Source organism: Micromonospora sp. NPDC047740 (assembly GCF_043204735.1).
Classification (GTDB): Bacteria; Actinomycetota; Actinomycetes; order Mycobacteriales; family Micromonosporaceae; genus Micromonospora.
On sequence record NZ_JBIDCT010000007.1, the window covers coordinates 266118 to 323788 of the forward strand.

Annotated in this window: 49 protein-coding genes and 1 pseudogene (1 of these 50 only partly in view); 22 read left to right on the forward strand and 28 right to left on the reverse strand. The window is 72.8% G+C overall.

The genetic code is table 11. The features are described from left to right. Nucleotides 1-26: 26 nt before the first annotated feature. Genes ACGF4F_RS15740 through ACGF4F_RS15760 form a run of 5 tightly spaced genes read right to left on the reverse strand, consistent with a single transcriptional unit; the run spans nucleotide 27 to nucleotide 4757 of the window. Nucleotides 27-1142 (reverse strand): branched-chain amino acid ABC transporter permease, encoded by a 1116-nt coding sequence (locus ACGF4F_RS15740; RefSeq protein ID WP_357438337.1) that lies wholly within the window; start codon nucleotides 1140-1142, stop codon nucleotides 27-29. Then, nucleotides 1139-2029 (reverse strand): branched-chain amino acid ABC transporter permease, encoded by an 891-nt coding sequence (locus ACGF4F_RS15745; RefSeq protein ID WP_357438339.1) that lies wholly within the window; start codon nucleotides 2027-2029, stop codon nucleotides 1139-1141. The genes ACGF4F_RS15740 and ACGF4F_RS15745 overlap by 4 nt, the downstream gene beginning before the upstream one ends. Beyond that, on the reverse strand, nucleotides 2026-2811 hold the full coding sequence (locus ACGF4F_RS15750; RefSeq protein WP_357438342.1) for an ABC transporter ATP-binding protein: 786 nt from the start codon (nucleotides 2809-2811) through the stop codon (nucleotides 2026-2028). The genes ACGF4F_RS15745 and ACGF4F_RS15750 overlap by 4 nt, the downstream gene beginning before the upstream one ends. After that, nucleotides 2808-3551 carry an ABC transporter ATP-binding protein gene (locus ACGF4F_RS15755; RefSeq protein WP_357438345.1) on the reverse strand — a complete coding sequence of 248 codons (744 nt, stop codon included), beginning with the start codon at nucleotides 3549-3551 and terminating at the stop codon, nucleotides 2808-2810. Before ACGF4F_RS15755 ends, ACGF4F_RS15750 begins: the two co-directional genes overlap by 4 nt. A gap of 3 nt (nucleotides 3552-3554) precedes the next feature. Beyond that, nucleotides 3555-4757 carry a substrate-binding domain-containing protein gene (locus ACGF4F_RS15760; RefSeq protein ID WP_357438347.1) on the reverse strand — a complete coding sequence of 401 codons (1203 nt, stop codon included), beginning with the start codon at nucleotides 4755-4757 and terminating at the stop codon, nucleotides 3555-3557. 157 nt (nucleotides 4758-4914) lie between these two features. Here ACGF4F_RS15760 and ACGF4F_RS15765 point away from each other — a divergent pair, with 157 nt between their 5' ends. Next, nucleotides 4915-5103, forward strand: coding sequence for a GntR family transcriptional regulator (locus ACGF4F_RS15765; protein WP_357438349.1), 189 nt, complete (start codon nucleotides 4915-4917; stop codon nucleotides 5101-5103). Between the two features lie 321 nt (nucleotides 5104-5424). Here ACGF4F_RS15765 and ACGF4F_RS15770 read toward each other — a convergent pair whose 3' ends face one another. Next, nucleotides 5425-6540: a glycerophosphodiester phosphodiesterase gene (locus tag ACGF4F_RS15770; protein ID WP_357438352.1), complete on the reverse strand. Its 1116-nt coding sequence runs from the start codon at nucleotides 6538-6540 to the stop codon at nucleotides 5425-5427. A gap of 106 nt (nucleotides 6541-6646) precedes the next feature. Here ACGF4F_RS15770 and ACGF4F_RS15775 point away from each other — a divergent pair, with 106 nt between their 5' ends. Together ACGF4F_RS15775 and ACGF4F_RS15780 are read left to right on the forward strand one after the other, a co-directional pair. Next, nucleotides 6647-7981 carry a potassium transporter TrkG gene (locus tag ACGF4F_RS15775; RefSeq protein WP_357438354.1) on the forward strand — a complete coding sequence of 445 codons (1335 nt, stop codon included), beginning with the start codon at nucleotides 6647-6649 and terminating at the stop codon, nucleotides 7979-7981. Further along, a complete protein-coding gene (locus ACGF4F_RS15780) occupies nucleotides 7971-8639 on the forward strand; it encodes a TrkA family potassium uptake protein (RefSeq protein WP_357438357.1) in 669 nt (222 codons plus the stop codon). Before ACGF4F_RS15775 ends, ACGF4F_RS15780 begins: the two co-directional genes overlap by 11 nt. A gap of 71 nt (nucleotides 8640-8710) precedes the next feature. Here the strand turns inward: ACGF4F_RS15780 and ACGF4F_RS15785 are convergent, their stop codons facing one another. From ACGF4F_RS15785 to ACGF4F_RS15815, 7 genes are all read right to left on the reverse strand, one after another. Beyond that, a complete protein-coding gene (locus ACGF4F_RS15785; RefSeq protein ID WP_393077872.1) occupies nucleotides 8711-10303 on the reverse strand; it encodes a serine/threonine-protein kinase in 1593 nt (530 codons plus the stop codon). A 71-nt stretch (nucleotides 10304-10374) separates the two neighbouring features. Further along, nucleotides 10375-11928 carry a fused MFS/spermidine synthase gene (locus ACGF4F_RS15790; RefSeq protein ID WP_393077875.1) on the reverse strand — a complete coding sequence of 518 codons (1554 nt, stop codon included), beginning with the start codon at nucleotides 11926-11928 and terminating at the stop codon, nucleotides 10375-10377. A gap of 36 nt (nucleotides 11929-11964) precedes the next feature. After that, nucleotides 11965-13005: a coiled-coil domain-containing protein gene (locus ACGF4F_RS15795; protein ID WP_393077878.1), complete on the reverse strand. Its 1041-nt coding sequence runs from the start codon at nucleotides 13003-13005 to the stop codon at nucleotides 11965-11967. A gap of 201 nt (nucleotides 13006-13206) precedes the next feature. Further along, on the reverse strand, nucleotides 13207-14016 hold the full coding sequence (locus ACGF4F_RS15800) for an inositol monophosphatase (RefSeq protein ID WP_357438365.1): 810 nt from the start codon (nucleotides 14014-14016) through the stop codon (nucleotides 13207-13209). After that, nucleotides 14009-14461 carry a response regulator gene (locus ACGF4F_RS15805; RefSeq protein WP_357438367.1) on the reverse strand — a complete coding sequence of 151 codons (453 nt, stop codon included), beginning with the start codon at nucleotides 14459-14461 and terminating at the stop codon, nucleotides 14009-14011. Before ACGF4F_RS15805 ends, ACGF4F_RS15800 begins: the two co-directional genes overlap by 8 nt. Next, nucleotides 14458-16194, reverse strand: coding sequence for an ATP-binding protein (locus ACGF4F_RS15810; protein WP_357438371.1), 1737 nt, complete (start codon nucleotides 16192-16194; stop codon nucleotides 14458-14460). The genes ACGF4F_RS15805 and ACGF4F_RS15810 overlap by 4 nt, the downstream gene beginning before the upstream one ends. Further along, nucleotides 16191-17441 (reverse strand): PP2C family protein-serine/threonine phosphatase, encoded by a 1251-nt coding sequence (locus ACGF4F_RS15815; protein ID WP_393077883.1) that lies wholly within the window; start codon nucleotides 17439-17441, stop codon nucleotides 16191-16193. Before ACGF4F_RS15815 ends, ACGF4F_RS15810 begins: the two co-directional genes overlap by 4 nt. A 186-nt stretch (nucleotides 17442-17627) precedes the next feature. Here ACGF4F_RS15815 and ACGF4F_RS15820 point away from each other — a divergent pair, with 186 nt between their 5' ends. From ACGF4F_RS15820 to ACGF4F_RS15830, 3 genes are all read left to right on the forward strand, one after another. Beyond that, nucleotides 17628-20006, forward strand: a complete 2379-nt coding sequence (locus ACGF4F_RS15820) for a M28 family peptidase (protein WP_393077886.1) — start codon at nucleotides 17628-17630, stop codon at nucleotides 20004-20006. Between the two features lie 193 nt (nucleotides 20007-20199). Further along, entirely contained in the window at nucleotides 20200-20649 is a 450-nt protein-coding gene (locus ACGF4F_RS15825; RefSeq protein ID WP_357438380.1) for a hypothetical protein, read from the forward strand. A 107-nt stretch (nucleotides 20650-20756) separates the two neighbouring features. Beyond that, nucleotides 20757-21503, forward strand: a complete 747-nt coding sequence (locus tag ACGF4F_RS15830; RefSeq protein ID WP_357438382.1) for an MBL fold metallo-hydrolase — start codon at nucleotides 20757-20759, stop codon at nucleotides 21501-21503. Nucleotides 21504-21585: 82 nt separating this feature from the next. Here the strand turns inward: ACGF4F_RS15830 and ACGF4F_RS15835 are convergent, their stop codons facing one another. From ACGF4F_RS15835 to ACGF4F_RS15845, 3 genes are all read right to left on the reverse strand, one after another. Next, nucleotides 21586-21840, reverse strand: coding sequence for a Smr/MutS family protein (locus ACGF4F_RS15835; protein WP_013736060.1), 255 nt, complete (start codon nucleotides 21838-21840; stop codon nucleotides 21586-21588). Between the two features lie 91 nt (nucleotides 21841-21931). Continuing rightward, nucleotides 21932-22300 carry a tetratricopeptide repeat protein gene (locus ACGF4F_RS15840; RefSeq protein ID WP_357438385.1) on the reverse strand — a complete coding sequence of 123 codons (369 nt, stop codon included), beginning with the start codon at nucleotides 22298-22300 and terminating at the stop codon, nucleotides 21932-21934. A 91-nt stretch (nucleotides 22301-22391) separates the two neighbouring features. Continuing rightward, nucleotides 22392-23162 carry an ROK family protein gene (locus tag ACGF4F_RS15845; protein WP_073834397.1) on the reverse strand — a complete coding sequence of 257 codons (771 nt, stop codon included), beginning with the start codon at nucleotides 23160-23162 and terminating at the stop codon, nucleotides 22392-22394. A gap of 90 nt (nucleotides 23163-23252) precedes the next feature. Between ACGF4F_RS15845 and ACGF4F_RS15850 the strand changes: the two genes are divergently transcribed. The 3 genes and pseudogenes from ACGF4F_RS15850 (at nucleotide 23253) to ACGF4F_RS15860 (ending at nucleotide 26128) form a co-directional block, all read left to right on the forward strand. Next, nucleotides 23253-24890: an ABC-F family ATP-binding cassette domain-containing protein gene (locus ACGF4F_RS15850; RefSeq protein WP_357438389.1), complete on the forward strand. Its 1638-nt coding sequence runs from the start codon at nucleotides 23253-23255 to the stop codon at nucleotides 24888-24890. 38 nt (nucleotides 24891-24928) lie between these two features. Beyond that, nucleotides 24929-25174: pseudogene (locus ACGF4F_RS15855) on the forward strand (hypothetical protein); the annotation flags it as partial. A gap of 228 nt (nucleotides 25175-25402) precedes the next feature. After that, on the forward strand, nucleotides 25403-26128 hold the full coding sequence (locus ACGF4F_RS15860) for a methyltransferase domain-containing protein (protein WP_357438391.1): 726 nt from the start codon (nucleotides 25403-25405) through the stop codon (nucleotides 26126-26128). Between the two features lie 142 nt (nucleotides 26129-26270). Here ACGF4F_RS15860 and ACGF4F_RS15865 read toward each other — a convergent pair whose 3' ends face one another. Continuing rightward, complete coding sequence (locus ACGF4F_RS15865) at nucleotides 26271-27272, reverse strand: LacI family DNA-binding transcriptional regulator (RefSeq protein ID WP_357438393.1); 1002 nt, start codon at nucleotides 27270-27272, stop codon at nucleotides 26271-26273. A 138-nt stretch (nucleotides 27273-27410) separates the two neighbouring features. On the opposite strand from ACGF4F_RS15865, the gene ACGF4F_RS15870 reads away from it, so the two are divergent. From ACGF4F_RS15870 to ACGF4F_RS15900, 7 genes are all read left to right on the forward strand, one after another. Continuing rightward, entirely contained in the window at nucleotides 27411-28922 is a 1512-nt protein-coding gene (locus tag ACGF4F_RS15870; RefSeq protein WP_357438395.1) for an alpha-N-arabinofuranosidase, read from the forward strand. Nucleotides 28923-28959: 37 nt separating this feature from the next. Beyond that, nucleotides 28960-30291, forward strand: a complete 1332-nt coding sequence (locus ACGF4F_RS15875; protein ID WP_393077893.1) for an ABC transporter substrate-binding protein — start codon at nucleotides 28960-28962, stop codon at nucleotides 30289-30291. A gap of 6 nt (nucleotides 30292-30297) precedes the next feature. After that, complete coding sequence (locus tag ACGF4F_RS15880; protein ID WP_357438400.1) at nucleotides 30298-31263, forward strand: sugar ABC transporter permease; 966 nt, start codon at nucleotides 30298-30300, stop codon at nucleotides 31261-31263. A gap of 10 nt (nucleotides 31264-31273) precedes the next feature. Continuing rightward, nucleotides 31274-32098, forward strand: a complete 825-nt coding sequence (locus ACGF4F_RS15885; RefSeq protein WP_357438403.1) for a carbohydrate ABC transporter permease — start codon at nucleotides 31274-31276, stop codon at nucleotides 32096-32098. Nucleotides 32099-32199: 101 nt separating this feature from the next. Continuing rightward, nucleotides 32200-33102: a glycoside hydrolase family 43 protein gene (locus ACGF4F_RS15890; RefSeq protein WP_393077897.1), complete on the forward strand. Its 903-nt coding sequence runs from the start codon at nucleotides 32200-32202 to the stop codon at nucleotides 33100-33102. Nucleotides 33103-33406: 304 nt separating this feature from the next. Continuing rightward, entirely contained in the window at nucleotides 33407-35065 is a 1659-nt protein-coding gene (locus ACGF4F_RS15895) for a family 10 glycosylhydrolase (protein ID WP_357438409.1), read from the forward strand. 166 nt (nucleotides 35066-35231) lie between these two features. Next, nucleotides 35232-35774: a phospholipase gene (locus tag ACGF4F_RS15900; RefSeq protein WP_357438412.1), complete on the forward strand. Its 543-nt coding sequence runs from the start codon at nucleotides 35232-35234 to the stop codon at nucleotides 35772-35774. Between the two features lie 61 nt (nucleotides 35775-35835). Here the strand turns inward: ACGF4F_RS15900 and ACGF4F_RS15905 are convergent, their stop codons facing one another. Together ACGF4F_RS15905 and ACGF4F_RS15910 are read right to left on the reverse strand one after the other, a co-directional pair. Continuing rightward, entirely contained in the window at nucleotides 35836-38637 is a 2802-nt protein-coding gene (locus ACGF4F_RS15905; protein ID WP_357438414.1) for an adenylate/guanylate cyclase domain-containing protein, read from the reverse strand. Between the two features lie 155 nt (nucleotides 38638-38792). Continuing rightward, on the reverse strand, nucleotides 38793-39014 hold the full coding sequence (locus tag ACGF4F_RS15910) for a zinc ribbon domain-containing protein (RefSeq protein WP_073834410.1): 222 nt from the start codon (nucleotides 39012-39014) through the stop codon (nucleotides 38793-38795). A 56-nt stretch (nucleotides 39015-39070) separates the two neighbouring features. On the opposite strand from ACGF4F_RS15910, the gene ACGF4F_RS15915 reads away from it, so the two are divergent. The 3 genes from ACGF4F_RS15915 to ACGF4F_RS15925 all read left to right on the forward strand — a co-directional run bounded on the left by ACGF4F_RS15915 (nucleotide 39071) and on the right by ACGF4F_RS15925 (nucleotide 44880). Next, the gene (locus ACGF4F_RS15915) at nucleotides 39071-40423 is read left to right on the forward strand and encodes a lytic murein transglycosylase (protein WP_393077902.1); all 1353 of its coding nucleotides are present in this window, start codon (nucleotides 39071-39073) and stop codon (nucleotides 40421-40423) included. A 73-nt stretch (nucleotides 40424-40496) separates the two neighbouring features. Next, nucleotides 40497-41513, forward strand: a complete 1017-nt coding sequence (locus ACGF4F_RS15920) for a GNAT family N-acetyltransferase (RefSeq protein WP_393077957.1) — start codon at nucleotides 40497-40499, stop codon at nucleotides 41511-41513. Between the two features lie 94 nt (nucleotides 41514-41607). After that, nucleotides 41608-44880, forward strand: coding sequence for a lamin tail domain-containing protein (locus tag ACGF4F_RS15925; RefSeq protein ID WP_393077905.1), 3273 nt, complete (start codon nucleotides 41608-41610; stop codon nucleotides 44878-44880). Nucleotides 44881-44913: 33 nt separating this feature from the next. On the opposite strand, the gene ACGF4F_RS15930 is transcribed toward ACGF4F_RS15925, so the two are convergent. From ACGF4F_RS15930 to ACGF4F_RS15955, 6 genes are all read right to left on the reverse strand, one after another. Beyond that, nucleotides 44914-45483: a helix-turn-helix transcriptional regulator gene (locus ACGF4F_RS15930; RefSeq protein ID WP_357438423.1), complete on the reverse strand. Its 570-nt coding sequence runs from the start codon at nucleotides 45481-45483 to the stop codon at nucleotides 44914-44916. A gap of 636 nt (nucleotides 45484-46119) precedes the next feature. Next, the gene (gene hemB / locus ACGF4F_RS15935; protein ID WP_357438426.1) at nucleotides 46120-47103 is read right to left on the reverse strand and encodes a porphobilinogen synthase; all 984 of its coding nucleotides are present in this window, start codon (nucleotides 47101-47103) and stop codon (nucleotides 46120-46122) included. A 12-nt stretch (nucleotides 47104-47115) separates the two neighbouring features. Next, nucleotides 47116-48696 (reverse strand): uroporphyrinogen-III synthase, encoded by a 1581-nt coding sequence (locus ACGF4F_RS15940; protein WP_357438429.1) that lies wholly within the window; start codon nucleotides 48694-48696, stop codon nucleotides 47116-47118. Further along, nucleotides 48693-49688, reverse strand: coding sequence for a hydroxymethylbilane synthase (gene hemC / locus ACGF4F_RS15945; RefSeq protein WP_393077910.1), 996 nt, complete (start codon nucleotides 49686-49688; stop codon nucleotides 48693-48695). The genes ACGF4F_RS15940 and hemC overlap by 4 nt, the downstream gene beginning before the upstream one ends. Next, entirely contained in the window at nucleotides 49685-51058 is a 1374-nt protein-coding gene (locus ACGF4F_RS15950) for a glutamyl-tRNA reductase (protein ID WP_357438434.1), read from the reverse strand. Before ACGF4F_RS15950 ends, hemC begins: the two co-directional genes overlap by 4 nt. Continuing rightward, nucleotides 51055-51825: a redox-sensing transcriptional repressor Rex gene (locus tag ACGF4F_RS15955; RefSeq protein ID WP_357438436.1), complete on the reverse strand. Its 771-nt coding sequence runs from the start codon at nucleotides 51823-51825 to the stop codon at nucleotides 51055-51057. Before ACGF4F_RS15955 ends, ACGF4F_RS15950 begins: the two co-directional genes overlap by 4 nt. A 387-nt stretch (nucleotides 51826-52212) precedes the next feature. Here ACGF4F_RS15955 and ACGF4F_RS15960 point away from each other — a divergent pair, with 387 nt between their 5' ends. Beyond that, complete coding sequence (locus ACGF4F_RS15960; RefSeq protein WP_393077914.1) at nucleotides 52213-53517, forward strand: sensor histidine kinase; 1305 nt, start codon at nucleotides 52213-52215, stop codon at nucleotides 53515-53517. A 52-nt stretch (nucleotides 53518-53569) separates the two neighbouring features. After that, a complete protein-coding gene (locus ACGF4F_RS15965; RefSeq protein ID WP_357438536.1) occupies nucleotides 53570-54229 on the forward strand; it encodes a response regulator transcription factor in 660 nt (219 codons plus the stop codon). A gap of 123 nt (nucleotides 54230-54352) precedes the next feature. On the opposite strand, the gene ACGF4F_RS15970 is transcribed toward ACGF4F_RS15965, so the two are convergent. Genes ACGF4F_RS15970 through ACGF4F_RS15980 form a run of 3 tightly spaced genes read right to left on the reverse strand, consistent with a single transcriptional unit; the run spans nucleotide 54353 to nucleotide 56903 of the window. Then, nucleotides 54353-55003 carry an HAD hydrolase-like protein gene (locus ACGF4F_RS15970; RefSeq protein WP_357438442.1) on the reverse strand — a complete coding sequence of 217 codons (651 nt, stop codon included), beginning with the start codon at nucleotides 55001-55003 and terminating at the stop codon, nucleotides 54353-54355. A 21-nt stretch (nucleotides 55004-55024) separates the two neighbouring features. Beyond that, entirely contained in the window at nucleotides 55025-55282 is a 258-nt protein-coding gene (locus ACGF4F_RS15975; protein ID WP_357438445.1) for a glutaredoxin family protein, read from the reverse strand. Next, the gene (locus ACGF4F_RS15980) at nucleotides 55269-56903 is read right to left on the reverse strand and encodes an AMP-binding protein (RefSeq protein ID WP_357438447.1); all 1635 of its coding nucleotides are present in this window, start codon (nucleotides 56901-56903) and stop codon (nucleotides 55269-55271) included. The genes ACGF4F_RS15975 and ACGF4F_RS15980 overlap by 14 nt, the downstream gene beginning before the upstream one ends. 548 nt (nucleotides 56904-57451) lie before the next feature. Between ACGF4F_RS15980 and ACGF4F_RS15985 the strand changes: the two genes are divergently transcribed. Then, nucleotides 57452-57671: the start of an ECF subfamily RNA polymerase sigma factor, BldN family gene (locus tag ACGF4F_RS15985; RefSeq protein ID WP_357438450.1), read on the forward strand. Its footprint extends 818 nt past the window's final position; 220 of the gene's 1038 nt are visible here — the first part of the coding sequence; its start codon is at nucleotides 57452-57454; its stop codon lies beyond the right edge, outside the window.

Sequence of the window (57671 nt, forward strand, 5' to 3'; positions counted from 1 at the left end):
CAACTCGAGGGCCCGGGAGGTGGGGGTCAGTGGCGGCGGAGGGCGGCCAGCACCGGGGTTAGGCGGGATCGGAGGCTGGCCAGGCCGCCGGGGAAGAAGTAGACGGCCAGGATGAAGACGGTGCCGAGGACGAAGAGCGGCTGGGACAGCGGGTGGCTGAGGAACGCCGGGAGGCTGTTCACCGCGTCGCTGGTGCCGAAGGCGGTCAGCCGGTGGTCCAGGTACATGTAGAGGATGCCGCCCAGCACCGGACCCCACCGGGTGCCCGGACCGCCGAGCACCACCATGACCAGCAGCGACAGGGTCAGCTCGGACGACGTGACGTGCGGGCTCGCACCGCCCACGATCAGGCAGTAGACCACCCCGCCCGCCGTCGCCAGCCCGCCGGCCAGGGTGAACGCGACCAGCTTGAAGCGGTACGGGTCGAGCCCCAGCACCCCGATCCGGCGCTCGTCGTCGCGCAGCCCGGCCAGCACCCGGCCGGTGGGCGAGCCGCTCACCCGGTGCACCACGAAGACCACGAGGGCCAGGTACGCCAGCGCCAGCCAGTAGAGGTTCACCGTGTTGGCGACCCCGACCAGCGCGGACGGCAGCCCGGACACGTCCAGCGGCAGCCCCTCCTCGCCGCCGGTGAGGCCGCCGAAGTCGCGGGCCACCAGGATCGCCCCGACCTGGGCGAAGGCCAGCGTCACCATGGCGAACGCGATCCCCACGGTGCGCAGCGCGACCGCCCCGAGCAGCGCGGCGAGGATCGCCCCGCCGACGACGGTGAACAGCGCGGCCTGCCACAGCGGCAGCCCGAACCGGGTGATCAGGATGTCGGTGCCGTACACGCCGGCGGCGAAGTAGAGGGCGTGCCCGAAGGAGAGCATCCCGGTCCGCCCGAAGAGCAGGTCGTAGCCCGCCGCGAGGCCGCCGAACACCAGACAGATGGCGAGCAGTTGCAGGGTGCCCGGCGAGTTCAGCGGCCCCTCGAAGATGCCCGGCAGGTTCAGCGTCGAGTACGGCAGGATCGCCGCCACCACCAGGGCGGCCAGCGGCGCGTACGGGCGCAGCCCGAGCCAGCGGGAGTGCCCGGGGGTCAGCTCGTCGGGCACCGCTGCGGGCGGCGCCGCGACCTCGGGACTCTTCACCTCGGTCATGCGTGAGCCACCTTTCCGGCCAGGCCCTGCGGACGCAGCAGCAGCACCACGGCGAGCAGCCCGACGACGCAGAGGTCGCCCAGCCCGGACGTGCCGTAGTAGTTGACGAACTGTTGCAGCAGCCCGACCGCGACCGCCGCGTACGCGGACCCGACCACCGAGCCCATCCCACCGATGACCACCACGATGAACGCGAAGATCAGCAGCGAGCCGCCCTGCCCGGGCGAGACGGTGCCGAAGTAGACCCCGCCGAGCGCGCCGGCCAGCGCGGCGGCCGCCCCGCCGATCGCGAAGACCAGGGTGAACGCCTTACGTACGTCGATGCCGAGCGCGGTCACCATCTCCCGGTTCTCCACGCCGGCCCGGATGATCAGGCCGTACCTGGTGAACCGGAGGAAGGCGAGCAGACCGCCGAGCACCAGCACCGCGGCGATGATCAGCAGCAGCCCGGCGTTCGGCACGTTCGCGCCGAGGATCGAAGTCACCTCACGGGTCCACGCGGGGCGCGGGAACGGCCGCGGGTCGGCGCCCCAGGTGGCCTGGAGCAGTGCCACCCCGGCCAGCGACAGGCCGACCGTGACCAGCACCTGCTCGATGGTGCGGGAGTAGAGCGGTCGGATCAGCACCAGCTCGACCAGCACCGCCACCATCGCCCCGGCGAGCACGCCGAAGGCGACCGCCACCACGAACCCGAAGCCGCCCGGCCCGGCGCCGGGCAGGTTGCCCGCCGCCCACCAGGTCGCGTACGCGCCGCCGCCGAGGAACAGGCCGTGCGCGAAGTTGAGCACGTCGGCCAGGCCGAAGACCAGGGAGAGGCCGGAGGCCACCAGGAAGTAGAGCGCCGCCAGGCCGAGCCCGGTCAGCGCCAACAGGATCACCGTGCTCACGCGATGCCATCCTTCGTTCGCGACTGCGCGGCCCGCGGACCCGGCTCGCTCCTCGCGCTCCCCGTGACCTCCGAGCCGACGCCCAGCAGCGACTTGGTCAGCGCGGTCTCCAGCAGCAGTTCCTGCGCATCGCCGGTCCAGGCCACCTTGCCGGTGGAGAGCACCACCGCGTCCCTGGCCAGCCGCCGGACCACCGCCAGGTTCTGCTCCACCAGCAGCACCGGCACGGATTCCGCCACCCGTTCCAGCACCTCAGCCACCTCGGTCACCACCTTCGGCGCCAACCCCTTGGTCGGCTCGTCGATCAGCAGCAGCCGGTTGTCGTTGAGCAGCACCCGACCGATGGCGAGCATCTGCTGCTGCCCGCCGGAGAGCGAGCCGGCCCGTTGCCGGCCGCGCCGGTCCAGCTCGGGAAAGAGGGCGAAGACCTTGTCGTACGCCGGGGTGGTGCCCCGCCGTTCGGCGAGCCGCAGGTTCTCCGCGACGGTGAGGCCGGCGAAGACGCAGCGGTCCTCCGGCACGTAGCCGAGGCCGTCGCGGACCAGCCGGTGGGTGGGGCGGGCGAGCAGGCTGCGCGCGCCCATCCGGATCGTGCCGCGCACCTCGCCGTTGCGGGGCGTCAGCCCGACGATCGCGCGCAACGTGGTCGTCTTGCCGACCCCGTTGCGGCCGAGCAGCACGGTCACCCCGGTCGGCGCGACCTCGAACGACACCCCTTGGAGGATGTGCAGCCCGGCGATCCGCACCGACAGGTTCTGGACGCTGAGGACAGGCTCACTCATAGCGATTCCCCCAGGTACGCCTCCTGCACGGTGGCGTTGGCCATCACCGTGTCCGGGGTGTCGCAGGCCAGCAGCGCCCCGTGGTGCATCACGGCGATCCGGTCGGCCAGTTCCAGGATCACGTCCATGTGGTGCTCCACCATGAGCACCGACCGCCCGCTGTCGCCGGTCAACGACTTGATGACGGCGACCAGTTCGGGCACGTCCTCGGCGCTGACCCCGGCCATCGGCTCGTCGAGCAGCATCACCCGGGGCTCCCCGGCGAGCAGCAGGGCGATCTCCAGCTTGCGCTTCTCGCCGTGGGCCAGGGCGCCGGCGAGCGCCGTACCCCGGTGGGCGAGGCCGACCCGGTCGAGCGCCGCGTCGGCGGCGGCGGCCACCTCCCGGTCGGCCGCCGCCCGCCGCCACAGCTTCATCGAGCCACCCCGGTGCGCCTGTACGGCGAGCCGGACGTTCTCCCGCACCGTCAGCGAGCCGAACACCGAGGACGCCTGGAAGGTGCGCCCCAGCCCGAGGCGCGCCCGCCGGTGCGGCGGGAGGGCGGTGACGTCCTCTCCGTCCAGCAGGATCCGCCCCTCGGTGGGCCGGCGCAGGCCGGTGATCAGGTTGAACAGGGAGGTCTTGCCGGCGCCGTTCGGCCCGATCACGCCGAGGAACTCGCCGGGCGCGAGGTCGAGGTAGACGCTGTCGACGATCGCGACCTCACCGATCCGCCAGGTCAGACCGCGGGTGGCGAGCACGGATCAGCCCTTCATCTGGGTGACCGGCGGCGCCGTCTCGTCACCGGTGAGGGTCTTCTGCGCGGTCGCCGTGTACGCGGTGCCGCTGCCCGACAGCTTGGCCTGGTACATCGGCTGGAGCAGCGCGTGGTCCTCGGGCCGGATGGTCATCTGGCCCTTGACACTGTCGAACTGCCAGCCCTCCAGCGCCTTGATCATCTTGTCGACGTCGTCGCCACCCTCCTGCGCGGCGCGGACCACCATCTGGGCGGCGGCGAAGCCGTCCGGGTGGAACAGGTCGAGGGTGCCGCCCGGGATCTTGGCCTTGGCCGCCTTGGCCGCCTCGGTGTCGCTGGCCCCGTCGAAGTAGTGCGACAGGAAGGAGATCTTGCTGCCAGCCGCGCCGAAGGTCGGCCAGGAGGCGCGGATGTCCAGGCCGGTGACGACCGTGGTGGCGGCGAGTACGCCCTGCTGGTCGAGCGTCTGCCACATGGCGGGAGCGGTCGTGCCGGCCCACGCGACGAAGAGCAGGTCCGGCTTGGCGGCCTTGATCTGGCTGGCGAACGGGGTGAACTCGGTGGCGCTCGCCGGGGCCCGGACGCTGCTCACGGTCGCGCCGGCACCGCCGATCACCGCCTTGACGGCGGCCTCGTTCGCGTCACCGAAGGCACCGTCCTGGGCGAACACGACCACCTTCTTGCCGGTGGCGTCGCCGATGAAGGACTTGGCGGTCACCACGTCCTGGTAGGACTGCCGGCCCGACCGGAACGTGTACTTGTTCGCCCCGGTCACCGCGTCGGTGGCGGCCGGACCGGAGATGAAGAGCACCTTGTTCTGCGCGGCGATCGGGGCGACCTGGAGTGCCACGCCGGAGGAGGTGGAGCCGGCAATGATCTTCGCGCCCTTGCCGATCAGGTCCTTGGCCGCGGAGACCGCCTTCGCGGGGTCACCCGCGTCGTCGACCTCGGTGAGTTCGATCTTCCGGTCGCCGACCTTGCCGGTGCCCTTGGTGGCGAAGTCGAGGCCGGCCTTGAAACCCTCGATGTACTGCTTCCCGTAGCTGGCGAGCGGCCCGGACTGGGAATACACCAGCCCGACCTTGACCGGGGCGGTTTCGCCGCCGCCGGAGGCGGTGTCCTGCGGGCTGCCACACGCCGTGACGGCCACCGCGGCCGCCATCATCGTGGCGGCGGAAAGGAACACCCGTCGCGTGTGCCGGATCGTCATTGCGACTCCAGGTGAGGACAGGGGGGAACGTCAGTTGTCGGCTCACGCTAGAAGTGACGTCACCCACGAGCTATGTGGTCGAAACACACAAGTGATCGGGGTGGGATGGCCCCGCGTAACAACCCCCGACATCCTCGCGTAACCTCGTCGACTCCGGATGGCCGCCGCCGCCATCGAGGCGCCGGCCGGTGTGTCGCACCCCGCCATCGCGGAGCCGGGTCTGGCCGAGGCTTACGGCGTCCACATGAACACCGCCTCGCGGGCCCTCTCGCTGCTGCACGATCGGGAACTGATCATCGGCCACCCCGGTCGTGGCACCTATGTCGCCGAGCGCCCCGGGCAGTAGGGTCCGCACTCCCTACAGACTTGATGTCGTAAACGATTCAGGCACGCTGGGCCGCGCCTGAATCGTTCGCGCCATCAGCTAAAGGAACCGATGAGCGCAACCTCCGCCCGGTTCGCCGATCCATTCACGTCATCAAGTTCGTAGCGTCGAACGGGAGCACTCTCGCCCGGCCGCCCGGCGCCCGGCCAGGCCGCCCACGACTGCGCCGCGCCCAGAGGAAACAGCCGGAGAAACAGCACGTGGGGTGCCCGGAAACCGCCGGGCACCCCACATCGCGGGAGCGCCGCGCCGGGGCCCCGAGGCCCCCGGCGCGGACACCGTCTACCGGCCGGCGCGGGCCGCCACGGCGGTGTCCGGCTGGTCGGCGAAGGCGCCGTCCAGGCCGAGGCCGAAGAACAGCTCGTACTCGGACGTGATGTCACCGCGGGCATTCGGGTCGGTGCCGATCCGGTAGTCGACCGGGAGGAACTGGTTCTCCGCGCGGAACGTCCAGGCGTGCACCAGCAGCTTCACCTGGTGCGCGTCCCGGATCACCGTGGTCGGGGCGAGCAGCTTGCCGGCCGCGTCCCGGGGCACGATCAGGTTCTTGTGCAGGCCGACGCCGTCGGCATACCGGGCCACCCAGGCCAGGCCGGAAGCCGAGGCCAGGTCGGCGTAGCTGCGCGGGTCGCCGGCGGCGGTGAAGTCGTACGGGCGGCCGGCCGCGTCCATCAACTGCACCAGCCGTACGTCGATCATGCGGTCCAGCTTGCGCAGGTTGGCCGTCTCGAAGCTCTGGATGAAGACCGGGTCGTTGCGGTGGGTCAGCTTGTTGGCTTCGAGCACCGCGACCAGCGGCTCCTCCAGCGGGAGCCCGATCGAGGTGAAGTAGCTGGGGTGCTTGGTCTCCGGGTAGACGCCGATGGTCCGGCCCCGCGCCTTCGACTCGGCCCGGGCCAGGTCGATGACCTCCTGGAAGGTCGGCACCTCGAACTTCCCGTCGAACGCGGTGTTGGCCACCCGCACCTGGGGCAGCCGCTCCTTGGCCCGCAGCGTCTTCAACTCGGCCATGGTGAAGTCCTCGGTGAACCAACCGGTGACCTGCGCCCCGTCGATGGTCTTCGTCGCCTTGCGGGCGGCGAACTCGGGGTGGGCGGCCACGTCGGTCGTACCGGAGATCTCGTTCTCGTGCCGGGCGACCAGCACGCCGTCCTTCGTCGAGACGAGATCAGGCTCGATGTAGTCGGCGCCCATCCGGACGGCCAGCCGGTAGGCCTCCAGGGTGTGCTCGGGCCGGTAGCCGCTCGCGCCGCGGTGGGCGATCACGATGGGGCGGTGGGCCCCTCGGGGCTGGTCGGCGGCGGCCTCGGGCCGGGCCTGGGCGGCCACGGCCGGCACCGCCACGGCCGCCGCGAGCAGCGTGCCGGCCACGCCGAGGGCGGAAAGGGTACGTCGCAACACCGTCTCCTGTCGTCGATGGGTACGCACAGCAGACCGGTCGCGGTTGGCCGGCAGTTGGTCGTTTCCTGACCTGCCGGTGAATGTCCGGACGGAAGATGACCTGGTGCGCCGTCTGCTCCGTAACCCCGTGCGGCTGGTGCCGTTCGGGTTCCTGGCGGCCATCCTGCTCGGCACCGGCCTGCTGATGCTGCCCTGGGCCACCAGCCACCACCGGTACACCCCGTTCCTCACGGCGCTGTTCACCGCCACCTCGGCGGTGTCGGTCACCGGCATGGCCGTCAACGACACCCCGAACTACTGGAACGGCTTCGGCCTAGCGATGATCACCGTGCTGACGCAGCTTGGCGGCCTGGGCATCCTGACCGTCGCGGCGCTGGTGATCCTGGTGGTCTCCCGCCAACTCGGCCTGCGCAACCGGCTGCTGGTGCAGGCCGAGACCGCCGAGTTCGGCGTCGGCGACGTCCGGCGGCTGCTGACCCGGATCGCGGCGACGGTCCTCGTCACCGAGGCGGTGATGACGGCGGTGATCACCGGCCGGCTCTGGCTGACCTACGGCTACCCCCCGTGGCGGGCCCTCTGGTACGCCACCTTCCACTCCATCCAGGCGTTCAACAACGCCGGCTTCAGCCTCTACTCCGACGGGCTGGTCGCCTTCTCCCGCGACCCCTGGGTGGCGCTGCCGCTGGGGCTGGGCGCGATCATCGGCGGGCTGGGCTTCCCGGCGATCTTCGAAGCGGTCCGGGAGCGACGGCGGCCGAAGGGCTGGGCGATCGCCACCAAGCTGACGATCTGGGGCACCCTGACGCTGATCGCGCTCGGCTTCGGCGCCCTGCTGTTCGCCGAGTGGCGCAATCCCGCCACCATCGGCACCTTCGATGCGCGGGGAAAGATCCTGTCCGCGTTCACCCAGATCGCGCTGAGCCGCACCGGCGGCTTCGACGTGATCCACATCGATCGGCTGAGCGAGGAGAGCTACCCGCTGCTGATCGTCCTGATGTTCATCGGCGGCGGCAGCGCCAGCACAGCCGGTGGGATCAAGGTGTCCACCTTCTTCCTGCTCGCCTTCGTCATCTGGGCCGAGCTGCGCGGCGAACCGGACGTGACGGTGGGAGGCCGACGGGTCGCCACCGCCAGCCAGCGGCAGGCGTTGACCGTGGCGCTGATCAGCGTGGCGCTGGTCGTCGCCGGCACGGTCGTGGTGATCGCGACGACCAAGCACGTCCGCTACTACACCGCGCTCTTCGACGTCACGTCCGCGTTCAGCACCACCGGCCTGACCACCGGGCTCGCCGCGCAGCTGAAGGAACCCGGGCAGTACCTGCTGACCGCGCTCATGTACATCGGTCGGATCGGCCCGCTCACCCTCGGGTCGGCGATCGCGTTGAACACCCGACGACGCCAGTACCGCTACCCGGAGGAGCAACCCATTGTCGGCTAGGAAGACGGACGACAGCGGCATCGCGGTGATCGGCCTCGGCCGGTTCGGCTCGCGGCTGGCCGGCTCGCTGGCCCACCTCGATCACGACGTGCTGGCCATCGACCGCGGCCCGGAGCGGGTCCAGCGCTGGTCGGCGCGGCTGGACCGGGTGGTGCAGGCGGACTCCACCGAGGAGAACGTGCTGCGCCAGATCGGCGTGGCGGACTTCCGGCGGGTGGTGGTCGCCATCGGCGCCTCGGTGGAGGCGAGCGTGCTGACCGTGCTGGCCCTGACCGAGCTGGGCATCCCGCAGATCTGGGCCCGGGCCACCTCGGAGAAGCACGCGAAGATCCTCAGCTCGGTGGGGGCGCATCACGTGATCTTTCCGGAGGCGGAGACCGGCGAGCGGGTCGCGCACCTGATCGTCAGCAAAATGCTCGACTTCGTCGAGTTCGGCGATGACTTCGCGATCGCCAAGGTACGCGTACCGCGGACGATGGTCGGGCGGCCGTTGCGGGAGCTGACCCCGGCGGACCGGTACGGGGTGATGGTGGTCGGCGCGAAACTGCCCGGCGAGCCGTTCCGCTACGCCGGCCCGGACACGGTGCTGCAACCGGACAGCGTGCTCGTCGTGGAGGGCAGCATCAGCCAGGTGCAGCGCTTCGCCGCGCTCGGCTGAGCATCACTTCTGCTTGGCCTTGACCTTGCCCCGGTCCTGGTCCTTGCCGCCGTGGTCCCCCTTTCCCTCGGTCAGTCGCCTTTTCCCTTGCCGTCCCCCTTGCCCTTGCCATGTTTCTCGGGGTTGGCCCGGCTGCCGCTACTCTTCGCCGTGCTCGCTTTCGGGGGCGGTTTCGGGGCCGTCGTGCGGGCCGGGGCGGTGGTCGGCACTGAGCCGGCCACCCCGGAGACCTGCACGCCGCAGGTGCTGTCGCCGACCTTGAACTCCACCGGCAGCAGGTTGCCGCCCGTGTAGCGACCGGTCAGCGAGATCTTCCGGGACGCGCCCGGCGCCAGCGCCGGGTCGCTGGCCGGTGCCTGGAGCTGCACGGTCCGCCCCTGCTGGTGGACCGCCGGCTGGGCGCTCGTCACGGTCTGCCGGCCCGGGAAGGTGAAGCTCATCGTCCAGCCGCGCAGCTCCCGGTTACCGGTGTTGGTCAGGGTCAGCTCCGCGGTGAAGTCCTTTCCGGAGTCCCGCCGCAGCGTGTAGTCGACCGCGCAGGGGATCGACTGCGGCAGTTCCATCCGGGCCTGGGCCGGCTCGACGCCGCCGCTGGCCGAGCTCTTCGAGGTCATCCCCCACAGGGTGGCGGTGACCGCGACCAGGCCGGCGGCGGCCACCCCGGCCTCCACCCTGCGCCTGCGCACGGCGGCCCGGGTACGGGTGCGGACGGCGGAGAAGGGCAGCGCGTCGGTCTCCGCCGACCAGGGCAGGATGGTGGTCCCGGCGTTCTCCACCAGCGTCGGATCGACCTGGCCGACCGCCGGCGAGACCGGCACGATCGCCGCGATGCCGGCCGCCTCGGCGAGCGTACGGGCCACCTCGGCGGTCGCCGGCCGATCCGCGCAGCGCTTGGCGAGGCACTGCCGGACCAGCTGCGCCACCTCGTCGGGCAGTCCCAGCACCGGCGGCATCGGCTCCGGATCGTGGTACATGTGCGCCCGGAGCATCTGGGTGGTGGTGCTGGCCTGCCAGGGCAGCCGGCCGGTGAGCATCCGGTACAGCAGCAGACCGACCGCGTACACGTCGGTGGCCGGGGAGACCTGGCCGTTGTTCAGCCGCTCCGGAGCCAGGTACGCGGGCGTGCCGAGCAGGGCGCCGTCCGGGCCCTGCTCGCTCTCCCCGGCCAGCGCCGAGATGCCGAAGTCGACGACCTTCACCCCGGTCGAGGTGAGCATGACGTTGCCGGGGGTCACGTCCCGGTGGACCACGCCCCGGGCGTGCGCGGTGGCCAGCGCCGACGCCACCTCCGCGCCGATGGTCACCGCCTCCCGCCAGGGCAGCTGCCCGCCGCGGCCGAGCCGGGCGCTGAGCGGGCCGCCGTCGACCAGTTCCATCACCACGTACGGCACGGTCAGCCCGGCCTGATCCGACTCGCCGTAGTCGTACACGTTGGTGATGTTGGGGTGGCAGAGCCGGGCGGCGGCCTGCGCCTCGATCCGGATCCGGTGCCGGAACGCCTTGTCGCTGGCGAGCCGGGAGGCGAGCACCTTGACCGCGACCTGCCGACCGAGCACCTCGTCGTAGCCGCGCCAGACCACCGACATGCCTCCCGCACCGAGCTGCTCGACCAGCCGGTACCGCTCACCCAGCAGCTGCGCGCCGCCCCTCACCGCTGCACCCATGGTCGGTCCTGTTGCCCGGAGCGGACCGCCGTACACCTGAAGGGTCGGAATCGGTCAGGAAAGTCACCCGTTCAGGCGGTCGCCAAGAGCTGGTCCACCGGGGCGTAGTCGTCGGTCAGCACCAGCGCGTCGCCGACGTACCCGGTCAGCTCGTCCCCAGACAGCAGGCTGGCCGGCTCGGGCAGCATGCCCAGCCGGGACAGGGCGCCGGCCAGCGGCAGCGGCGCGTCCGAGGCGACGATGAGGAAGTTCGCACCGGACCGCCCCTCGATGCCCCAGGGCGGAGCGATCAGCGCGACGTGCCGGAACTCGGCCCGGACGGTGGCCAGCTCGGCCCGGATGAACCGGCCCGGCGGCACGTCGATGACGTTCTGCACGTAGATCCCGCCGGGCCGGAGCACCCGGCGGACCTCCGCGGCCATCTCCCGGGTGGCCAGGTGCCAGGGCACGACCAGGTGCCCGAAGGCATCGCCGACGATGAAGTCGCGGCTGTCGGTGCGCTCGGCGCCGAGCAGCACCCGGGCGTCCCCGACCCTGGCCTGCAACTGCGGTCCGGTGCGCACGCCCAGCTCCCGCCGGTCCAGGTCGACCAGCCCGCCGTCGATCTCGAAGACCAGGTTGTCGGTGCCCGGCCGGGTCGCGGCGAGGTAACGCGGCATGGTGAAGCCGCCGCCGCCGAGGTGCAGGGCGTCGAGCCGCTGCCCGGCCGGCGCGGCCAGGTCGGCGACCAGGCCGATCCACTGGGTGTACGCGTATTTCAGGTGGGTCGGGTCGGCCAGGTCCACGTACGAGTGCTCGGCCGAGTTGAGGTAGAGGACGCGCCCCTGCGTCCACTGCGAGTCGGTCTCCACCTTCGCGCAGTGGTACGCCGTCTCCACGTCGCACGGGTTCGGGGCGACCGCGGAGAGGCCCGCCGCGGCCAGGCCGAGCACCGCCAGGGTGGCCTTGACCCGGGTCGGGGCGGGCAGCCCGGTCCCGGCCCGCCGGCGCAGGTACGCCCCGAGCGCCAGCCCGGTCACCCCCAGCACCGCCGCCAGCCCGAGCACGATCACCGTGCTGGACAGCGCCGCCACCAGCACGAAGCCGGTGACCAGGGTGGCGGTGATCCCGCCCAGCGTGCCGATGCCGGAGAGCCGGCCGACCACCTGCCCGGTCCGTCGCAGGTCGGCGAGCTGGAGCTTGACCACCAGCGGGGTCACCCCGGCCAGCAGCGCGGCCGGCACCAGCAACGCCAGCGCGGTCAGCAGGAGGACCCCGCTCGCCGCGCCGCCGCGCAGCGCCTCGCCGGCGTACCGGACGACGGGGAGGGTGACCGCGGTGGCGATGCCCGCCAGCACCAGCGCCGGGGCGAGCAGGGTGCGCGGGTCCCGCCGGTCGGCCAGCCACCCGCCCATCCACGCCCCGTACGCGATGGCGCCCAGCGCCATGCCGATGACCGAGCTGGTCACCTGGAGAGTCACCCCGACGTACGGGCCGACCAGGCGCAGCGAGACGGTCTCCAGGACCAGCACGGCCCCGCTGGAGAGGAAGACGAGAAACGCGGCGAGCCCGTTCGGCAGGGCCCGGGGCGGGGCCGGCGCGCTCGGGGCCGGCTCCGCCTCGACGTCGGACGATGTGCTGCTCACCGTGGCGATGCTACGCAGCGTTCCAGGCAACCAGGGTCAGTACATCGAGACATGAACATGGTTTGTATGGTCGGCGGCCGGACTGCCCCCGCCGCTGTACGACCGCCAGCCGGTGTTCGGCATCCAGATCTGCCGGTACCAGATCACGTACATGACGCCGAGCTTGCTCGCGTTGTTCTTGAGGTAGCTGGCGAGGCTGTCCCCGTACGCCTTGTCGCCGCCGGTGGCCGAGACGTTCTCGAAGCCGCCGCTGGCGGCGGAGAAGTCGCACGCCCGCCCCTTCGGGTGCTCACCCCCGCCACCGCTGCGGTGGCAGGAGACGTACCGCTTGTAGCCGGCCGCCTTGGCCTGCTGGAGCATGTGCAACGTGCGTGGGGTGATGCAGCCGTCGGCCGGCGTCGGGTCGTTCACCGAGCAGGACTCCGGCGGCCACGAGCCGTCGGGGTTGCGCGGGGCGGGCTTGGCCGACCCGGAGCCGCCGCTGAACCCGCGGCTGCTGCCGGAGCTGACCTTGGCCAGCGCGATCTCGGCGTCCCGCTTCTTCTTCGCCAGAATCGCCAACTGCTTCTGCTGCTCGCGGACCTCGGCGTCGAGGGCCAGCTTGGCCCGGGTGGCCTCGGCCTGCGCCTCGTGCAGGTCCCGCAGCCGTCGGCTGTCCCGCTGGGCCATCACGTCCAGCTCGGCGGCGCGCTGCAGGAACGAGTCCGGATCGGTGCTGGCCAGCAGCGCCGACACCGGGGTCAGCCGGCCCACCCGGTACGAATGCGCGGCCACCTCACCCACCTGCGCCTTCAACTCGACCAGGCGTAGCTCGATCTGCTTGAGCTGCCCATTCAGCGCGACCTGCCGGCGCTTGGAGTTGTCGAGGCGGGCCTGGGCCTCGATGTGACCCTTCGCCGCCGCCTCCAGGGCCGCCCGGAGCTGCTTGCTGCCGCCCTCGTCGGGCGCGCTCGGGCTGGGCGCGGCGGCGGCGGGCCCAGCCGGGGCGAGGCCGGCGCCGAGCAGCAGGGCCGCCGCGGCGAGCAGGGCGAGCAACGGCCGGCCGGCGCGCCGCCGGATGAGCCTGGTCCTGGGCACGAGAGCGTCCTTCCGTCGACCGCCGACCCCCGGTTGACCGCTGCGCGGCGGCGGCTCCGCCGGCCACGGACGGCGGCCTGCTGGCGGAGGCCGCCGGTCACGATACCGGACCACGCGCGCCACGCCAGGCCCCCGACCTCGGACGACACGGATCGTCGACGCATGGTGCCGACCCTGTCGCGGACCGCGACAGAACGGGGCTCAGCCACCCAGCAGCGCCGCCCGGACCTCGTCCCAGATCTCCTCGCTGGCCGCGACCAGCAGGCCCCGGCCGCCGTCCGCCGGGTGGTAGTCGGTCCCGTCGAAGCGGCGGGCCACCCCGCCGGCCCCGCGTACCAGCAGGGTGCCGGGCGCGTGGTCCCAGGGCAGGGTGCGCCAGAAGAGGACGAACTGCTGCGCGCCGGTGAGCATGTCGAGGTATTCGCGCCCGGCGCAGTGCTGCCCGGGCAGCAGCTCACCCAACCGCTCGCCGCCCGCCTCCACGGTCCGCCGGGCCTTTGGCGGCAGGAACCGGGTCATCGCGGTGCCCCGCAGGGCACCGACCTCCGGTGCCGACCGGCTGATCCGGACCGGCGTGCCGTCCAGCCGGGTGCCCGCGCCGGCCCGGCCGGCCGCCATGGTCCCGGCCAGCGGGTCGTACACCCAGGACGCCGCCGGCAGGCCGTCGGTCAGCAGCGCCACCATCAGGGCGAACGGGCGTCGGCCGGCGGCGAAGTTGGCAGTGCCGTCGATCGGGTCGACCACCCAGACGTCGCCGGCACCGCGCAGGTGCCGCAGCAGGTCCGGGTCCTCGGCGACCGCCTCCTCGCCGACCACCACCGAGCCGGGGCGCAGCCGCCGCAGCCCGGCGGAGATCAGCTCCTCCGCCTGGCGGTCGGCGACGGTGACCACCTCGCCCGGCGCCTTCTCGGAGATGTCGGCGTCGTCGAGCCGGCGGAACATCGGCACCACGACCTCGGCTGCGGCCTTCCGCAGCAGGTCGCCGACGTCCTCCAGCAGCGGCTCAGCCACGCGGCGGCAGCTTGACCACGGTGACGAAGAACTCGTCGATCTGGCGGACCACCGAGATGAAGCGCTCGAAGTCCACCGGCTTGGTCACGTAGGCGTTGGCGTGCAGCTGGTAGCTGCGCAGGATGTCCTCGTCGGCCTGAGAGGTGGTGAGCACCACGACCGGGATCCGGCAGAGCTGCTCGTCCTTCTTGATCTCCGCCAGCACCTCCCGGCCGTCCCGGCGGGGCAGGTTGAGGTCGAGCAGGATCAGGTCGGGGGTCACCGCGTCCGCGTACCGGCCCTCGCGGCGCAGGTAGGCGAGCGCCTCGGCGCCGTCCGAGACCACGGTGAGGCGGTTGCGGAGCTTGTGCTCCTCGAACGCCTCCTGGGTCATCAGCACGTCACCCGGGTCGTCCTCGACCAGCAGGACCTCGATCGGGCTCCTGCCGTCTGCCGGCGCCGTCATCCCACCGTCTCCTTCATGCCACCCGTTGTACCGTCCCGGACCGCGCCCTGGGTCGTCTCCCCCGGTCCCGCGTCCGGCTGCCGGCCGACGGGCGCCTCCGCACCGTCCCCGGTTGCCGCCGGGTCCCCGGTCGACTCCTCACCGGCCGCCGGCTCGTCCCCGTCCGTCGCCGGCGCCGCCTCGACGTCGGCCGGCGGCGCGGGCAGGGTGAACCGGATCGCGGTGCCCTCCTCGGTGCCGGTGTCCACCCAGACCCGGCCGCCGTGGTACTCCACGATCTTCTTGACGATGGCCAGGCCGATGCCGGTGCCCGGGTACGCGTCCTTGGAGTGCAGCCGCTGGAAGATGACGAAGATCTTGTCGGCGAACTCCGGCTCGATCCCGATGCCGTTGTCCTGGCAGCTGATCTCCCACTCGTCGCCGACCAGCCGGGCCGACACGTGCACCTTCGGCGGCGCGTCCGGGCGGCGGAACTTGATCGAGTTGCTGACCAGGTTGGCCAGCAGGTTGGTCAGCAACGGCTCCTCGCCGCGGATCACCGGCAGCTCGTCCCAGGTCAGCTCGGCGTCGGCGAACTGGCGGGCGGCCTCGGTCTGGGCGGCCACGTCGCCCATCACCTTGTTCAGGTCGACCTCGGTGAAGCCGGTGGTGAGGCGGCCGATCCGGGAGAACGCGAGCAGGTCGTTGATCAGCCGCTGCATCCGCTGCGCGCCGTCGACGGCGAACGCGATGTACTGGTCGGCGCGCTCGTCGAGCTGGCCCGCGTAGCGCCGCTGAAGGAGCTGGCAGAAGCTGGCCACCTTGCGCAGCGGCTCCTGCAGGTCGTGCGAGGCGACGTACGCGAACTGCTCCAGGTCGCGGTTGGACCGGGTCAGCTCCTCGGCCTGCTTCTGGAGCTGGCTGTTGACCCACTCGATGCGCTCGCGGGCCTGGCGTACCTCGTCCAGCTCCTGGGCGATCTTCTGCCGCATGCCGTCGACGTCCTCGGCGAGACGGCGGAACTCCGGCGGCCCGGACCCCTCGATGTGGTGCCGGTAGTCGCCGGCGGCGACCTCGCGTACCTGGCCCGCCAGGGCGGCCAGTGGCCGGATCAGGATCCGGTCGAGCGAGAGCAGCAGCAGTGCACCGGCCACCGCCACCACCAGGGCCGCGGCGATCAGCAGCACGACCAGCACGTTGCTGGTGCTGCTGACCCGCTCGGCGGTCTGCTGCCGGACCAGGCCGATCTCGTCCTGGAGCTGGTCGACCGCGGCCCGGACGCCGTCGAACTGCTGCCGGCTCTGGTCGGTGACCAGCGCCTGCCCCGCCGCCGGGCCACTGCGCTCGATCGTGCTGATCACCGGCTCGGCGACGTCCGCCCGCCACCGCGCCGCCCGCTGCTCGACCACCGCCAGCTCGCGCCGCACGTCCGGGTAGTCGGTGGCCAACCGCTGCATCGAGGCGACGGTGTCGCGTTCCCGCTTCCGGCCCGAGTCGTACGGGGTGAGGTCCTTGCGGTCGCCGTTCACCGCGTATCCGCGGACAGCTGCCTCCTGGTCGAGCAGGGCGCTCATCAGCTCCTGGCTCTGCAACTGGAGCGGAGCGGTCTTGACCAGGACGGCGTCGATGTTCTGCCGGTTCTTCTCGGCGACCAGCGCCTCCGCCGCGGCCAGTCCGAGCAGCAGCAGCAGGACCACGCCGAGCAGCGCGACCACCCGGCGCCGCAGGGTCCAGCCCTCCCGGTACGCCGTCACCGGCCATCGCCCCGGGTGACCAGCAGCATGGCGACGTCGTCGGCGAGCGGACCGCCGTTGAGCTGCTCGGCCCGGCCGACCAGCCACCCGGGCAACTCGGGCAGGGACACCGCCTGGTTGGCGGGGTCGGCGAGCAGGTCGGTGAGGCCGGGCACGTCGAGCCGATCGTCGCCAGCGCCCACCCGACCCTCGATGAGGCCGTCGGTGTACATCAGCAGGGACCAGTCATCGGTGTCGAACTCCAGGTCGAAGGCCACGGGCGGGCGCGGTCGTACCCCGAGCAGCAGGCCGCCCCGGGCCGGCACGGGGGCGACCTTGCCCCCGCTGAGCAGCAGCGGCGGCGGATGCCCGGCGAGCCGCACAGTGGCCCGGTCGGCCGCCAGGTCGAGCCGGGTGGTCGCCACCGTGGCGAAGATCTCCTGGAGCCGGCGCTCGCTCATCAACACCTGCTCCAGGGCGGGCAGCACCTCGTCGTCCGGCACCCCGGCCAGCACGAGGGCCCGCCAGGCCACCCGGAGCTCGACGCCGAGGGCGGCCTCGTCCACGCCGTGGCCGCAGACGTCGCCGACGATCAGGTCGATCCGGTCCGGCCGGGTCTGCACCACGTCGTAGAAGTCGCCGCCGATCAGCGCGGCGTGCCGGCCAGGACGGTAGAAGGTGTGCACCGACACCTGGTCGGTGGTCATCAGCGGCTGCGGCAGCAGACCCCGCTCCAGGCGGGCGGACTCGGCCTGGCGCAGCTCCACCTCGCGGAGCCGACGGGCGTTCTCGTCGGCCCGCTTGCGTTCCACCGCGTAGCGCAGGGCGCGGGCCAGCAGGACCCCGTCCACCTGGCCCTTGACCAGATAGTCCTGGGCGCCCTCGGCGACCGCCACGATACCCAGGTGCTCGTCGGAACGGCCGGTGAGCACGCAGACCGCCGCCCCGCTGGCCATCTCCACCACCCGGCGCAGCCCGTCCAGGCCCTGCGCGTCGGGAAGGCCGAGGTCGAGCAGCACGCAGTCCACCCCGGTCATCCGCTGCCGGGCCTCGCTGAGGCTGGCGGCGACCAGCAGGTCGATGTTGGCGTTGGTCTCGGCGAGCAGCTCGCCGACCAGGAACGCGTCGCCCTCGTCGTCCTCGACCAGCAACACCCGCAGCCGCTCACCGGGCGGCACGTTGGCGTGATGCCCGAAACCACCCTGCGGAACGGCCCCGGGCGCGACGGAGGCCCCGGGCAGGCCGGGCCCCCGGTGCGGCCGGGTCACCGCCGCGAGACGCGGGAGTTCGCTGGTGATGTCGGACTCCTTCCGAGTGCCCTGCTGATCCTGTCTCAGACCACGGTCGCACACAACACGACTGGAGCGCCCACCGGCGGCAGCCCAGGTGGGGAGTGTCGCCACGGTCCGCCGGGGGGCAGGATGATCCCACCCCGACCACCCCGAGGAGTTCCCGTGGGCGTACCCCCCACCCGGGCGGCCGACCGGGCGCTGGCCCGGCCGCGCCGCCGGCTGCTCGCCGCCGCCGCGGCGCTCGCGGCACTGCTGGCCGTCGGCGCGGGCGTCCTCGTCGACCTGGCCACCCCGGCGCCCCGCCCCGCCACCGCCCCGGCGGACCAGTTCAGCGCCGACCGGGCATACGAGCACGTCAAGGTCGTCGCGGCCCGGCCGCACGTGGCCGGGAGCCCGGCCAACGACCAGGTCCGCGAGCACCTGGTGGGGGTGCTGCGCGGCCTCGGCCTGGAGACCACGGTGCAGGACACCGTCGCCCCGGAGGCCGGGCAGCTCAGCGGGGCCGCCGGCGGGGCGACCGTGGCCCGGGTGCGCAACGTGGTGGCCCGGCTGCCCGGCACCGCCTCCACCGGGCGGGTGTTCCTGGTGGCGCACTACGACTCGGTGCAGTCCGGCCCGGGCGGCAACGACGACGCCGCCGGCACCGCCAGCATCCTGGAGGTGGCCCGGGCGCTGACCGCCGGCCCGCGCCCGCGCAACGACATCGTGTTCGTGCTCACCGACGCGGAGGAGGCGTGCCTCTGCGGCGCCTCGGCGTTCGCCGGCAGCCACCCGCTGGCCGCCGACGGCGGTGTGGTGCTCAACCTGGAGGCGCGCGGCTCCACCGGTCCGGTGATCATGTTCGAGACGTCCCGGGACAACGCGAAGTTGGTGGACGTCTTCGGCCGGGCCGCCCCGCACCCGGTGGGCACCTCGTTCGCCGTGGAGATCTACCGGGCGCTGCCGAACGACACCGACTTCACCGCCTTCCTCGACCACAACTTCGTCGGGCTGAACTCGGCGTACATCGACGGCGGCGCGATCTACCACACGCCGCTGGACGTCCCGGCGGTGCTGGACCGGGGCAGCCTCCAGATGCACGGCGACAACGCGCTCGGGCTGGCCCGCGAGTTCGGCCGGACCGACCTGACCACGCTGCACGCCGACCACGACGCGACCTACTTCCCGGTCCCGGGCGGCCTGGTTCGCTATCCCGGCTGGCTCACCCTGCCACTGGCGCTGCTCGCCCTGGTCGCGGTCGGCCTGCTCGGCTGGCTGCTGCGCCGGCGCGGCCGGGCCACCACCGGCCGGCTCGCCGCCGGCGTCGGGCTGGCCCTCGTGCCCGTCGTCGTGGCCCCGCTGGGCGCGTGGCTGCTCTGGGCCGCGATCACCAAGATCCGCCCCGGTTACGTTGAACTGCTCGACCCGTACCGGCCGGTCTGGTACCGGCTCGCCGTGGTGGCGCTCGCCGCAGCGGTCCTGTTCACCTGGTACGCGCTGACCCGCCGGTGGGTCGGCCCGGCCGCCCTCGCGTTCGGCGGGCTGGCCTGGCTGGCCCTGTTCGGGGTGCTGCTCGCCGTGCTGGTTCCGGGTGGCGCGTACCTCGCCACCCTGCCCGCGCTGGCCGGCGCGCTCGCCGGGCTGGCGGCGCTGGCCACCCGGCTGGACGGTCCCGGGCCGGTGGTCGCGGTGACCCTGGCCGGCGCGGTCGCCGTGGTGATCCTGCTCCCCACCGTGGTGCTGCTCTTCCCGGCGCTCGGCATGGCGATGGGCGGGGTGGCGGCGCTGTTCGCGGTGCTGCTCGGCCTGGCCGCGCTGCCGGTGGTCGACCTGCTGCACCCGCAGGCCGGCGGCCAGCGCGGCCTGCTGGCGCTGCGGGCCCGCCGGCTCGCCCCGCTGCCGGCGGCCGCCGCCGGGCTCGCCGCCGTGGTGCTCGCCGGGGTCGGCCTGGCCGTGGACCGCTTCGACGCCGCCCACCCCGTGCCCACCCACCTGATGTACGCCCTGGACGCCGGTACCGGCGAGGCCCGGTGGCTCAGCCGCGAGGACGAGCCGCAGCCCTGGACCGCCGGGTACCTCGACGGGACGGCTTCCGCGGCCGACGACTTCCCCGCGCTGGGCGACGCCAGGCTGCGCAGCGGCCCGGCGCGGGCGGCCGACCTGCCCGCCCCGAAGTTGCAGGTGCTCTCCGACACCACCGTCGGGGAGCGGCGCACCCTGCGGGTCCGGGTGACGCCGCAACGGCCGGTCCGCCTGCTCTCGCTGCACGTGGACTCGACGACCGTGGTGGAGTCGTCGACCGTCGACGGGGTAGCGCTGGACGTCGGCCGGTACACCAGGGATCACCCGTGGGGCTTCGGCATGGTGTTCCATGCGCCGCCACCGGAGGGCGTGGAGATCACCCTGGTGATGGCGCCCGGACACCGGCCGCTGCTACGGGTCATGGACGCCAGCGACGGCCTGGCCGGCGTACCCGGGTTCCGGCCCCGCCCACCCGATGTCGGCGTGGTCGGCTCGCACAGCTCCGAGATGCTGGCGGTGGCCCGCACGTATCCCCTGTGACGCGGACCGGGCGGCCGGGACCCGGAAAGCGGCCCGCCCGGGCTCCGGCCGTCCGCCGACGAACGGCAGGTACGGGCCGCCTCGGCTGGCCCCGATCCGATCAGGAATCAAGAAGCGCCAGGCTGTCGCCGCGCCTAGCCTTCCTTATGGCCGGCAGCGCGCCGAGCCTTGAGCGTCGAAAGGCAGCCCGGAAATGCCCGCGAAGAACACCCAGACCGAGTCCGCCGGCTTCAGCGCCGAGGAGCGCGCCGCGATGAAGGAGCGCGCCGCCGAGCTGCGCGCCGAGGGCAAGAAGGGCGCCAAGAAGGCCGACGATCTCCAGGCGGCCCTCGACAGCATCGCGAAGATGGCGCCGGAGGATCGTGAGCTCGCCGAGCGCGTGCACATGGCGGTGACCACCGCCGCCCCGGAGCTGTCGCCGAAGACCTGGTACGGGATGCCCGCCTACGCGAACGCGGACGGCAAGGTCGTCGTCGCCTTCAAGAACTCGGGCAAGTTCAACTCCCGCTACTCGACCCTGGAATTCCAGGACGCGGCCAACCTTGACGACGGGGACATGTGGCCGGTGTCGTACGCGCTCCAGCAGTGGAGCCCCGTGGTGGAGCAGAAGATCGTCGAGCTGATGAAGGCCGCGGTCTCCTGACCGTCACAGCCCGACCTGACGCCCGCCGGTCCCGAATCCGGACCCGCAGGGCGTGGCAACTAGCGCCGGACGGAGACACCTGACAATGTGAACCGATGCTGCATCAGGTGGCCGACGGCGTCTGGGTCCGGCAGAGCGAGTGGGTCTGGAGCAACGCCATCGTGGTGCGCGGCGAGGATGGGTTGATCCTGGTCGATCCCGGCATCGACGGTTCGGATCTGAACCAACTCGCCGATGACGTGGACCGGCTCGGCATTCCGGTGGTCGCCGGGTTCTCCACCCATCCCCACTGGGACCATCTGCTCTGGCATCCCCGGTTCGGTGACGTGCCGCGCTACGCCACCCCCGCCGGCGCCCAGGCTGCCAGTGCAGCCCGAGAGCGGGCGCAGAAGATGGCGGCGGAGAGCGCATCGGGCATCCCGCTCGAGGTGATCGGGCTCCTCACCCCGCTGCCCGCGGACGGGGGACCCGTGCCGGGCGAGATCGTCGAGCATCAGGCGCACGCCACCGGCCACGCCGCGATCCTCCTCGCGGACCGTGGCGTCCTGATCGCCGGCGACATGCTCTCCGACGTCCTGATCCCGCTCCTCGACCCTCGCCGCCCCGATCAGGTGGGCGCCTACGAGACGGCACTCGACCGGCTGGGTGAGGCTGCCAGCCACATCGAAGTCCTGATCCCCGGCCACGGGGCCGTTGCCGAGGGTCCCGCGGTCGCGGCCCGCATCGCCGCCGATCGTGCCTACATCGACGCGCTGCGGCGAGGAAAGGAACCGGTCGACGCGCGTCTGGGTCAAGACTGGCTCTCCGGCCCCCACCAGTCGAACCTGGAGCAGGCCCGCCGCTCATCCGGATGAACTTCGGCGTCATCGCGCTCCTGGTCGCCACCCGGGGAGCCTCCGAATCGGCGGCCACGACGGCACCGAGCGCAGGTCGTCACTATTTCCAGCGGAAGTGCACGAAGAGGCGGCCGAAGTTCTTCGAGTCCTTCTCGACCCGGTGGTAGAGCTGCTTGACGTCCTTCTGGTCGAGGAAGCGCAGCACCCGCTTCTTGAGCTGGCCGGAGCCCTTGCCGGGGATGATCTCCACCAGGGTGGCCTTCTTCGCCACCGCCTCGTCCATGATCCCGCGCAGCGCGCGGTCGATGTCGTGCCCCTTGTTGAAAATGTCGTGGAGATCGAGCTTGAGCTTCACCAGCCCATCGTAGGCACGCCGGGCCGCCGGGCCCGGCGACGGCAAGGGCAGCCCGCCGGGGCTGCCCTTCGCCGTCTCGTACTGGTGGCGGTCAGCGACCGCCGCTGACCCGGCTCTCCACCCGGCGCAGCGCCTCCGCGTAGTCGGCGTTGGTCGAGTGCATGGCCGCCGCGATGCGCAGGTGCCGCAGGGCGTCGGCGGGCCGGTTCAGCCGTTCCAGGGTCCGGCCCAGCACGTGGTGGGCGTAATGGTCGCTCGGGTCCCGGTCGACCAGCTCCCGGAGCTGCTCCTCGGCCCGGCTGAGCTGGGCCGACTGGAAGTACGCCCGGGCCAGCAACTGCCGCACCGAGGAGTTGCCGGGCTCCGCCTCGACGATCGGCTCGAGCAGCCGGGCCGCTCCGGTCGGGTCACCCGCTTCGAAGAACATGGTCGCCCGCCGGTACTCCGCCAGAAGATCCACTCGACCCACCTCCTCGTGTCGCACCGCCCTTTGTCCGACGCTGGCACAACATCAGCCGGACCGCGAGTGTTCCCCCGGTCGAAGTTGCGCCTCAGGCCGTCGGGTCGTACCGGTCGCCGACCAGCTCCCAGGCCCGGACACCACCGACGATCCCGGCCGTGTTCGGGACGACCACCACGTCGTCGCCCATCCGGGTGAGTTGTTCGGGCCGGATCAGCCGCGAGTTGCCCCCGCCGAGATAGAGCCGGTCCCAGCGGAAGACCGGCCGCAGCCCCTCCACCACCTGCCGGATCCGCCGCGACCAGAACGCGTCGCCCAGGCGCCGGCGTTCCGGCTCCCCGATGTACGTGTCGTAGGTGGTGTTCCAGCGCACCGGGGCGTGCGACAGCTCCAGGTGCGGGGCGAGCACCCCGCCGTCGAAGAGCGCGCTGCCCAGCCCGGTGCCGAGGGTCAGCACCAGCTCACAACCGGTCCCGGCGACCACGCCCGCCCCGTGCACCTCGGCGTCGTTGAGCACCAGCGCCGGGATGCCGAACGCCTCGGCCAGTGCGCTGCGTGCGTCGTATCCGGACCAGTCGGCCACCAGCGCCGGGTCGATCTTGCTGCGCGGCCCGGACCGGGTGACGTAGTGCGGGGTGGCCACCACCACGCCGTGCCGGATCATGCCGGGCATCCCGACCGTGAGCCGGTCCGCCGCCGGCAGGCTGCCGGCCAGGTCCAACAGCGTCTTGACGAAGAGCGACGGCGGCAGCGGGTACGGCGTCGGCACCCGTACCGGGCGGGCCCGCATGGTCCCGGCGGCGTCCAGCACGGACGCCTTGATGCCGCCACCGCCACAGTCGATCGCCAGAGTGGTCACCACGGCAGTGAGTCTCCCTCAGCTCGGTCACGTTCCGAGCCCCGGTCATCCTGATCGGCTGCGGAGTGCCGCGCCGGTAGGCTCGATCTCCTCATGAGCGCCACGTTGATCGCCAAGGACCTCACCGCCGGGCACGGTGACCGCCTGCTCTTCGCCGACCTGGACCTGGTCGTCGCCCCCGGCGACGTGGTCGGGCTGGTCGGGGTGAACGGCGCCGGCAAGTCCACGCTGCTGCGTACCCTCGCCGGGCTCCAGCCACGCGAGCACGGCTCGGTGGCGTTGAACCCGCCCACCGCCACGGTCGGCTATCTGCCCCAGGAGCCGGAGCGCCGGCCGGGCGAGACGGTCCGGCACTTCCTGGCCCGGCGTACCGGGGTGGCGGCAGCGCAGGCCGCGCTGGACGCGGCCACCGAGGCGCTCACCGCCGGGGCCGAGGGCGCCGACAACGCGTACGCCGAGGCGCTGGAGCGCTGGCTCGACCTCGGCGGCGCGGACCTGGACGAACGGGCCGAGCAGGTGGCCGCCGAACTGGGCCTGGCGGTCGACCTGGACCATCCGATGACCGCCCTCTCCGGCGGCCAGGCGGCCCGGGCCGGGCTGGCCTCCCTGCTGCTCAGCCGGTACGACGTCTTCCTGCTCGACGAGCCCACCAACGACCTGGACCTGGCCGGGCTGGAGCGGCTGGAGCGGTTCGTCACCGGGCTGCGGGCCGGGACCGTGCTGGTCAGCCACGACCGGGAGTTCCTCACCCGAACCGTGACCCGGGTGGTGGAGCTGGACCTGCACCAGCGGCAGGTCCGGCACTACGGGGGCGGCTACGCGGCCTACCTGGAGGAGCGGGAGGTGGCCCGCCGGCACGCCCGGGATGAGTACGAGGAGTACGCCGAGACCCGAGCCGAGCTGGAGGCACGGGCCCGGATGCAACGGGCCTGGATGGAGAAGGGCGTGAAGAACGCCCGGCGCAAGGCCACCGACAACGACAAGATCGGCCGCAAGTTCCGCACCGAGTCCACCGAGAAGCAGGCGGCGAAGGCCAAGCAGACGGCGCGGCTGATCGAGCGGCTGGAGGTGGTCGAGGAGCCGCGCAAGGAGTGGGAGCTGCGGATGGAGATCGCCGCCGCGCCCCGCGCCGGTGCCGTGGTGGCCTCGCTCCGGGGTGCCGTCGTACGCCGGGGCGGCTTCGCGCTGGGTCCGGTGAACCTCCAGATCGACTGGGCCGACCGGGTGGCGATCACCGGGGCGAACGGCTCCGGCAAGAGCACCCTGCTCGCCGCGCTGCTGGGCCGGCTGCCGCTCGACGAGGGCCACGCCGCGCTCGGCCCGGGGGTGGTGGTGGGCGAGGTCGACCAGGCCCGGGGGCTGTTCCTCGGCGACCAGCCCCTGGTGGACGCCTTCGGCGCCGCCGCACCGGAGTTGAGCCCGGCGGACGTGCGGACCCTGCTGGCGAAGTTCGGCCTGCGCGCGGACCATGTGCTGCGGTCGGCGGCGACTCTCTCCCCCGGCGAGCGGACCCGGGCCGCGCTGGCCCTGCTCCAGGGGCGCGGGGTGAACCTGCTGGTGCTGGACGAGCCGACCAACCACCTCGACCTGGCGGCGATCGAGCAGCTCGAGTCGGCCCTGGCCACGTATCCGGGGACGCTGCTGCTGGTGACCCACGACCGGCGGATGCTGGACGCGGTGAGCGTCAACCGGCGGCTGCGGGTCGACGCCGGACGGATCGCCGAGGATTGATCCGTGCCGACCCGGTCGCGCCGGGTGACAATGACCCCATGCTCAAGTGGGAGTACGCGCTGCTGGTCCGCCGCCGCCAGGCGGCCACCAGCGACGTCGGGTGGGAGATCGTGTTCGTCTGGTACGGCCCGGACGGTTCGATGGTCGACGTCACCCCGTACGGTGACACCGCGCTGGCCCACCTCAACCGGGCCGGTGACCAGGGCTGGGAACTGGTCGCGATGAGCGAGGACCCCTCGCTGCCGGGCAACAACGAGTTGCACCGGTACCACCTCAAGCGGCCCAAGCCGGCCGTGGCGCCGCCCCGCCAGCGGATCCGGGGCGCCAACCGGGGCCGCCGCAGCCTCTCCGGCTGACCCGGCGCCCGGCTGACCCGGTGCCCGGCCGCCGCCGGCTCGCTCGGCGGTTGCCGGCCGGCGGTCGCCGCTGTTTGGGCTGCTCCCGCGAGTGTCGTCTGGCGGTCCGAGGCATACCGGGCGGCGATGCGGGTATCGCGCGCCCGGAGGTGGCGCATGGTCACGATGGCGCAGTCCCCACCCTCGGCCCAGCGGCTGCGGATGATCGACGGGTTCCTCGTCGAGGCGTGGGCCGATCTGACCCGCCACGATGAGCGGCTGCGCCCGCTCACCGTGGAGGTGCGCTTCGACCGGGGCGTCGCGCACCTGAGCGGAGAGGTGGCCGACCCGGCCGAGCTGCGTCTGGTCCGGGACATGGTGGGCCGCCTCGCCGGGGTGCTCGGCGTCTGGTGCCGGGTGGCCGTCGCCGGCCGGGCGCCGGTGGTGGTGGACCTGGGCTGCGGCGCGACCAAGCAGTGGCCGGGCAACCTGGGGCTGGACATCTACCCGGCGCCGGGGGTGGACGCGGTGGCCGACCTCGGCGGCTCGCTGCCACTCGCCGACGACTCGGTGGACGTGTTCTTCGCGGTGCACATCATGGAGCACCTGATCGACTTCCTGCCGCTGTTCGACGAGTGCCACCGGGCGCTGCGGCCGGGGGGCGTGCTGCACGTGATGAGCCCCTGGTGGCGGCACGTGAACGCGGTCGCCGACCCGACCCACGTACGACTGCTGGACGTGCAGACCTTCAAGGGCATCTGCGGTCAGCGCCCGCCCGGCACCCCGCGCTGGTACCCGCTGCACGTGGGCTGCGACGGCGCCTCCATCTTCGCCGACCTCACCCCCCTCGCCCCCGACGACCCACCCCCACCCCCGTACCACCTGGCCCGCTTCTTCGACTGACCCACCTGCTCCCACCCGCCTCACCTGCTCCCACCCGTCTCACGCGTTCATCATGAGGTTGACGGCGGGCGCAGTGATCAAGAACGCGCCAACTTCATGATCAACGCAGGAAGTGCGGGCGGCGGGACCGTCGGGGCAGGCGTCAGGGGGCGCTTTCGCGGAGGGCCAGGCGGTGGGGTGCCACCAGTTCCCGGGGCGGCGCGCCGCGGTCGGCGGCGAGGCGGTCGGCGAGCAGGTCGACGGCGAGGCGGGCGATCCGCTCCTTGTCCGGGGCGACGGTGCTGAGGGTGGGAATGGAGAAGCGGCCGTCCTCGATGTCGTCGAACCCGGCCACCGCCACGTCCTCGGGCACCCGCAGCCCGGCCACGTGCAGTGCGCGCAGGGCGCCGAGGGCGAGGGTGTCGTTGAAGCAGAAGACCGCGTCGGGGCGTACGCCGGAATCCAGCAGGGCACGCATGGCGGCCGCGCCGTCGGCCCGGTGCCAGGCGGCCGCTGGGGCCACCAGGCGCTCGTCGTACCCGAGGCCGGCGTCGGCCAGCGCGGCGGCGTAGCCGGCCAGGCGGAGCCGGGCGCTCGCGCCCTCGGGGGTGCGTTGGGCGCCGATCGCGGCGATCCGGCGGCGGCCGAGGCCGACCAGATGCGCGGTGATCTGCCGGGCGGCGGTCACGTTGTCGATCATCACGTGGTCGGCCGGGCCGTGGTCCACCCGCTCGCCGAGCAGCACCATGGGCAGGCCGTCGAGGTCGGCGAGGTCGGCGGCGGTGAGCGCGAGCGGGCTGAAGATCAGCCCGTCGATCAGATGGTCGCCGATCCCCCGGGCCGCCTTCCGTTCCTGCTCGGGGCCGCCGCCGGTCTGGTCGATCAGCACCGTCCAGCTGTGCTCGGCGGCGGCGGTGACCACGTGCCGGGCCAGCTCGGCGAAGTAGGGGATGTCCAGCTCCGGCACGGCCAGGGCGATCACCCCGGTCCGCCCCTTCCGGAGGCTGCGGGCCGACAGGTTGGGGCGGTAGTTGAGCTCGGCGATGGCCTGCTCGACCCGGGCCCGGGTGTCCGGCCGCACGTGCTGGTAGCCGTTCACCACGTTGGACACCGTCTTCACCGACACGCCGGCCCGTTCGGCGACGTCCTTGAGCCTGTGTCGCACTGGCCCGTCCTCCCCTGTCGGCTCTGCCGGCACTGTATCGCGCCGAGACCTCTTTACAACGTTGATTACAACGTTGTAGAAACCGGAGGTACGGGGTGACCGAGGTCACCCCGACCGGTACGAGGAAAGGTGGCACCCGTGCGGAGCGCGCAGCTGACGATCGACCCGTCGTTCACCATCGGAGCGGCCGACCGCCGTCTCTTCGGTTCCTTCGTCGAGCACATGGGGCGCTGCGTCTACGGCGGTGTCTACGAGCCGGGCCACGCCACCGCCGACGCCGGCGGCTTCCGCCGGGACGTCCTGGATCTGACCCGGGAACTGGGCGTCTCCGTGGTGCGCTACCCCGGCGGCAACTTCGTCTCCGGCTACCGCTGGGAGGACGGCGTCGGCCCGGTCGGCGACCGGCCGCGCCGGCTCGACCTGGCCTGGAAGACCATCGAGACCAACGCGTTCGGGCTGGGCGAGTTCATGGCCTGGGCGGCGGAGGCCCGCGTCGAGCCGATGATGGCGGTCAACCTCGGCACCCGGGGTGTGCAAGCGGCCTGCGACCTACTCGAATACGCCAACCACCCGGGCGGCACCCAGCTGTCGGACCTGCGCCGCAAGCACGGCGCCGAGGAGCCGTACGCGGTGCGGCTCTGGTGCCTCGGCAACGAGCTGGACGGGCCCTGGCAGGTGGGCCACAAGACCGCCGACGAGTACGGCCGACTCGCGGCCGAGACCGCCCGCGCGATGAAGAAGATCGACCCGTCGATCAGTCTGGTCGCCTGTGGCAGCTCCAACCGGCGGATGCCCACCTTCGCCTCCTGGGAGGCGACCGTCCTGGAGCACACCTACGAGCACGTCGACTACATCTCCGCCCACACCTACTACGACCCGTCCGACGGCGACCGGGCCAGCCTCCTGGCCTCCGCGGTGGACATGGACAACTTCATCCGCGACGTGGTGGCCACCGCCGACCATGTGGCCGCCCGGCTGCGCCAGCGGCGGAAGCTGAAGATCTCCTTCGACGAGTGGAACGTCTGGTACGAGTCCCGCCTGCAGGCCGACCTGGACCGGCGCGGCTGGGTCGAGGCGCCGGCGCTGATCGAGGACGACTTCACCGCGGTCGACGCGGTGGTGGTGGGGGACCTGCTCATCACCCTGCTCCGGCACGCCGACCGCGTCGGGGTGGCCTGCCAGGCACAGCTCGCCAACGTCATCGCCCCGATCCGTACCCGCACCGGCGGGCCGGCCTGGCGGCAGAGCATCTTCCACCCGTTCGCCCTCACTGCCCGCCACGCTCGCGGCACGGTGCTGCGTACCGAGCCGGTCTCGCCCACCTACCCCACCGGGAAGTACGGCGACGTGCCGGTGCTGGACACCGTCGCGGTGCACGACGAGGAGGCCGGCGAGCTGGCCGTCTTCGCGGTCAACCGCGACCAGGACGACCTCGTCGTCGACCTGGACCTGCGCGGGCTGCCCGGCCTGCGCGCCCGGGAACACCGCGCTCTCGCCGCCGGGGTCGACCCGACGGCCACCAACACCGAGACCGAGCCCGAGCGGGTGACGACCCGCGGGCTCCCCACCCCCACCCTCGACGGCGGCCGGTGCTCCGTGGTGCTGCCCGCCTGCTCCTGGAATCTGCTGCGCTTCGCACCCCAGCCGTGACCAGGAAATACCGCATCCCGTCCCCCAAGGAGTACCCATGATCCAGAACGAGATGAGCCGGCGGCGCCTGCTCAGCCTCGGCGTCGGGCTCGGCGCCGCGGCCACCCTGAACCTGGCCGGCTGCGGCGGCAGCAGCATCTCCGACAAGCCGAGCGCCGCCGGCAACGGCGGCAAGGACTACACCGGCCCCAAGGTCGACCTGAGGCTGTGGAACGGTTTCACCGGCGGCGACGGCGAGATCTTCAAGCAGTTGGTCACCCAGTTCAACGGCGAACACCAGAACATCGCGGTCAGCGTGGTGACCTACGAGTGGCAGGACTACTACAGCAAGCTTCCCGGTGCCGTCTCGAGCGGCAACGGCCCCGACATCGCCGTCATGCACATGGACCAGCTCGCCACCTTCGCCGCCCGCGGGGTGATCATGGAGCTGGACGACGTGGCGAAAACGCTGGAACTCAGCGAGGGGGACTTCGCGCCGACCGTCTGGAAGGGCGGCCTCTACCACGACAAGCGGTACGGCATCCCGCTCGACATGCACCCGCTGGGCCTCTACTACAACAAGGCGGCCATGCAGCGGGCCGGCCTCGACCCGAACAAGCCGCCGACCACCAAGGACGAGTACACGGCGGCGCTGACCGAGCTGAAGAAGGCGGGGATCCAGGGTTTCTGGGTCAGCCCGTTCCAGTTCACCGGCGGAATGACCTACTACTCGCTGCTGCACCAGTGGGGCGGCACCCTCTTCGACGGGGAGGTCGCCAAGGCCACCTTCAACTCCGATCCCGCGGTCGAGGCGTGCACCTGGCTGGTGGACATGATCAAGCAAGGGTTCTCGCCGGCCAACGTGGGCCAGGACGCCGACTACCTGGCCCTCAAGAGCGGCAAGAACGCCTTCAACTGGAACGGCATCTGGCAGGTCAACGACCTGAAGAAGAGCCCGGACGTGCAGTGGGGCGTCGCGCCGCTGCCGCAGATCGGCAGCCAGCAGGCGGCCTGGGCCAACTCACACAACTTCACCATCGTCAAGCAGCGCAGCGCCGACAACAACAAGGTCGCCGGCGCGAAGGTCTTCATCAACTGGCTCAGCCAGCACTCGTTGGACTGGGCCAAGGGCGGCCAGGTGCCCGCCCGCAAGGCGGTCCGGGAGAGCGCCGAGTTCAAGGCGCTGCCGGAGATCAGCTCGCTCGCGCCGGAGCTGGCGTACGCCGCGTTCCCGCCAGCCGCGCCCGGCCTGGGAGAGGTGATGACCACCTTCTACAACGCCTTCAACGAGGCGGCGCTGGGCAAGAAGTCCCCGAAGCAGGCGCTGGACGACGGCGTGGCCAAGGCGAACAAGCAGCTCGAGGACAACCGCAAGAAGTACGGGAGCTGATCCGCCGTGGCGGACGTGATCGAGGTCGGGGCGGCGCGCGGAGACGCGCCGCCTCCGGCGAGCGGAACGCGCCGTCCGGGCGGCGTCACCGCGCGGGGGCATCGGGCCACCCCCTACCTTTTCCTCGCGCCGTACCTGGTCCTGTTCCTGGTGTTCGGGCTGCTGCCGATCCTCTTCGGGGTCTGGATCAGCCTGCACCAGTGGGACCTCCAGCTGCCCAACCGGCCCTTCATCGGGCTGGACAACTACCGGGACCTCTTCTCCAGCGACTCGGCGATCTACGGCGACTGGTGGTCCAGCCTCCGAGCCACCGCGATCTTCACCATGCTGTCGGTACCGCTGCTGATCGTCGTACCCCTGGGGCTGGCCCTGCTGCTCAACCGTTCCTTCCCCGGGCGGACCTTCTTCCGGGCCGCCTTCTTCGCCCCGTACGTCCTCGGCGTCGCGGTGATCGGCCTGCTCTGGCGCTTCCTGCTCGACGCCAACCTGGGCCTGGTCAACCGGCTGCTCGGGGTGCTCGGCCTGCCCTCCGACACGCCCTGGGTGACCGACGTGCCGTGGGCCTGGGTGTCGCTGGTCGGGGTGACGGTGTGGTGGACCTGCGGCTTCAACGCGGTGATCTACCTGGCCGGGCTGCAGGACATTCCGGCCGAGCTGTACGAGGCGGCCCGGGTGGACGGGGCGAACGGCTGGGACCGGTTCCGGCACGTCACGCTCCCCGGCCTGCGCCCGGTGCTGCTCTTCGTGCTGACCACCACGATCCTCGCCTCGGCGAACGTCTTCGGGCAGTCCTTCCTGATCACCCAGGGTGCGCCGGGCGAGCAGACCCGGACGGTGGTCTGGCGGATCGTGGACGAGGGGCTGCGGTACTACGACGTCGGCAGCGCGGCCGCGATGAGTGTGCTCTTCGCGCTGATGCTCGCCGTGGTCAGCGTCCTGAACTTCCGGCTGTTCCGCTACCGGGAAGACTGAGGGGGCGACGATGACGAGTCTGCGTGGGGCCGTGCGCTACGCCGTCCTGCTGCTGATCACCGCGGTCTTCGTGACCCCGCTGGTCTGGATGGCCCTCACGTCGGTGAAGACCTACGCCGACGCCCAGCAGGACCCACCGAGCTGGCTGCCGAACCCGTTCTCCACCTACGGATACGACCAGATCATCAACAACACCGCCAACCCGGTGCTGCGCTGGTTCGTCAACAGCATGCTGGCGGCCAGCCTGCACACCCTGCTGGTGCTGGCCACCGCCGCCATGGCCGCGTACGCCCTGGCGCGGATGCGGTTCCGGGGCCGGGCGCTGAGCTTCGCGCTGATCGTGGGGACGCTCTTCCTCCCGCCGACCTCGCTGATCATCCCGAACTTCGTGATCGCCGATCGGCTGGGCTGGCTCGACACGCTGACCGTGGTGGTGGTTCCGGGCGCGGCCAGCGCGTTCGGGGTCTTCTTCCTCCGGCAGTTCTTCCTCTCGATCCCCCGGGAGCTGGAGGAGGCCGCCGTGCTGGACGGGGCGAACCACTGGCAGGTCTTCACCCGGGTACTGCTGCCGCTGTCGAAGCCGGCGCTGGCCACCCTGGCGGTGCTGTCGTTCCTCACCAACTGGAACGACTTCCTCTGGCCGGTCTATGTGCTGTTCAGCCCGGAGCGGCTCACCCTCCCCGCGGGCCTCGGCCTGCTCCAGGGCGCCTACGTCACCGACTACCCGGTGATCATGGCGGGGGCGGTGCTGGCCAGCGTGCCGGTGCTGATCCTCTTCGTGGCCGCCCAACGACACATCATCCAGGGTGTCTCGCGCAGCGGCCTGAAGGGATGATCGGCGGGCGGACCCGACGGAGCGGCGCGGCCCTGGCCGCCGCGTTGCTCGTCGCCGGTTGCGGCAGCGAACCAATGTCGAGCACGCCGGAGGAGGCGCGTGTGTTCACCAACCCGGTCGTCCGGACCGACGCCCCCGACCCGCAGGCGATCCGGGTCGGCGGGACCTGGTATCTGTTCCACACCAACAGCGGCGGCCGGAACGTCCCGGTGCTCACCTCCCCGGACCTGGTCGACTGGATCCCCGCCGGGGACGCCCTGCCCGAGCTGCCCGACTGGGCCGACGCCGGGAAGACCTGGGCACCGGAGGCGATCCAGCTCGACCCGGACCGGTTCGTCCTCTACTACACCGTCGCCGACCGGGCCTCCGGGCGGCAGTGCGTGGGCCGCGCGGTGGCGGCCACCCCCCTCGGGCCGTACCGGGACGACTCGTCCGGGCCGCTGATCTGCCAGGCCGACCTGGGCGGCTCGATCGACGCCAGCCCCTACCGGGACGCCGACGGCAGCCTCTGGCTGCTGTGGAAGAACGACGGCAACGCGATCGGCGTGGACACCTGGCTCTGGTCGCAGCGCCTCTCCCCGGACGGGCTGCGGCTGACGGGCAGGCCGACCAGGTTGCTGAAGCAGACCGAGGCGTGGGAGGGCGCGCTGGTGGAAGGGCCGTTCCTGCACCGGCACGACGGCCGGCTCTACCTCTTCTTCGCCGCCAACGCCTACGACCGGGACACGTACGCCGAGGGCTACGCGGTCTGCGAGAGCCCGGCCGGGCCGTGCGTGAAGGCCCCGGAGAACCCGATCCTGAAGTCCAACGCGGTCGCCTCCGGCCCCGGGCACGCCTCGTTGGTGGAGCAGGACGACCGCACCTGGCTGCTCTATCACGCCTGGCCGCCGGGGCAGGAGGGCAGCGTCGACCCCGGCCGCCAGGTCTGGCTGGACGAACTCGTCTGGCGGGACGGCAGACCCGTTCTCCATGGCCCCACCGTCGAGCCCCAGCCGAGGCCCTGACCGCGCGACCCTGAGCCTCGCGGGGCGCGGGTCAGCGGAGGGCGGGGACGTTCCACCCCGGCACCGGGAGCGGTAATCCGACACCAGCCGTGTCGGAGAGGCCACGATCCGCAGTGTGCGACGGGTCACCCTCGGGCGTTCGGTCCCACCTGGGCATCGATCCGCCGGGAAGTCTTGCGCCGCCTGGCGATTGATGAAATTTTCCTACCAGCGGCGAATGCTCTGCGGCGAATCTTTCCGGATGCGCCCCGGCGCCCGTCGCCACCCGACACCTCCCGGAGCCCAACGAAGGGAACCGCACCGCATGAAGGCAACTCGGCTCAGCGCCGCCGGGCTGGCCGTGGCGCTGCTCGGCGCACTCGTCGCCGGCACCCCCGCGCGCGCCGCGGACACCGACGCCACGACCACCTCCTCGACCACCTGCACCACCGACCCGGCCACCCCGAAGCGGCAGTTCCGGGCCATGTGGATCGCCTCGGTGACCAACATCGACTGGCCCAGCAAGGCCTCCTGGACCGCGCCGGACCAGGTCGCCAAGCAGAAGGCGGAGTACCTGGGCTGGCTCGACCTGGCCCAGCAGCTCAACCACAACGCCGTCGTCGTCCAGGTCCGCCCGACGGCGGACGCGTTCTGGCCGTCGCCGGTGGAGCCCTGGTCGGAGTACCTGACCGGGGTACGCGGCCAGGACCCGGGCTGGGACCCGCTGGCCTTCCTCGTCGAGGAGTCGCACAAGCGGAACCTGGAGTTCCACGCCTGGTTCAACCCGTACCGGGTCTCCATGCCGGCCCCGGGCGGCGCCGGCGCCGACCTGTCGAAGCTCGCCCCGAACTCGCCGGCCCGGCAGCACCCGGACTGGGTGTTCGCCTACCCGCCGGCCGGGGTCGCCGGCAGCCGGCTCTACTACAACCCCGGCATCCCCGAGGTCCGCGAGTTCGTCCAGACCGCGATGATGGACGCGGTCAACCGGTACGACATCGACGGCGTGCACTTTGACGACTACTTCTACCCGTACCCGAGCGGCACCTACCAGTACCCGGACGACGCCACCTTCGCGCAGTACAACCGGGGCTTCACCAACCAGGCCGACTGGCGGCGGGACAACATCAACCTGCTCATCCAGGAGATGAACGCCAAGATCAAGGCGGTCAAGCCGTGGGTGAAGTTCGGCGTCAGCCCGTTCGGCATCTGGCGCAACAAGTCGGCCGACCCGAACGGCTCGGACACCACCGGCTCGCAGTCCTACGACATCATCTCCGCCGACACCCGTAAGTGGATCAAGGAGGAGTGGATCGACTACGTGGTGCCGCAGCTCTACTGGTACATCGGCCAGTACCCGGCCGCCGACTACGCCCGGCTGGTGCCGTGGTGGGCCGAGCAGGTGCGCGGCACCAAGGTCCAGCTCTACATCGGCCAGGCCGACTACAAGAGCGGTGACCCCGCGTACGGGTCGTTCTGGATGAACCCGAACGAGCTGTCGAACCACCTGACGCTCAACCGGTCGTACCCGGAGGTGCTCGGCAACGTGCACTTCTCTGCGGTGCAGGTGAGGGCCAACCGGCTCGGCGCCACCGACAACTACGCGGCCGAGCACTACTCCCGCCCGGCGCTGGTGCCGGCGATGGCGCAGCTGCCGGCCAAGCCGCTGCTCTTCCCGGTGATCACCGGGGCCCACCGGCAGGCCGACGGGGTGCACCTGACCTGGCGGCAGCCGGCGGACGGCAACGGCCCGTTCGGCACCGCCACCTCGTACGCCGTCTACCGGTTCGACGGCACCGGGAAGGCCGAGGCGTGCGCCTTCGCCGACGCGTCCCACCTGGTGGCGACCGTCCGGGGCACTGCGGGTGACGTGCAGTCCTGGGTCGACGCCGACGCCGCGGCCGGCCAGAGCTACACGTACTACGTGACCGCGCTCGACCGGGTCTGGAACGAGGGCCCGGCCAGCCCGGCGCGCGTCGTGCGCTGACCCACCTCCGAATGCCCCCGGCCGCCCCCGGCGACCGGGGGCATTCGTCTGTTTCGACGTATGTCACCAAACCGTAGCCTGGCCGCCGTTGCCCATCCATCGATGAAAGTCGACACTTGGTGATCACCCGTGCTCCTTGTCCGAGCCCCGACCCACGGAGGATCCCGTGTCCCGTCGCCTCGCCACCGTCCTCGCTTCCGGCGCGTTCGCGCTGCTCACCGCCCTCGGTGTCGCCTCGCCCGCGCAGGCCGCCGTGAGCCGTGAGCAGAAGCTCAGCGTGCTGTCGGGCTGGACCCAAACCAGCGCCACCAGCTACAACGCCTGGAACGCCGGCCGACTGAACAAGGCCGCCTGGTCCGCGTACGCCTTCGACTGGTCGACCGACTACTGCTCGTCCAGCCCGGACAACCCGCTCGGCTTCAACTTCGAGCTTTCCTGCTACCGGCACGACTTCGGCTACCGCAACCACAAGGCGATGGGCATCTTCTCGGCCAACAAGGCGCGCCTCGACAGCGCCTTCTACGAGGACCTGAAACGGGTCTGCGCCACCTACAACTCGGTGGTCCGCCCGGCCTGCACCAGCCTCGCCTGGACGTACTACCAGGCGGTCAAGAACTTCGGCTCCGTCGCCGCCGTCAAGCAGGCGGACCTCGACCGCGCCGCCCGGATCAAGGCCGACGCCGAGCGCCGCGCCGCCCTGCCCTCCTGACCCCCGCCCCGCCTCGGCTGATCAAGAAGTTCGCATCGGCATACCGGCGCGAACTTCTTGATCAACCTGCGGTGGAGCGGCGCGGCGACGGGGCGGAGGAGCGGGTGGGGGCGATGAAGCGGGGGGAGTCGGGGGCGAGGTCGGGGTGGTCGACGCCGAGGGCCAGGGCGGCCGCCTCCTCCAAGGCCAGCTCGCCGCCCGCGCCGTACGCGGTGTCGAACGCCGCGTCGCCGAGCGCCCGGCGCAGCTCCGCCTGCCGGGCCAGCCAGTACGGCCCGTAGATGCCGGGGGTGGCCCGCAGGTTCGCCCGGGTGGCCTGGGCTGCGCCGAAGAGTCGGGCCGCGGTCACCGGGTCCCCGCCCAGCGCGCAGCGCACCGCGATCGCGTTCACCGTGTCGCAGGCCCGGCCCAGGTAGCCGTGGTTCATCCGGGAGCGGAGCGCCACCAGCAGGTGTTCGTGCGCGGCGACCAGGTCGTCCCGGGCCAGCGCCACCATGCCGAGGAGCATGTCCACCGAGCGGCGCCCCCGCTCGACCGGGCGGGCCGCCTCGACCGGGCGGGCCGCGCCGAGCAACTCGGCTGCCTCGTCCAGCGCGCCCCGCCGCCAGAGCAGCTCGGCGAGGTTGTAGATGGCGTGCAGGGCGTCGGAGACGACGTCCTGCGCGTACGCCCAGTCAATCACCTCGCGGCAGACCCGTTCCGCCTCCACGAACTGTCCCATGTCGACCAGCGGCGCGGCCCGGCCCGCTAGCACCCGGGCGAGCAGCCCCAGGTCACCGGCCTGCCGCGCGGCCGCCTCGGCCCGCTGCGAGTAGCGCAGCTCCTCGGCGAACTCACCGTCCGCGCCGGCGTGCAGCGAGTGCAAGTGGTACGCCGCGGCCAGCTCCGCCTCCGGAATCGCCTCGCCGGTCTCGGCGATCCGGCCGTACAGCCGGAACAGCCAGAGCCGCCCCTCCCGGGCCAGCCCCCGCTCCCGCCACCACTGGTCCAGCATGCCGGCCAGCCGCAGCCCGGTGCGGGGGCTACCGCCGGTGGCGCACCAGCGCAGCGCGGCCCGCAGCTCCGCGGCGAGCGGGTCGAGCGCGTACAGGGAGAGGGTGACCGGGTGGCCGTCCGAACCCAGGTGGGCGCGTTGCAGGGTGTGGCTGCACCAGGCGACGTGCCGGTCCCGGGCGGTCTGCTCCTCGCCGGCCTCCACCAGCCGCCGGGCCGCGTACGCCCGGATCGGGTCGAGCATCCGGTAGGTGCTGCCCGAGGCGTGCGGCTCGGCCAGCACCATGGACTTGTCCACCAGCACCGAGAGCGGGTCGAGCGGATCCTCGTCGAGCAGCCACTGCACGGTCGGCAGGTCCACCCGCCCGGCGAAGACCGCCAGCCAGCGCAGCAACCGGGCCGAGCGCGCCCCGAGCGTCCGGTACGACCAGGTGACCGTGGCCTGCATGGTCAGGTGCCGTTCGGCGGCCGAGCGGTGCACCGCGCGGGTCGCCGGGGCGGGCGGACCACCCCCGGCCGCCACCGGGTCGACCGGGTCCTGGTTGCCGCTCCCCCCGGGCTCCCCCACCGGGGGCGGCTCCGGCTTCTCCCGCCCGGCGTCCAATGTGGCCAGCATGTCGTCGAGACGCTCGGCGAGCTGCCCGGCGGAGAGCACCCGCAGCCGCGCCGCCGCCAGCTCGATGGCGAGCGGCAGCCCGTCCAGCCGGCGTACCACCCGGCGCAGGTCGACCTGCTCGGTGGGATCCGGCGCTCGGCCGCCCCGGGCCGCCGCCGTCCGGTCCAGCAGCAGGGCCACCCCGTCGCTCTCCCCGCCGTCCGGGCGGGGCTCCACCGAGAGCGGCGGGATCCGCCACACCGCCTCACCGGGGAGGCCGAACGACTCGCGGCTGGTGGCGAGCACCCGGACGTCCCGGGCGCCGGCCAGCAGTCGGGAGATCACCGCGGCCGAGGCCGCCGGCTGGGCGTCGCAGGTGTCCAGCACGACCAGCATCCGGCGGGCGGCCGCGTACTCCACCAGGGTGTCCACCATCGGGCGGCCGGGCTCTGGGCGGAGCCCAAGCACCGCGGCGATCTCGAACGCGACGAGGCCCGGGTCGGTCACCGCGGCGATGTCGACGAACCACACCCCGTCCGGATACGCCTCGACGACCCCGCCGGCCAGCTCCACCGCCAGCCGCGTCTTGCCGGCACCGCCCGCGCCCAGCACGGTCACCAGGCGGTACGTCTCGACCAGCCGCTTCAGCTCGCCCCGTTCCACCTCCCGCCCGACGAACGAGGTGACCTGGGTGGGCAGGTTGTGCGCCACCGCGTCGGCGGTACGCGGCCGGGGGAAACTCCGTTCCAGGCCGGGCGCCACCAGCTGGAACAGCCGCTCCCGGTCGTCGAAGCCGCGCAGCCGGTGCAACCCGAGGTCCAACAGGGACGCTCCGTCCGGCAGCGGATCGGCGTGCCGGGCGGTCACCCCCGAGCAGAGGACCTGTCCACCGTGAGCGGCGGCGGCCACCCGGGCGGCCCGGTGCACCTCCGGGCTGGCGTACTCGCCGTCGCGGGGTTCCACGTATCCGGTGTGCAGGCCCATCCGGACCCGCGGCGCGGCCTCCGGGGTGGGCCAGTCGTGGCCGGCCAGGGCCAGTTGCGCGGTCAGGCAGGCGGTGACCGCCGCGGCCGCGTCCGGGAAGGCGAGGAAGAACGAGTCCCCCTCGGTCAGCAGCTCCGCCCCGTCGGCCAGCGTGTGGCGCAGCAGCCGGCGATGTTCCCGCAGCACCGCCGGGTAGCCCGGACCGAGCAGCTGGGCCAGCCGGGTGGAGCCCTCGATGTCGGTGAACACGAAGGTCACCCATCCGCTCGGGAGGTCGATCCGTGGCGACATGCGTGGAACCTCCGCCCCGTGACGTCGGGCTCCATGCTGCCCTATGTTCGGGCGATCACGCATCGTGAGAACGGTCGGGCAGCACCCGACCAAGGTCCCACCGGGTGGCCCCGGCAGCACGAACGGATCGACCGGCGAGACGAGGTCGCCGGCGGTCAGCAGCCGCAGGCGCCGCCGCAGCAGCCCCCACCGGCCGGGGCGGACGCCCCGCCGACCGGGCCGGCGCCACCGCGGCCGGTGACCGCGACGGTCGACAGCAGCTTCACGGTGTCGGCGTGTCCCTGCGGGCAGGATGCCGGCTGGCCGGCCTCGGCCATCGGCCGGTTGACCTCGAAGGTGTCGCCGCAGGCGCGGCAGCGGAACTCGTACCGGGGCATGCCACCAGCGTACGACCGGGTCTGACGTCCCGGCGAGTATGGGTGATACTCGACGGGTGGTGGACGGCGAGGAGCGATCGAACGTTCGACCCCTGCGACCGGCCGTACCGCCCGACGGGGCGGCCGGGCCGGTTCCCGTGCCCCGCCCCCGGCCGGCCACGGAGCCAGGTTCCACCGGCACCGCCGCCGGGAGCACCCGCCAGCCGGAGTCGCCCCCGGCCGACGCCCCCGGCACGAAGCCACAGTCGACGGCCGACACCGCGGCCGGCACGAAGGCCGGGTCCACCCCGGCGGACGCCTCCGACGTCAAGCCGCAGCCGATCCCGATGGGCGCGAAGCCGGAGCCGGCCCCGGCCGACGCCACTGCCACGAAGGCGGAGCCGACCTCGCCCGACGCCACCGCCACGAAGGCCGAGCCGGCCCCGGCCGACGCCACCACCGCGGGCGGCCCCGAATCGAAGACCGGCGGTCGGCGGCGGCGGATGCCGTTCGCCCACGCGGTCCGGATGCCGCCCCGGCGAATCGCCGTCGGCGCGGCCCGGGCCACCCGGGACTGGTTGCGCCGCCCCAGCGGGCGCACCACCGTACTCGGCATCTTCCTGCTCGTCCTGGTCGCGGGCACCGCGGCGGCCGGCGCGCTGCTGGTGCCCGCAGCCGTACGCAAACCGCAGCCGGTCGCCGTCGACGCCACCGCGACCGCGCCGGCCGGCGGCGTACCCCAGGGCGGCGTGGCGCCCGGCGGGGTCGGTCTGCCCCCTGGGCTGCCCGGTGCGACCGGCCAGCCGACCGGGACGCCACCCGGCGTCGGGCAGCCGACCGGGCCGGCACTGACCGGCCGCCCGGCCGACGCGCTGGCTGCCTGGGCCCAGCGGGTGAGCGGGACGACCGGCATCCCGGTGGTCGCGTTGCAGGCGTACGGCTACGCCCAGCTGGTGCTCGAACAGACCCACCGGAGCTGCCAGCTCAGCTGGACCACGCTGGCCGCGATCGGATACGTCGAGTCCCGGCACGGTGCGGCCAACGGCGCCACCCTGCAGCCGGACGGGGTCGCCTCGCCCAACATCCTCGGCGACCTGCTCGACGGGCAGGGCGGGCGGTCCCGGATCACCGACACCGACCGGGGCGTGCTCGACGGCAACACCGTCTACGACCGGGCGCTCGGCCCGATGCAGTTCATCCCGAGCACCTGGCAGGAGATCGGCGCGGACGCCGACAACGACGGCGTCAAGAACCCGCACGACATCGACGACGCCGCCCTGGCCGCCGGCCAGTACCTGTGCAAGGGCGGCCGGAACATGACCATCCCGGGCGACTGGTGGAACGCCATCCTCTCCTACAACGACGTGCGCCGGTACGCCCAGGACGTCTTCGACAAGGCGAACGAGTACGGACGGCTGAGCGGTACGTGACGTAACCGGTTGCGTACATTTCGAGAACTGGACCCTTCCCCCGGGCAGCCGTTCCCGGCAAGCTAGACGGGTGATGGTGCGCGAGTGGGACCCTCGAACCGCGTCGTCCGCCGAGATCGCGTCGCTGCTGGACACGCTGAACGCGGTCCTGACGGCCGACCTGCCGCAGGATCCGCCCTGGCGGGAGAGCTCCCTGCGGGAATACCTCTCCGAGGTCATGCCCGGTGAGCGGCGGATCTCCTGGGTCGCTCAGGCCGAACCGGCCCCGGACGGCACCCCGAGCCCGTTGCTGGGGCACGTCAACGTGCTGCTGCTCGGTGGTATCGGGGTGCTGGAGGTGCTGGTGCACCCGGTCGTCCGGCGCACCGGGCTGGGCCGCGAGCTGGTGCGGGTGGCCGGCCGCCGAGTCTGGGATGAGGGCTTCCAGTCGATCGGCGTGGAGGTGGTCGGCGACACCCCGGCGCTGGGGTTCTACGAGTCGCTCGGCTTCACCCGCGAATACGTCGAGACCCGCAGCGTGCTCGACCTGCGCACGGTGGACTGGCCGGCGCTGGCCGAGATGGCCACCGGCGTCGGCGCCGGCTACCACCTCGAGTTCTGCCCGGGCGGCCCGCCGGACGACCTGATCGAGGCGTACGCCCGGGCCAAGGCCGAGGTGCGCGATGTGGACGACGGCGAGCTTCGGCCCAGCTCGTACGACCCGCAGCGGCTGCGGGACAGCCTGGACACGCTGCACCGGCGGGGCATGAAGCCGTACATCGTGCTCGCCCTGCATGAGCAGACCGGCGAGGTGGCCGGGCTGACCGAGGTGGTGGTGCCGGCGCAGCACCCGACCCGGGCCGACCAGTACGACACCATCGTCGTCCGGGACCACCGCGGCTACGGCATCGACCGGGCCATCAAGGCGCGGATGCTGTTGGAGCTGCGCTCGGCCGAGCCGGAGCTGGCCGAGGTGCAGACCTGGAACGCGCAGGCCAACGAGGCGATGTTGAAGGTCAACGCGGAGCTGGGCTACCGCCCGGACCGCGAGTGGTGCGAATACAGCGTGGACGTCGCCGAGCTGGTGCATCGGCTCGACAGCCAGCGCTGACGGAAATTCACCGACAGGCCACCCGGGGGATGGACGTCCGACCGGGTCGACTCTTAACGTTCGTTAGTTCCCGCCCACCCATCGTGGAGGCCCCATGCGCCCGCGCCGCACCTTCGCCGCGCTCGCGACGACCGCCGCCGTCACCGCGACGGCCATCGGCGTCGCGCCCCCAGCGGCCAGCGCCGCGCCCACCGACCTGTTCATCTCCGAGTACGTCGAGGGCCTGTCCAACAACAAGGCCATCGAGCTCTACAACGGCACCGGTGCCCCGGTCGACCTGGCCGCCGGCGGCTACCAGCTCCAGTTCTTCTTCAACGGGGCCACCACGTCGACGAACGTCGCGCTGAGTGGCACTGTCGCCCCCGGCGACGTCTTCGTCTTCGCCGCCGCCACGGCCGCGCCCGCGATCCTCGCCCAAGCCGACCAGACGTACGGCGGTTCGCTCTACAACGGCGACGACGCGATCGTGCTGCGCAAGGGCGGCACCGTGCTCGATTCGATCGGGCAGGTCGGCGTGGACCCGGGCACCGAGTGGGGCACCGGGCTCATCAGCACGGCCGACAACACCCTGCGCCGGCTGCCCTCGGTCACCTCCGGCGACACCGACCCGTCGGACCCGTTCGACCCGGCTGTGCAGTGGGCCGGCTTCCCCACCGACACCTTCGACGGGCTGGGCAGCCACACCATCGACGACGGTGGCCCGGTCGACCAGCCGGCCACGCTGAACTGCGGCGGCACGCTGACCGTCGAGTCGGGCGGCGCGGCGAGCCGCCAGGTCACCGCCAGCGACGTCGACGACACCGTCACCGACCTGGCGGTCACCGGGGTCAGCCCGGCGCCGGCGAGCGGCTCGATCAGCCGTACCGCCTTCAGCCCGGCCACCGGGGTCGGCGGCACGGCCTCCGCGACGCTGACCGCGACCGGCCTCCCGGCCGGCTCGTACGCGGTCACCGTGACCTCGACCGACGCCGACGGCGGCACCGCCACCTGCACCCTCACCGTGCAGGCCACCGCCCTGCTGTCGGTCGGCGAGGTGCAGGGCCAGACCCGCGACGACGAGGATGGCAGCACCGACCGGTCACCGCTCGCCCCGGCCAGCGGCAACGGCACCAGCTCCGCTCTCTACGACGTGCGCGGCGTGATCACCCAGAAGTCGCTCACCCGCAGCTCCGCCGGGGCCGACCAGTACGGCTTCTACCTGCAGAGCCGCACGGGCACCGCGGACGGCGACCCGCTCACCTCGGACGGCATCTTCGTCTTCATGGGCTCGTTCACCACGTTGATCGGCGGCTACGCGCCGACCGTCGGCGACGAGGTGGTGCTGCGCGCCCGGGTCTCGGAGTTCTTCAACCAGACCCAGCTCTCCAGCGCCTCGCTGGTCCGCAAGCTCGACTCGGGGCTGGACGTGGACAGCGTCGTGCAGGTCGATGACGCCCTGCCGCCGGCCGACGCGGCCGCCGCCGCCCGGTACTGGGAACGGCACGAGGGCACCCGGATGCGGGTCCGCTCCGGCAGCGGCGTGTCCGCGCCGCGGCACATCTTCGCCTCCACCGGGGACTCGGAGATCTACGTGGTGGACCGCGAGGACCCGATCATGCAGCGGACCGATCCGTACGCCCGCCGGGTGTTCCGGGACGCGCACCCGCTGGACGACATCCCGGGCACGCTCTTCGACAACGGCAACAACCAGCGCATCCTGCTGGGGGCCGGCGGCGTGAAGGCGACCGCTGGGGACTCGGCCGCGCTGCTGCCCGAGGCCCGCACGTACGACACACTCACCGAGGACGCCTACGGGGCCATCTCGTACGCGTTCAGCAAATACAGCGTGCAGCCGGAGCAGCTGACGCTGACCGGTGGGGCAGATCCGGCGAAGAACAACCCGCCGCAGCCGGCGGACCGGCACGCCGAGGTCGCGGTCGCCACCTACAACCTGGAGAACCTGTACGACTACCGGGACGACCCGTTCGACGGCTGCGACTTCGCCGGCAACGCGGGCTGCACCGGGGTCAGCCCGCCGTTCGACTACGTGCCGGCCAGCGAGGCGGAGTACGCCGCCCGGCTGAACGTGGAGGCCCGGCAGATCGTCAACGCGCTGCACAGCCCGGATCTGATCATGGTGCAGGAGGCGGAGGACCAGGACATCTGCGCGGTGGCCGACGGCAAGCTGGTCTGCGGCGACACGAACAACGCCGACGGCGCGCCGGACACCGTCCAGGAGCTGGCGCTGGCCATCACGGCCAACGGTGGCCCCGCCTACGCGGCGGCGTACGACCGGACCGGCTCGGACGCCCGGGGCATCACCTCGGCGTTCCTCTACCGCACGGACCGGCTGACCCTGGCCCTGGCGTCCGCGACCGACCCGCTGCTGGGCACCGCCCCGACGGTGCAATACCGCTCGGCGGGGCTGCCGTCCAACGCGGACGTGCAGAACCCGAAGGCGTTCAACGCGGTGCTGCCGGCCGACGTGGACCGCTCCACCGGCGTGGACGGCGCCAACGTCTACACCCGGGCGGCACAGCTGGCCACGTTCACCGTGGCGGCGGCGCCGGGCTCGGCCGAGCACTACCCGCTCTACGCGATCAGCAACCACTACTCGTCCGGGCCGGACACACGGGTCGGGCAGCGCCGGGAGCAGGCCGCGTACGGGGCCGCGCTGGTGCGGGCCATCGAGGCGAGCGACCCGGACGCCCGGGTCATCTACGGCGGTGACCTGAACGTCTTCCCGCGGCCGGACGACCCGATCGCGACCGGGGAGAACCCGACCCCGTCGGACCAGCTCGCCCCGCTCTACCAGGCCGGGATGCACAACCTCTGGGACGACCTGGCGGCGGACGTGCCGGCGGCGGCCTACTCGTACACCTTCAACGGGCAGGCGCAGACACTGGACAACCTGTTCGCCAACGGGAAGCTCCACGGCGACTTGGTGCAGATCCGCGCGGCGCACATCAACGCCGACTACCCGACCGACGCCGAGGGCCTCGGTGACCGGGGCGCCAGCGACCACGACCCGCAGGTGGCCCGGTTCCGCTCCCGGGCGTCGCTGAGCGTGGCCGACGCGTCGGTGGTCGAGGGCAACAAGGGCAACAGCACCCTGGCGTTCACGGTGACCGTGTCCCGGCCGCTGTCCGAGCCGGTCCTGATCTGCGCCGCCACCTACGGCACCACCGCGCAGGCCGGGTCGGACTACGACCCGTACGTGGGCTGCCTGACGCTGGCCGCCGGCCAGACCTCGCTCGCCTTCCCGGTGACCGTCCGCGGTGACAAGAAGCGTGAGGCGGACGAGCAGCTCACCCTGTACGTGGCGGGCGTGCCGGGGCTCCGGCTCGCCGACCCGGTCGCCGTCGGCACCATCCTGAACGACGACTGACGGTCCGTTCCGCGTAGCGGCCCGCCGTCCGGCTCACCAGCCGGGCGGCGGGCCGATCTCGTGGGTGCGCCGTCGTGGCCGGGGCGGGGGCGGTACGCCCCGGTACTTGGCCACCCGCACCTCCCACTGGCTGCGCCGGCGCAGGGCGTCCCGGACCGCCCGGTCGCGATAGAAGGTCTCCGGTGGCCGGGCGAGGCCGTACCCGGTCGGCCCACCACTCCCCGGCTCCGGATCGGTGACGACGTCGAGGTGGGACGGGTACCTTCGCTCCGCCCCGTCCCGCAGGTCGGCGCGGTCGCGCATGGGCTTGAGCACCCGGCCCGCGTCGTCGACCACGGCGAGGCGGAACCCCGCCACGCTGATGATCCGGCGCAGCATGGCGATGCTCGGCGTCAGAGAGCCCGCCTCGATCCGGCCGATGGTCGTCGGATGCACCCCGGCGAATCGGGCCAGCTCCCGCTGGCTGGCGTCGGCCCGGCGGCGGACCGCCCGGACGATCCCGGCTGCGGGCCATGGGGCGTCGAAGGGCTCAGTGAGCATCGTGGGCGGTTCCCCGGCCTCCTCGGTCAGGCCGGGTTGTTCGGGAGTGTCGGGCTCGGTCACGCCGCCACGCTCTCGCCGCGGGCGGCACCGCGACAACCCCGACCTGCTCGGCTGTGGACAACCAAGGTGCCTGTGGACAACCCGCCACCGCGTCGGTGGCCCGTGCTGGTGCGCCGGCCGAGCCGGCCCGACGGGCCGATGGGCCGATGGGCCGCCAGTCGTCACTCCACGTGAACGTGACGCTGGGTGACACCACCAAGGCCGCCGGAGGCCTGAACCACCTCAGCCGATGCCCACAGAACCCCTAAATCGGACAAATAACCCCGCCGGTGCATCCGCCTTGAACCATCCCCCTCCCAACTTTGCTCTGCAGCCACATACGCATCGGACACAGTGCGTTGATTGCTGCGTGGATGGCTGCAGAGCAAAGTGAGTGAGTGGGAGGTCAGGGAGCACGGAGGCCGGTACTGAGGGTGACGAGCCGCTGAGCCGCAGCACCCGCCCACTCTCCAAGCCGATTCGCTGAGCCGAGCGTGCTCGTGCCACAGACGCGCTGGGCCCGGAGACGCCGCCTCCGGGCCCCGGAGACGCCGCCCAGAGCGGCGCAGGCACCGCCCAAAGCGACGGCGCAGCCACCGCGCCCGGCCGCCCGGTCGTACCGCTTCCTAACAGCCGGGGAACGAACCCCGTCGCCGTTCAGTAGCGCTCGCGGAGCAACTTGGCCGCCTCGACGGCCCAGTAGGTGAGGATGATCTGCGCGCCGGCCCGACGGATCGAGGTGAGCGTCTCCAGCATCACCCGCTCCCGGTCGACCCAGCCGTTCGCGGCGGCCGCCTCGACCATCGCGTACTCGCCGGAGACCTGGTAGGCGGCGACCGGGACGTCCACCGCGGCCCGGACCGCCGACACCACGTCGAGGTAGGGCAGGGCCGGCTTGACCATCACCACGTCGGCACCCTCGGCGACGTCCAGCTCGACCTCGCGCAGGGACTCCCGCAGGTTCGCGGGATCCTGCTGGTAGGCGCGTCGGTCGCCCTCCAGCGCCGACTCGACGGCGTCCCGGAACGGACCGAAAAACGCGGAGGCGTACTTGACCGCGTACGCGAGCACCCCCACGTCCTGGTGTCCGGCGGCGTCCAGGGCCCGACGGACCACGCCGACCTGGCCGTCCATCATCCCGGACGGGCCGACCATGTGGATCCCGGCGTCGGCCTGCGCGACCGCCATCCGGGCGTACGCCTCCAGCGTGGCGTCGTTGTCCACGGCGCCGTCCGGAGCGAGCAGGCCGCAGTGCCCGTGCGAGGTGAACTCGTCCAGGCAGAGGTCGCTCATCACCACGGTGGCGTCGCCGACCTCGGCGACGACGTCCCGGATGGCGACGTTGAGGATGCCGTCCGGGTCGAGGCCGCCCGAGCCGGTGGCGTCCCGCTCGGCGGGCACCCCGAAGAGCATCAGCCCGCCCACGCCGGCCTGAACCGCCTCGACGGCGGCCTTGCGCAGCGAGTCCCGGGAGTGCTGGAGCACCCCCGGGAGAGACGCGACCGCTCGTGGCTCGGTCAGCCCCTCCCGGACGAACATCGGCAGCACCAGCTCGGCCGGGTCGAGGCGGGTCTCGGAGACCAGCCGCCGCACGGCCGCGTTATGGCGCAGCCGGCGGGGCCGGATCTCGGGGTACGGCACGGGAGCCTCCTGTCAGCGGAACCTCAGGGCGGTCGGCCCCTGCACCTTCGAGCCCCGGCGCTGCTTGGCCGGCATGGCGGCGAGCTTCTCGCGCAGCTCGACGGCGTAGGCGGCGAGCGCCTCCACCAGATCGGGCACCGAGGCGTGCGCAGGCTGCACGTCGACCCGCAGGCCGAACTCCGTCGCCGTCTCCGCCGTCTTGGGCCCGATGACAGCAACAACGGTACGCGCGTGCGGCTTTCCGGCGATGCCGACCAGGTTCCGGACCGTGGAGGACGAGGTGAAGAGCACCGCGTCGAACCCGCCCGACTTGATCGCGTCGCGGATCTCGGCCGGCGGCGGCGCCGCCCGGACGGTCCGGTACGCGGTCACGTCGTCGACCTCCCAGCCGCGCTCGGTGAGCCCGGCGGCGAGGGTCTCGGTGGCGATGTCGGCGCGCGGTAGCAGCACCCGCCCGACCGGGTCGAGGATCTCGTCGTGCGGCGAGAACTCGGCCAGCAGGCCCTCCGAGGACTGCTCGCCCGAGGGCACCAGCTCCGGCTGGATGCCGAACGCCCGTACCGCGTCCGCGGTGGCCTCGCCGATGCAGGCGATCTTGACGCCGCCGAAGTGCCGGGCGTCCAGGCCGTGCTCGGCGAACTTCTCCCAGACCGCCCGGACCGCGTTCACCGAGGTGAAGATCACCCAGGCGTACCGGCCGTCGACCAGGCCCTTGACCGCCCGCTCCATCTGGGCGGGGGTACGCGGCGGCTCGACCGCGATGGTCGGCACCTCGCACGGGATCGCCCCGTACGCGCGCAGCCGCGCGCTCATCACGCCGGCCTGCTCCTTGGTCCGGGGGACGAGCACCTTCCAGCCGTACAGCGGCCGGTTCTCCCACCAGCTCAGCTTGTCGCGCTGGCTGACGCTCTCCCCGACGGTGAGCACGACCCGCCCGGTGAAACCGAGCGCCGCCGCGACGAACGAGTCCACGGTCGACGTGGTGGTGTACTGCGTCTCGCCGGTGCCGTCACCGGTCACCCCGACGGCGGTGGTGCCGGCCACCCCGGCGGCCAGCAGGCCGTCGCGGATGGCGGCCAGGTCACCGGCGTCCACGGCCAGGGCCAGCGAGCCCCGGCTGACGGCCGCGGCCAGCGCGTCGAAGTCCAGCGCGGTGACGTCCTCGACGTCCGCCACGGTCCGCACCCCCGGCAGCGGCACACCCGCGTAGGTGGCCACCCCCTCGGCTTGACCGACGCCCGGCACCACCTCGAAGTGCGCGGCGGTACGCGCCACCGCCTGCACCTCCTTGACCACCGAGTCGTGACCGAACGGGTCGCCGGCGACCAGGTGCACCGCGTTCTGCCCGGAGCGGGCCGCGGAGATCAGCACCTTCGCCACATCCCCCGGTACGCCCTCGGCCGGGCTGAACTGGGCGTCGGACTTGGCCTGGGCGCGGACGTGGTCGAGCAGCGACTCGGGGATTCCCCGGTCGTACACCACCTGATCGGCGTCGACCAGGGCGTCGTGCGCCCGGCGGGTCAGCAGGCCCGGGTCGCCGGGTCCGGCCCCGACGAACGCGATACGGCCTGCGGGCTTACGGGTGCGGGTCATTCTGTGCTCCCAATTTGCTGGGTCCCCGGACCGGCGTGTCCTTCTTGGCCGAGGATCGTGTCGGCGCCGAGTTCGAGGAGTTCGGCGGCGAGTGCCTTGCCGATCTCCGCCGCGTCGGCGGGCGTTCCGGTGCGGGACAGCCGGATGTCACGGGAACCGTCCGGGCTGATCACCGCCCCGCGCAGGTAGATCTCCTGGACAACATCGCCCTCGGCGGTTGAGCCGGTTGGCTCGCCTTCGGCGACGACGCCGTAGGCGGCGACGGGCGCGCTGCACCCGGCCTCCAGGGTGGCCAGCAGTGCCCGCTCCGCGACGACCGCGGCGCGGGACGGTGCGTGATCGAGCAGTGCGAGCAGCTCGATCAGGTCCTGGTCGTCGACCCGGCACTCCACCGCCAACGCGCCCTGGGCGGGCGCGGGCAGCATCAGAATCGGGTCGAGCGTCTCGGTGATCACGTCGGTCCGGTCCAGCCGGGCGAGCCCGGCCCGGGCCAGCACGACGGCGTCCAGGTCGGCGTCCGGGCCGAGCACCCGGCCGAGCCGGGTGTCCACGTTGCCCCGGAGCGGGGTGACCTCGAGCTGCATCCCCAGCGCGTGCAACTGGGCGATGCGGCGCAGCGCGCCGGTGCCGACCCGCGCGCCGGGCGGCAGTTCGGCAAGCGTACGGCCGTCCCGGGCGACCAGCGCGTCACGCGGGTCCTGCCGGGGCGGCACCGCCGCGATGTGCAGGCCGGGGGCCTCCGCCGTGGGCAGGTCCTTGTAGGAGTGGACGGCGAAGTCGATGACGCCGGCGGTCAACGCGTCCCGCAGCGCGGAGACGAAGACCCCGACGCCGAGCCGGTGCACCGGCGCAGCGGAGCGGTCGCCGGCGGTCACCACCTCGACCAGCTCGACCTCGCGGCCGGTGGCCGCGGTGAGGGCCGCAGCGACATGGCCCGACTGGGCCATCGCCAGGGCGCTGCCCCGGGTGCCGAGGCGCAGGGGAGCGGTCATCGCGCACCTCCGGTGGGCGGGAAGTCCAGGGCGTCGAACGACGAGCGACCGTCGGTGTCGGTCGCCACCACGTCGGGCACCGTGTCGACCGGGGAGGTCTGCGGCACCTCCAGGTCGAACAGCTCGCGCAACAGGGCGGCGTACTGGTCACCGCCCGGCTCGGCGGCGAGCTGGCGCACCCGTACGGTCGGCTGGTGCAGCAGCCGCTGCACCACCCGGTGCACGGTGCGGGCGACCTCGGCGCGCTGGTCGTCGGTGAAGTCGGGGCGGCGCTGGGCGAGCCGGCGCAGCTCGGCGGTGACCACGTCGTCGGCGCGTCCGCGCAGCGCGGCCACGGTGGGCGCCACGTCCGCGCCGCGCAGCCAGCTGAGGAACGCCTCGACCTCGCCGCCGACGATCCGGGTCACCTCGGCGGCGTCGGCGGCGGCGGGACCGTCGGCGAGGATGGCCGCCATCCGGTCGATGTCGATCACCTCGACGCCGGGCAGCGCGGCGACGCCCTCCTCGACGTCGCGCGGGACGGCCAGGTCGAGCAGGACCAGCGGGCACCGGCCGGCGTCCCGCCGGGCCGTTGCCCGGGCCACCACGTCGCGGGTGAGGACCGGTTCGGTGGCCGCGGTGGCGGCCACTACGATGTCCACTGTGGAAAGCGCGTCGACCAGCTCGGCCATCGGCACGGCGTTCGCACCGTACGATTCGGCCAGCCGGACGGCCCGGTCGGCGCCCCGGTTGGTCACGGTCAGCGGCCCGGCGCCCAGCCGGGACAGGGTGGCCACGCCGAGCGAGCCCATCGCACCCGCGCCGACCACCATGGCGGGCCGGCCGGCCAGGTCGCCGTCGAGCAGGTCGGCGGCCAGGTCCAGGGCGGCGGTGACGACACTCTGTCCGGCCCGGTCGATGTTGGTCTCGGCGTGCGCGCGCTTGCCCACCCGTAGCGCCTGCTGCATGAGCTCGTGCAGCAGCCGGCCGGCCGAGTCGGTGCCGCTGGCCGAGTGGTACGCGTCCCGAAGCTGGCCGAGGATCTGCGCCTCGCCGACCACCATCGAGTCCAGCCCGGCGGCGACCCGGAAGACGTGGTCGACGGCCGCGGCGTCGTAGTGCACGTAGAGGTGGTTGGCGAGCGCCGCCGGCGGGCAGCCGGCCTGCTCGGCCAGGACCGCACAGATGTCGCCGAGGCCGCCGTGGAAGCCGGAGACGGCTGCGTACACCTCCACCCGATTGCAGGTGGAGACGAGCACGGCCTCGGCGACGTACGGCTGGGCGACCAGGCGGTCCAGGGTGCGGGTGAGATCGGCGGGCGGGACCGCCAGCTGCTCCAGCGTGGCAACCGGGGCGGTGCGGTAGGACGCGCCGACGACGAGCAGTTTCACGTGCCGATCGCCTCCTGGGTGTCGGTGGCCGCGAACCCGCCGGGCAGAGCGGTGAGGGCGGACCCGCCGGAGGCGGGGAGCGCGGTCAGCGACGCCTTGCGGTGCTCGTGGAAGGACAGGATCTGCAGCTCGATCGCGAGGTCGACCTTGCGCACGTCGACCCCCTCCGGAACTGAGAGTACGCACGGCGCGAAGTTGAGGATGCTCGTCACGCCGACAGCGACGAGCTGGTCGGCCACCGCCTGCGCGGCGGACGCCGGGGTGGCGATCACGCCGATCGAGATCGACTCCGCAGCCGCGACCCGGGGCAGCTCGTCGACGTGCCGGACGGTCAGGCCGCTGATCTCCTCGCCGACCCGGGACGGGTCCGCGTCGAAGAGCGCGGCGATCCGGAAGCCGCGGCTCGCGAAGCCGTCGTAGCCGGCCAGGGCGTGACCGAGATTACCCACGCCGACCAGGGCGACCGCCCGGCGCTGGGTGAGCCCGAGCACGAACTCGATCTGGTCGATCAGCAGCCCGACGTCGTAGCCGACCCCGCGGGTGCCGTACGAGCCGAGGTGGGAGAGGTCCTTGCGTAGCTTCGCCGAATTCACCCCGGCGGCGTTGGCCAGCCCTTCGCTGGACACCGTCTCGTGGCCGGTTTCGGCGAGATTGTGCAGGGCACGGAGGTATTCCGGGAGCCGAGCGACGGTCGCCTCGGGCAGGTCCGGGAGCGCCGGTACGGCACCAGCGCGACCGGGCGCGCCAGGGTGACGGTGCTGACTCATGAGACTCCGTGCGGTGCGATCCTCGACCAGCGTCGGCGGCCGGTCGTTTCGGGACTCCCGCTGGCGACCGATGGTGCCGGCTGTGCTAGCAGGGCGCGTCGGAACTACAGAGTAGGCGCTTGTGAAGGGGTGCACAAATCGCGATCTTGCTGGCCCGCGACGTGCCTCCACCTGCCCCTCCAGTTCACAAGATCGATTGACCGCGCTCGGTAGGCGCCGCTCGGCGATTATTGCTCAATCCCGACTTCTCTGACCAATCGCACGCGCCTGGTCGCGCTGTGTCACGGACGAGGCGGCGATTTCCCCACCCGGGGTAGGGAGAACCTCACCTCGGAGAGGCCGGTGCACGGGATGGGTCCGGCGGGTCCCGGCCCATAGCCTCGGGGCATGACCGCAGTACCGCTGGCCACCGCGCCCACTCCCACCACACCCGCCCCCGGCCTCGGCCGGCGGCTCCTGCGCGACTCCGGCTACGTGCTGGCCGGCCTGCCGCTGGCGCTGGTCGGGTTCGTCCTGGCCGTGGTGGGAATCTCCCTCACCGCCGGGTTGCTGGTCACCACCCTCGGCCTGCCCGTGCTCGCCGGCACCCTGTACGCGGCCCGTGCGCTGGCCGATCTCGAGCGGCTCCGGCTGCCCGCCGTGCTCCGCCAACCCCGGGTCCGCCCCGTCTACCTGACTCCCGCGCCCGGGGCGGGCTACTGGCGGCGGCTCCTGGTGCCGATGCGCGACGCCCAGTCCTGGCTCGACCTGCTGCACGCCTTCGTCAAGCTGCTGGTGACGCTGCCCACCTTCGTGATCGTGCTGGTCTGGTGGGCGGTGGCCGTCGGCGGCACGCTCTACTTCACCTACGACTGGGCGATCCCGCACGGCCCCGGCCAGCAGGACCTCAGCGAACTGCTCGGGATGGGCGTCGGGCCCGTCCCGCGGATCGCGTTGAACACCTCGTTCGGGCTGTTCTGCCTGCTCACCCTGCCGCTGGTGGCCCGGGGCTGCGCCCGGCTCCAGGCCGGCCTGGCCCGCTCCCTGCTCACCGGGGTGGCCGAGATGCGACACCGGATCACCACGCTGGAGGAGCAGAAGCGGGCCGCCGCCTCCGCCGAGGCGTCCGCGCTGCGCCGGCTGGAACGGGACATCCACGACGGCCCGCAGCAGCGGCTGGTCCGCCTCGCCATGGACCTCAGCCGGGCCCGCCAGCAGCTCGCCGTCGACCCGGAGGCGGCCCGCCGGACCCTGGACGAGGCGGTCACCCAGACCCGGGAGACCCTCGACGAGCTGCGCGCCCTCTCCCGGGGGATCGCCCCGCCGATCCTGGTCGACCGGGGCCTGCCGAGCGCCCTGGCCGCCCTCGCCGCCCGCGCCCTGGTCCCCGCCGAGCTGCTGGTCGACGACGACCTGGGTACGCCCGGCGGCCGGCTCGACCCGGCGGTGGAGAGCACCGCGTACTTCGTGGTGGCCGAGGCGCTCACCAACGTCGCCAAGCACAGCCGGGCCACGGCCTGCCGGGTGGAGGTGGCCAGCCGGGTCGGCCGGCTGGAGATCGGCGTGGCGGACGACGGGGTGGGCGGCGCCCACCTGGCCAAGGGGCACGGCCTGAGCGGCATCGCCGACCGGGTACGGGCGGCCGGCGGCGTGCTCGACGTGTCCAGCCCGGCCGGCGGTCCCACCCTCGTCCACGCCGAACTGCCTCGCTGACGGGGACCCGGAGGGCGGACCGGTGACCGAGGACGTGATAGACAGCGGACCCATGCGGGTGGTGATCGCGGACGACGCCGTACTGCTCCGGGAGGGGCTGGTCCGGCTGCTGACCGAGTCGGGACACGAGGTGGTGGCGGCTGTCGGCGACGGCGACGCCCTGGTCGAGGCGGTGGTGACGCACCAACCGGACATCTCGGTGGTGGACGTGCGGATGCCGCCCTCGCACACGGACGAGGGGCTCCGGGCGGCCGTGGAGGCGCGCCGCCGGGTGCCGCGTACGCCGGTCCTGGTGCTCTCCCAGTACGTCGAGGTGTCGTACGCCGACGACCTGCTCGCCACCACCGGCGGCGCCGGTGGCGGCGGGATCGGCTACCTGCTCAAGGACCGGGTGGCCGCGATCGACGAGTTCCTGGAGGCGTTGGGCCGGGTGGCCGCCGGCGGCACGGTGCTCGACCCCGAGGTGATCAGCCAACTGCTGGTCCGGCGGCGGCGCGACGACCCGCTGGCCGCGCTGACGCCGCGCGAGCGGGAGGTGCTCGCCTTGATGGCCGAGGGCCGCTCCAACACCGCGATCGCCCGGACGCTGGTGGTGAGCGACGGCGCGGTGGAGAAGCACGTCCGCAACATCTTCACCAAACTCGACCTCCCCCAGGACGCCACGAACCACCACCGCCGCGTCCTGGCCGTCCTAACCCACCTCCGCGCCTAACCCCCTCCCCCTGTGCCCCCTCCCCCGCCCGATGCGTTGATCATGAGGTTGGCGGCGGCCACACCGGCGTGTCGCGCCGCTAACCTCATGATCAACGGGGGCCGGGAGGGGCAGGGGTGGGGGTTAGGGGAGGGTGCGGGCGAGGGTTACGGCCTGGGTGAGGGTGTCGGCCACGGGGTGGCCGGAGGCGCGGAGGCGGGCGGGATCGGAGAGGCCGCCGGTGTAGAGGACGCAGCGGGCGCCCACCGAGAGCGCCGCGTCGGCGTCGTCCAGCGAGTCGCCGATCAGCACCACCTCGCGGCCGGCGAGCCCGAGCTCAGCCAGGTGCTTCTCCAGCCACTCGGCCTTGCGGCCCCCGCCCACCGCGGACCGCAGCCCGTCCACCCGGGTGAAGTGCGGGGTCAGCCCGTACGTGTGCACCGTCGGGACCAGCTCGTCGTGGAACCACATGGACAGCAGGGACTGGCTGCCCGGCCAGGCGGCGATCGCGGTGGTTGCGTCGGCGGCCAGCGCGCAGCTGGCCAGTCCGGCCCGGTACGCGTCGTGGAAGATCCGGTCGAGCCGGCCGAACGCGTCGTCGTCGATCGCCTGCCCCAGCATCTCGGCGTAGTAGTCGGCGATCGGCCGGCGGAACCGCACCCGGTGCTCGTCGGCGGTGACCGCCGGACCGCCGGCGCTGGCGAAGGCCACGTTGGTGGCCTGGACCACCAGGTCGAGGTCGTCGAGGAGGGTGCCGTTCCAGTCCCACACCAGGTGGCCGCGTGTCGAGGTCATCGCTGCACGATAAGCGGCCGGTCAGAGCTGCGGGGTGGTCAGGTCCCGCAGCAGGCGATCCTCCTCGACCCGCCAGTAGCCGTGCTCCCTGCCGTCGAGCAGCACCACCGGCAGCCGGTCGCCGTACTCGCGTTCCAGCTCGATCTCGTCGGTGACGTCCCGCTCGATCCAGCGGTCGCCGGTGACGGCCACCACCCGGTCGAGCGCCGCCTTCGCGTCCTCGCAGAGGTGGCAGCCGGGCCGGGTGATCAGGGTGAGCCGGGCGTCACGGCTGGACATCGGGTACCTCCGTGCGGTTCTCGGTCGGCGGGGCCGGTGACGGCACCGGGGGCGCCGCCGGGCGGAGCTCGGTCTTGCGTACCTTGCCGATCGCCGAGTAAGGCAGGCTGTCGACGAACTCGACGGCGGTCGGGCACTTGAACCGGGCCAGGTTACGCGCGCAGTGGCCGAGCAGCTCCTCCGCCGTCGCCGTCGAGCCGGCCGCCCGCACCACGTACGCCCGGACAGTCTCGCCGGTTCGCGGGTGCGGCACCCCGAGGACGGCCGACTCGGCCACCCCGGGATGCGCCTGGAGCACCGACTCCACCTCGTGCGGGTAGACGTTGAAGCCGTTGACCAGGATCAACTCGCCGAGCCGGTCGACCAGGAACAGGTCCCCGTCGGCGTCGGCGTACGCCACGTCGCCGGTGGCCCACCAGCCGTCCGCGTCCGGCCCGCCTCGCCCGTCCGGCCAGTAGCCGGCGAACAGGTTGTCGCCCCGGACCACGATCTGCCCCGGGTCGGTGCCCTCCGCGCCGTCGGCGAGGTCCAGCTCGTCGACGTCCGCCTCGACGGTGGGCACGCCGTCCCGCCACAGGTCCACGCCGTCCGGCCCGACCAGGCGCAGCCCCACGCCGGGCAGCGGGCGGCCGATGGACCCGGCCTTCGGCTGGCCGCCGACCAGCGTGGAGGTGAGCACGGGAGCGGTCTCGGTGAGGCCGTACCCGACGTGCACCCGGTGCCCGGTGGTCTCGGTGAAGCGCGCCGCGACCGCCGGCGGCAGCGGGGCCGCCCCGCACACCGCCACCCGCACCGAGGCCAGCGCCGCCGCCCCCGCCGCGCCCGCCTCGGCCCAGGTCAGGAACATCGACGGTACGCCGACCAGCACGCTGACCCGGTGCCGGGCGAGGTCGGCGAGCGCCCCGTCCGGGCCCAGCTCGTCGACCAGCACCCCGGTCGCCCCGTGGTGCAGCACGGCCCCGAGCCCGGAGTTCAGGCCGTACGCGTGGAACAGCGGCAGGGCGAGCAGCACGGTGTCGTCGGGGCCGACCACCGGCGGGTCGATCCGGCCGACCTGCCCGTGGTTGGCGGCCAGGGCGCGGTGCGACAGCATGGCGCCCTTGGGCCGGCCCTCGGTGCCGGAGGTGTAGAGCAGGACGGCGAGGTCGTCCCCGCCCCGGGTGGGGAGGTCGACCGGGTCGTCACCGTCGGTGACCGGCGGGGCGGTGTACACGGCGGCCAGCGCGGGCAGGTCGGCCCGGTTCACCCGGTCGCGGACCTCGGCCGCGCAGACCAGCACGGCGGCCCCGGAGTCGGCGAGCACGTGCCGCAGTTCCCGGGCGGTGAGGCCCGGGTTGACCGGCACCGCCACCAGGCCGGCCCGGAGCGCGGCGAGGTAGGTGACCACGAAGTCGGGGGTGTTGCCGAAGGCGACCGCGATCCGGGGCGGGTGCTCGTCGCCGGCGACCGGCCGCGCCGCTCCGGCCAGTGCGTGGGCGGTGGCGGTGACCGCCGTGTCCAGTTGGGACCAGGTCAGGGTCCGGTCGCGCCAGTGCAACGCGGGGCGGTCACCGTGAGCGACGGCCGCCCGGCGGAGCCGGTCGGCGAGGTTCGGCGCGGAACTGTCGACTGCGTCCTGCACGGTGGCTGAGTCTGGCACAGCCACGTCCACCCGGCCACGCCCCTGAACGCCGGCCCGCGCCGGCCCGCCCACCCCGGTCCTGCGGACGGGACCGCACGGTGGCCGTCCGGCCCGCTGTCCGGGCACGCGGGGACGTCCCCTCCGGACGGCCGCCGCGACACGCCGAGGGCGGTATGAAACCGCTCCGACCAGGACTTTCCACTCAGAACCAGGTTCCGATGCGAAAGTCAACCGCACACGACGGACAACGGGTCCGCCATCGGTGCGACCCGAGCGGAAATACTTCCGCCCTGTGTAACGGACTTGCCACGCGCGGGTGACGTTGGCCCTATCATCACTCGGGTCGGCTCACCCGATTTGCCGTGAGTCGACACCCCTCAGCCCGAGGAGGCCCCCGTGCCTGTGAGCGCATTGGACCAGCACCTCAAGGGGATCTGCCGCCCGTCGGCACGTCCCGGGACGACCCTGCCCGGCCGGGGCGTACCCGGTCCCGCCGCGACGCCGCGGCGGCCGGTGCGGCCGTGCCCCGCCTGGATCGGGGAGGCGCGGTGACCACCTTCGGCTACGCGGAACGACCGACCGGGGTGACCGGCCCGACCCAGCGGATCCCGGTCAACGAGCGGCTGGAGCCCGACGGCGCCCGGTCCCCGCGCGGCGTCCGGCGCGCCGAGCTGGAGCTGTCGCAGGCCCCACGCACCGCGCCCGACGGATGGGGCCTCGCGGTGCGGGGCGAGGAGGCCCGGCGGGTCCGCAACCGCTCCCACCACA

Excerpts from the sequence above, each read along its gene's own strand:
- ACGF4F_RS15905 (WP_357438414.1), bottom strand. The coding sequence starts at position 38,637 with ATGTCGCCACGGATCGACCTCCCGAGCGGATGGGTGACCTTCGTGTTC.
- ACGF4F_RS15970 (WP_357438442.1), bottom strand. The coding sequence starts at position 55,003 with ATGACCTCGACACGCGGCCACCTGGTGTGGGACTGGAACGGCACCCTC.
- hemC (WP_393077910.1), bottom strand. The coding sequence starts at position 49,688 with ATGACCGCTCCCCTGCGCCTCGGCACCCGGGGCAGCGCCCTGGCGATG.
- ACGF4F_RS15765 (WP_357438349.1), top strand. The coding sequence starts at position 4,915 with ATGGCCGCCGCCGCCATCGAGGCGCCGGCCGGTGTGTCGCACCCCGCC.
- ACGF4F_RS15925 (WP_393077905.1), top strand. The coding sequence starts at position 41,608 with ATGCGCCCGCGCCGCACCTTCGCCGCGCTCGCGACGACCGCCGCCGTC.
- ACGF4F_RS15860 (WP_357438391.1), top strand. The coding sequence starts at position 25,403 with ATGGTCACGATGGCGCAGTCCCCACCCTCGGCCCAGCGGCTGCGGATG.
- ACGF4F_RS15805 (WP_357438367.1), bottom strand. The coding sequence starts at position 14,461 with ATGACGGCGCCGGCAGACGGCAGGAGCCCGATCGAGGTCCTGCTGGTC.
- ACGF4F_RS15955 (WP_357438436.1), bottom strand. The coding sequence starts at position 51,825 with ATGAGTCAGCACCGTCACCCTGGCGCGCCCGGTCGCGCTGGTGCCGTA.
- ACGF4F_RS15825 (WP_357438380.1), top strand. The coding sequence starts at position 20,200 with ATGCCCGCGAAGAACACCCAGACCGAGTCCGCCGGCTTCAGCGCCGAG.
- ACGF4F_RS15785 (WP_393077872.1), bottom strand. The coding sequence starts at position 10,303 with ATGGGTGCAGCGGTGAGGGGCGGCGCGCAGCTGCTGGGTGAGCGGTAC.
- ACGF4F_RS15960 (WP_393077914.1), top strand. The coding sequence starts at position 52,213 with ATGACCGCAGTACCGCTGGCCACCGCGCCCACTCCCACCACACCCGCC.
- ACGF4F_RS15920 (WP_393077957.1), top strand. The coding sequence starts at position 40,497 with ATGGTGCGCGAGTGGGACCCTCGAACCGCGTCGTCCGCCGAGATCGCG.
- ACGF4F_RS15760 (WP_357438347.1), bottom strand. The coding sequence starts at position 4,757 with ATGACGATCCGGCACACGCGACGGGTGTTCCTTTCCGCCGCCACGATG.
- ACGF4F_RS15895 (WP_357438409.1), top strand. The coding sequence starts at position 33,407 with ATGAAGGCAACTCGGCTCAGCGCCGCCGGGCTGGCCGTGGCGCTGCTC.
- ACGF4F_RS15875 (WP_393077893.1), top strand. The coding sequence starts at position 28,960 with ATGATCCAGAACGAGATGAGCCGGCGGCGCCTGCTCAGCCTCGGCGTC.
- ACGF4F_RS15750 (WP_357438342.1), bottom strand. The coding sequence starts at position 2,811 with ATGAGTGAGCCTGTCCTCAGCGTCCAGAACCTGTCGGTGCGGATCGCC.
- ACGF4F_RS15975 (WP_357438445.1), bottom strand. The coding sequence starts at position 55,282 with ATGTCCAGCCGTGACGCCCGGCTCACCCTGATCACCCGGCCCGGCTGC.
- ACGF4F_RS15885 (WP_357438403.1), top strand. The coding sequence starts at position 31,274 with ATGACGAGTCTGCGTGGGGCCGTGCGCTACGCCGTCCTGCTGCTGATC.
- ACGF4F_RS15965 (WP_357438536.1), top strand. The coding sequence starts at position 53,570 with ATGCGGGTGGTGATCGCGGACGACGCCGTACTGCTCCGGGAGGGGCTG.
- ACGF4F_RS15740 (WP_357438337.1), bottom strand. The coding sequence starts at position 1,142 with ATGACCGAGGTGAAGAGTCCCGAGGTCGCGGCGCCGCCCGCAGCGGTG.
- ACGF4F_RS15910 (WP_073834410.1), bottom strand. The coding sequence starts at position 39,014 with ATGCCCCGGTACGAGTTCCGCTGCCGCGCCTGCGGCGACACCTTCGAG.
- ACGF4F_RS15940 (WP_357438429.1), bottom strand. The coding sequence starts at position 48,696 with ATGACCCGCACCCGTAAGCCCGCAGGCCGTATCGCGTTCGTCGGGGCC.
- ACGF4F_RS15850 (WP_357438389.1), top strand. The coding sequence starts at position 23,253 with ATGAGCGCCACGTTGATCGCCAAGGACCTCACCGCCGGGCACGGTGAC.